The sequence below is a fragment of the Alphaproteobacteria bacterium genome, assembly GCA_037200005.1.
Lineage (GTDB): Bacteria > Pseudomonadota > Alphaproteobacteria > UBA9219 > RFNS01 > JBBCGY01.
On record JBBCGY010000001.1, the window covers coordinates 558,605 to 616,275 of the forward strand.

50 protein-coding genes, 1 tRNA gene and 1 pseudogene (2 of these 52 running past the window's edge) are annotated in these 57,671 nt (G+C 61.4%); 21 read left to right on the top strand and 31 right to left on the bottom strand.

The features are described from left to right. Window positions 1–26, top strand: the 3' portion of a protein-coding gene (locus tag WDO70_02980; protein ID MEJ0062174.1) for a VOC family protein. The gene continues 403 nt to the left of window position 1, outside the view; only the last 26 of its 429 coding nucleotides appear in the window; its start codon lies beyond the left edge, outside the window; it ends in the stop codon at window positions 24–26. A gap of 48 nt (window positions 27–74) precedes the next feature. On the opposite strand, the gene WDO70_02985 is transcribed toward WDO70_02980, so the two are convergent. From WDO70_02985 to WDO70_03035, 11 genes are all read right to left on the bottom strand, one after another. Beyond that, window positions 75–281, bottom strand: a complete 207-nt coding sequence (locus WDO70_02985; GenBank protein ID MEJ0062175.1) for a DUF1653 domain-containing protein — start codon at window positions 279–281, stop codon at window positions 75–77. 40 nt (window positions 282–321) lie between these two features. Further along, window positions 322–1,215, bottom strand: a complete 894-nt coding sequence (locus WDO70_02990) for a DMT family transporter (GenBank protein ID MEJ0062176.1) — start codon at window positions 1,213–1,215, stop codon at window positions 322–324. A 30-nt stretch (window positions 1,216–1,245) separates the two neighbouring features. Then, a complete protein-coding gene (locus tag WDO70_02995; protein ID MEJ0062177.1) occupies window positions 1,246–2,181 on the bottom strand; it encodes an FAD-binding protein in 936 nt (311 codons plus the stop codon). Then, entirely contained in the window at window positions 2,178–2,927 is a 750-nt protein-coding gene (locus tag WDO70_03000; protein MEJ0062178.1) for an electron transfer flavoprotein subunit beta/FixA family protein, read from the bottom strand. The genes WDO70_02995 and WDO70_03000 overlap by 4 nt, the downstream gene beginning before the upstream one ends. Before the next feature lie 87 nt (window positions 2,928–3,014). After that, complete coding sequence (gene serA / locus WDO70_03005) at window positions 3,015–4,592, bottom strand: phosphoglycerate dehydrogenase (protein MEJ0062179.1); 1,578 nt, start codon at window positions 4,590–4,592, stop codon at window positions 3,015–3,017. An 11-nt stretch (window positions 4,593–4,603) separates the two neighbouring features. Beyond that, window positions 4,604–5,092 (bottom strand): DUF6314 family protein, encoded by a 489-nt coding sequence (locus WDO70_03010; GenBank protein ID MEJ0062180.1) that lies wholly within the window; start codon window positions 5,090–5,092, stop codon window positions 4,604–4,606. Window positions 5,093–5,111: 19 nt separating this feature from the next. Next, complete coding sequence (locus WDO70_03015; protein ID MEJ0062181.1) at window positions 5,112–6,305, bottom strand: phosphoserine transaminase; 1,194 nt, start codon at window positions 6,303–6,305, stop codon at window positions 5,112–5,114. A 97-nt stretch (window positions 6,306–6,402) separates the two neighbouring features. Beyond that, on the bottom strand, window positions 6,403–7,113 hold the full coding sequence (locus WDO70_03020; GenBank protein ID MEJ0062182.1) for a hypothetical protein: 711 nt from the start codon (window positions 7,111–7,113) through the stop codon (window positions 6,403–6,405). An 8-nt stretch (window positions 7,114–7,121) separates the two neighbouring features. Continuing rightward, entirely contained in the window at window positions 7,122–7,811 is a 690-nt protein-coding gene (locus WDO70_03025) for a VIT1/CCC1 transporter family protein (GenBank protein MEJ0062183.1), read from the bottom strand. Further along, window positions 7,811–9,169, bottom strand: coding sequence for a phosphoglucosamine mutase (gene glmM, locus WDO70_03030; GenBank protein ID MEJ0062184.1), 1,359 nt, complete (start codon window positions 9,167–9,169; stop codon window positions 7,811–7,813). Before glmM ends, WDO70_03025 begins: the two co-directional genes overlap by 1 nt. A gap of 10 nt (window positions 9,170–9,179) precedes the next feature. Continuing rightward, window positions 9,180–11,111 carry a hypothetical protein gene (locus WDO70_03035; protein ID MEJ0062185.1) on the bottom strand — a complete coding sequence of 644 codons (1,932 nt, stop codon included), beginning with the start codon at window positions 11,109–11,111 and terminating at the stop codon, window positions 9,180–9,182. Between the two features lie 166 nt (window positions 11,112–11,277). Between WDO70_03035 and WDO70_03040 the strand changes: the two genes are divergently transcribed. Continuing rightward, window positions 11,278–12,024: an arginyltransferase gene (locus tag WDO70_03040; protein ID MEJ0062186.1), complete on the top strand. Its 747-nt coding sequence runs from the start codon at window positions 11,278–11,280 to the stop codon at window positions 12,022–12,024. On the opposite strand, the gene WDO70_03045 is transcribed toward WDO70_03040, so the two are convergent. Further along, on the bottom strand, window positions 12,021–12,410 hold the full coding sequence (locus WDO70_03045) for an SET domain-containing protein-lysine N-methyltransferase (GenBank protein MEJ0062187.1): 390 nt from the start codon (window positions 12,408–12,410) through the stop codon (window positions 12,021–12,023). The two genes, WDO70_03040 and WDO70_03045, sit on opposite strands and share 4 nt — an antisense overlap. Before the next feature lie 82 nt (window positions 12,411–12,492). Between WDO70_03045 and WDO70_03050 the strand changes: the two genes are divergently transcribed. From WDO70_03050 to WDO70_03060, 3 genes are all read left to right on the top strand, one after another. After that, a complete protein-coding gene (locus WDO70_03050) occupies window positions 12,493–13,683 on the top strand; it encodes a UbiH/UbiF/VisC/COQ6 family ubiquinone biosynthesis hydroxylase (GenBank protein ID MEJ0062188.1) in 1,191 nt (396 codons plus the stop codon). A 114-nt stretch (window positions 13,684–13,797) separates the two neighbouring features. Further along, window positions 13,798–15,762: an EAL domain-containing protein gene (locus tag WDO70_03055; GenBank protein ID MEJ0062189.1), complete on the top strand. Its 1,965-nt coding sequence runs from the start codon at window positions 13,798–13,800 to the stop codon at window positions 15,760–15,762. 80 nt (window positions 15,763–15,842) lie between these two features. Then, window positions 15,843–16,382, top strand: a complete 540-nt coding sequence (locus tag WDO70_03060; GenBank protein MEJ0062190.1) for an adenylyltransferase/cytidyltransferase family protein — start codon at window positions 15,843–15,845, stop codon at window positions 16,380–16,382. Window positions 16,383–16,392: 10 nt separating this feature from the next. On the opposite strand, the gene WDO70_03065 is transcribed toward WDO70_03060, so the two are convergent. The 3 genes from WDO70_03065 to WDO70_03075 form a co-directional block, all read right to left on the bottom strand. Then, complete coding sequence (locus WDO70_03065) at window positions 16,393–17,346, bottom strand: acetyl-CoA carboxylase carboxyltransferase subunit alpha (protein ID MEJ0062191.1); 954 nt, start codon at window positions 17,344–17,346, stop codon at window positions 16,393–16,395. Window positions 17,347–17,424: 78 nt separating this feature from the next. Then, window positions 17,425–18,351, bottom strand: coding sequence for a tyrosine recombinase (locus WDO70_03070; protein MEJ0062192.1), 927 nt, complete (start codon window positions 18,349–18,351; stop codon window positions 17,425–17,427). Next, window positions 18,348–18,479, bottom strand: a complete 132-nt coding sequence (locus tag WDO70_03075; protein ID MEJ0062193.1) for a hypothetical protein — start codon at window positions 18,477–18,479, stop codon at window positions 18,348–18,350. The genes WDO70_03070 and WDO70_03075 overlap by 4 nt, the downstream gene beginning before the upstream one ends. A 46-nt stretch (window positions 18,480–18,525) precedes the next feature. Here WDO70_03075 and WDO70_03080 point away from each other — a divergent pair, with 46 nt between their 5' ends. From WDO70_03080 to aroB, 3 genes are all read left to right on the top strand, one after another. After that, complete coding sequence (locus tag WDO70_03080; GenBank protein MEJ0062194.1) at window positions 18,526–19,089, top strand: shikimate kinase; 564 nt, start codon at window positions 18,526–18,528, stop codon at window positions 19,087–19,089. Window positions 19,090–19,157: 68 nt separating this feature from the next. Then, entirely contained in the window at window positions 19,158–19,325 is a 168-nt protein-coding gene (locus WDO70_03085; protein MEJ0062195.1) for a hypothetical protein, read from the top strand. Window positions 19,326–19,352: 27 nt separating this feature from the next. Further along, complete coding sequence (aroB, locus tag WDO70_03090) at window positions 19,353–20,483, top strand: 3-dehydroquinate synthase (GenBank protein ID MEJ0062196.1); 1,131 nt, start codon at window positions 19,353–19,355, stop codon at window positions 20,481–20,483. 14 nt (window positions 20,484–20,497) lie between these two features. Here aroB and WDO70_03095 read toward each other — a convergent pair whose 3' ends face one another. Continuing rightward, complete coding sequence (locus WDO70_03095) at window positions 20,498–21,157, bottom strand: hypothetical protein (protein ID MEJ0062197.1); 660 nt, start codon at window positions 21,155–21,157, stop codon at window positions 20,498–20,500. A 110-nt stretch (window positions 21,158–21,267) separates the two neighbouring features. Beyond that, window positions 21,268–22,206: a hypothetical protein gene (locus WDO70_03100; GenBank protein ID MEJ0062198.1), complete on the bottom strand. Its 939-nt coding sequence runs from the start codon at window positions 22,204–22,206 to the stop codon at window positions 21,268–21,270. 107 nt (window positions 22,207–22,313) lie between these two features. Between WDO70_03100 and ilvA the strand changes: the two genes are divergently transcribed. The 3 genes from ilvA (at window position 22,314) to WDO70_03115 (ending at window position 24,835) form a co-directional block, all read left to right on the top strand. Then, complete coding sequence (gene ilvA, locus WDO70_03105; protein ID MEJ0062199.1) at window positions 22,314–23,879, top strand: threonine ammonia-lyase, biosynthetic; 1,566 nt, start codon at window positions 22,314–22,316, stop codon at window positions 23,877–23,879. 87 nt (window positions 23,880–23,966) lie between these two features. Beyond that, window positions 23,967–24,311: a PadR family transcriptional regulator gene (locus WDO70_03110; protein MEJ0062200.1), complete on the top strand. Its 345-nt coding sequence runs from the start codon at window positions 23,967–23,969 to the stop codon at window positions 24,309–24,311. Continuing rightward, window positions 24,308–24,835, top strand: coding sequence for a hypothetical protein (locus WDO70_03115; GenBank protein ID MEJ0062201.1), 528 nt, complete (start codon window positions 24,308–24,310; stop codon window positions 24,833–24,835). The genes WDO70_03110 and WDO70_03115 overlap by 4 nt, the downstream gene beginning before the upstream one ends. A gap of 4 nt (window positions 24,836–24,839) precedes the next feature. Here WDO70_03115 and ilvD read toward each other — a convergent pair whose 3' ends face one another. Continuing rightward, window positions 24,840–26,558, bottom strand: coding sequence for a dihydroxy-acid dehydratase (gene ilvD, locus WDO70_03120; GenBank protein MEJ0062202.1), 1,719 nt, complete (start codon window positions 26,556–26,558; stop codon window positions 24,840–24,842). 92 nt (window positions 26,559–26,650) lie between these two features. Here ilvD and WDO70_03125 point away from each other — a divergent pair, with 92 nt between their 5' ends. The 7 genes from WDO70_03125 to WDO70_03155 all read left to right on the top strand — a co-directional run bounded on the left by WDO70_03125 (window position 26,651) and on the right by WDO70_03155 (window position 32,826). After that, entirely contained in the window at window positions 26,651–26,923 is a 273-nt protein-coding gene (locus tag WDO70_03125) for a hypothetical protein (GenBank protein ID MEJ0062203.1), read from the top strand. An 83-nt stretch (window positions 26,924–27,006) separates the two neighbouring features. Further along, window positions 27,007–28,812 (top strand): acetolactate synthase 3 large subunit, encoded by a 1,806-nt coding sequence (locus WDO70_03130; GenBank protein ID MEJ0062204.1) that lies wholly within the window; start codon window positions 27,007–27,009, stop codon window positions 28,810–28,812. Window positions 28,813–28,837: 25 nt separating this feature from the next. Beyond that, complete coding sequence (locus tag WDO70_03135; GenBank protein ID MEJ0062205.1) at window positions 28,838–29,305, top strand: hypothetical protein; 468 nt, start codon at window positions 28,838–28,840, stop codon at window positions 29,303–29,305. Continuing rightward, on the top strand, window positions 29,302–29,835 hold the full coding sequence (gene ilvN, locus WDO70_03140; GenBank protein ID MEJ0062206.1) for an acetolactate synthase small subunit: 534 nt from the start codon (window positions 29,302–29,304) through the stop codon (window positions 29,833–29,835). The genes WDO70_03135 and ilvN overlap by 4 nt, the downstream gene beginning before the upstream one ends. A gap of 5 nt (window positions 29,836–29,840) precedes the next feature. Then, the gene (gene ilvC / locus WDO70_03145) at window positions 29,841–30,860 is read left to right on the top strand and encodes a ketol-acid reductoisomerase (protein MEJ0062207.1); all 1,020 of its coding nucleotides are present in this window, start codon (window positions 29,841–29,843) and stop codon (window positions 30,858–30,860) included. Between the two features lie 44 nt (window positions 30,861–30,904). Further along, window positions 30,905–31,885 (top strand): hypothetical protein, encoded by a 981-nt coding sequence (locus WDO70_03150; protein ID MEJ0062208.1) that lies wholly within the window; start codon window positions 30,905–30,907, stop codon window positions 31,883–31,885. A gap of 50 nt (window positions 31,886–31,935) precedes the next feature. After that, the gene (locus tag WDO70_03155; GenBank protein MEJ0062209.1) at window positions 31,936–32,826 is read left to right on the top strand and encodes a hypothetical protein; all 891 of its coding nucleotides are present in this window, start codon (window positions 31,936–31,938) and stop codon (window positions 32,824–32,826) included. A gap of 92 nt (window positions 32,827–32,918) precedes the next feature. Here WDO70_03155 and infC read toward each other — a convergent pair whose 3' ends face one another. The 13 genes and pseudogenes from infC to WDO70_03220 form a co-directional block, all read right to left on the bottom strand. After that, a complete protein-coding gene (gene infC, locus WDO70_03160) occupies window positions 32,919–33,473 on the bottom strand; it encodes a translation initiation factor IF-3 (GenBank protein MEJ0062210.1) in 555 nt (184 codons plus the stop codon). A gap of 699 nt (window positions 33,474–34,172) precedes the next feature. Beyond that, window positions 34,173–34,451 carry a hypothetical protein gene (locus tag WDO70_03165; GenBank protein ID MEJ0062211.1) on the bottom strand — a complete coding sequence of 93 codons (279 nt, stop codon included), beginning with the start codon at window positions 34,449–34,451 and terminating at the stop codon, window positions 34,173–34,175. Between the two features lie 164 nt (window positions 34,452–34,615). Continuing rightward, window positions 34,616–36,549, bottom strand: a pseudogene (thrS, locus tag WDO70_03170) (threonine--tRNA ligase). 98 nt (window positions 36,550–36,647) lie between these two features. Next, window positions 36,648–38,444, bottom strand: coding sequence for a hypothetical protein (locus WDO70_03175; GenBank protein MEJ0062212.1), 1,797 nt, complete (start codon window positions 38,442–38,444; stop codon window positions 36,648–36,650). 8 nt (window positions 38,445–38,452) lie between these two features. After that, a complete protein-coding gene (gene lptB / locus WDO70_03180; protein MEJ0062213.1) occupies window positions 38,453–39,229 on the bottom strand; it encodes an LPS export ABC transporter ATP-binding protein in 777 nt (258 codons plus the stop codon). A gap of 9 nt (window positions 39,230–39,238) precedes the next feature. Then, entirely contained in the window at window positions 39,239–40,117 is an 879-nt protein-coding gene (locus tag WDO70_03185; protein ID MEJ0062214.1) for an LptA/OstA family protein, read from the bottom strand. Window positions 40,118–40,129: 12 nt separating this feature from the next. Continuing rightward, window positions 40,130–40,789, bottom strand: coding sequence for an LPS export ABC transporter periplasmic protein LptC (lptC, locus tag WDO70_03190; GenBank protein ID MEJ0062215.1), 660 nt, complete (start codon window positions 40,787–40,789; stop codon window positions 40,130–40,132). A 46-nt stretch (window positions 40,790–40,835) separates the two neighbouring features. Beyond that, window positions 40,836–41,465 carry a ribonuclease D gene (locus WDO70_03195; GenBank protein ID MEJ0062216.1) on the bottom strand — a complete coding sequence of 210 codons (630 nt, stop codon included), beginning with the start codon at window positions 41,463–41,465 and terminating at the stop codon, window positions 40,836–40,838. A gap of 113 nt (window positions 41,466–41,578) precedes the next feature. After that, window positions 41,579–41,665: transfer RNA gene (locus WDO70_03200), tRNA-Leu, on the bottom strand. A 34-nt stretch (window positions 41,666–41,699) separates the two neighbouring features. Then, the gene (locus tag WDO70_03205; GenBank protein MEJ0062217.1) at window positions 41,700–42,236 is read right to left on the bottom strand and encodes a TlpA disulfide reductase family protein; all 537 of its coding nucleotides are present in this window, start codon (window positions 42,234–42,236) and stop codon (window positions 41,700–41,702) included. After that, window positions 42,233–45,085 (bottom strand): cytochrome c biogenesis protein ResB, encoded by a 2,853-nt coding sequence (locus tag WDO70_03210; protein ID MEJ0062218.1) that lies wholly within the window; start codon window positions 45,083–45,085, stop codon window positions 42,233–42,235. Before WDO70_03210 ends, WDO70_03205 begins: the two co-directional genes overlap by 4 nt. 207 nt (window positions 45,086–45,292) lie before the next feature. Further along, window positions 45,293–45,805, bottom strand: coding sequence for a DUF882 domain-containing protein (locus WDO70_03215; protein ID MEJ0062219.1), 513 nt, complete (start codon window positions 45,803–45,805; stop codon window positions 45,293–45,295). Between the two features lie 17 nt (window positions 45,806–45,822). Then, the gene (locus WDO70_03220; GenBank protein ID MEJ0062220.1) at window positions 45,823–46,470 is read right to left on the bottom strand and encodes a winged helix-turn-helix domain-containing protein; all 648 of its coding nucleotides are present in this window, start codon (window positions 46,468–46,470) and stop codon (window positions 45,823–45,825) included. A 157-nt stretch (window positions 46,471–46,627) separates the two neighbouring features. Between WDO70_03220 and WDO70_03225 the strand changes: the two genes are divergently transcribed. From WDO70_03225 to WDO70_03235, 3 genes are all read left to right on the top strand, one after another. Then, a complete protein-coding gene (locus WDO70_03225; protein ID MEJ0062221.1) occupies window positions 46,628–47,680 on the top strand; it encodes a hypothetical protein in 1,053 nt (350 codons plus the stop codon). Window positions 47,681–47,767: 87 nt separating this feature from the next. Next, window positions 47,768–48,574: an undecaprenyl-diphosphate phosphatase gene (locus WDO70_03230; GenBank protein ID MEJ0062222.1), complete on the top strand. Its 807-nt coding sequence runs from the start codon at window positions 47,768–47,770 to the stop codon at window positions 48,572–48,574. Between the two features lie 301 nt (window positions 48,575–48,875). Next, window positions 48,876–57,671 carry the start of a tail fiber domain-containing protein gene (locus tag WDO70_03235; protein MEJ0062223.1) on the top strand. The gene runs 20,580 nt beyond the window's last position, so 8,796 of the gene's 29,376 nt are visible here — the first part of the coding sequence; its start codon is at window positions 48,876–48,878; the stop codon falls past the right edge of the window.

Genomic DNA, 57,671 nt, shown 5'->3' on the forward strand with positions numbered 1-57,671 from the left:
TTACGGAAAACCTGGGATTCAGATAGCGCCTGACCCAATGCCGCCGTCAATTCCGGCAATATCCGTCCCCTGGCCTATTCCTGGAATGTAAAACGCGCTACGGCCTCGCCCTCATGGACGATATTCTCCGTAAACATGGCCAGCGGCCTGACCCAATATCCGTGATCGCCATATAAGGCTTGGTAAAATACCAATGCTTCAAGCGTCTCGCTATGTTTGCCGATACCGACAACACGGTAGAGATTGCCTTTGTAATGCCGGTAAATGCCTTGTTTGATCATGTAACCCTCTCCGCCTCGATACGCATAATCATCTTGCGCCCTACTTGAAAACGACCATAGGGATCGCGACGAAGAAAATTGCCGTGCCGATTAGTTTGAAGCGAGTGATTTTTTCCTGAAAGAAAACCCGCCCGCCGATAATAGAAATTGTCTGATAGCCGGCCCGCTTGACCATTTCCATGATGCCGACGGGCATGAGGGTCAGCGCGATAAGCTGGATGATATAGCCCGCGCCGCGCAGCGATCCCGATATCAGGATGACGCCGGCATGCCTCGGCTTCAGGCGCAGTTCGTGAAGTCTTTTCTGCCACCAGATCAGCAGAAAGCTCGGCGGAATCATGGCGGCGTAAATCACGATGCAATGAAGCTGCGGCGATGCCGCCTGCGAGGCCAGTTTATCGAAGGGCGAGGCGATCGCCCAGCCCAGCGCCGCCAGCAGCGAAAGCCAGCCGCCCTTGCTTTTGAAGAAAGCGAAAAAATCATGCCGCTCCTTCGGGTGGTTTCTGGGCGGCACATACATGACGGCGAGGCCGATAAACGACAGGACGATGCCGCTCCATTGCATCCGGCTTAGCTCTTCGCCCAGCTCGAAACGGGCGACGAGCGCGGCGAAAAGCGGCACCAGTCCCATCGCGGAGCCGGCCAGGGAAATCGGCGAAATCCTGATCGACGTCAGATAGCACACATTGGCGATGACATTGACGACCGCCGAAACGGCGAACGGATAGTAATAAGCGGCGGTGAAATGGCTGTCGGGTTTCACCGTAAACCAGATGATTCCCACCAGCATGCAGGGGATCATGAAAACGAACATCACGGTGGCGGGCGAGGCGTATTCGGAAGCTTTTTTGCCGACCAGAGAGCTTGCCCCGAAACCCAGGCTGGCGGTGGAAGCCGCGAGCATGGCGGCCGGGCTGATGCTCAAAAAATCCATGACGCGTCCCGGCAAGATTATGAACGGCTTCTAAAGCGCCGCCGTCAATTCCGGCAAAATCTGGAACAAATCGCCGACGAGGCCGTAATCCGCGATCTGGAAGATCGGCGCGTCGGGGTCTTTGTTGATCGCGACGATGACCTTGGCGTTGCTCATGCCCGCGAGATGCTGGATCGCGCCCGATATGCCGATGGCGATGTAAAGCTCCGGCGCGACCATCTTGCCGGTCTGGCCGACCTGGTAATCGTTCGGCACATAGCCCGCATCGACGGCGGCGCGCGACGCGCCGACGGCGGCGCCCAATTTATCCGCCAGCGCCTCGATCAATTTGAAATTTTCCGCGCTGCCCAATCCGCGTCCGCCCGACACCACGATCTTCGCCGCCGTCAGTTCCGGGCGCGAGGATTGCGAAAGCTCGTGCGAGACGAAGCGGCTGCCGTTGGCCGTAACGGCGGCGGGCACGATGGCCGTGACCGTGGCGCTGCCGCCTTCCGCCGCGACGCCGGGGAAGGCCGTGCCGCGCACGGTGATGATTTTCAGCGCGTCGGAGGATTGCACCGTGGCGATGGCGTTGCCCGCATAGATCGGCCGCACGAAAATGTCGGCGCTTTCGATGCCGATGATGTCGGAGATTTGCGCCACGTCGCACAAAGCCGCGACGCGCGGCAGCAGATTCTTGCCGAACGATGTCGCGGCGGCGATGACATGCGAGAAGCCCTTCGCCTGCTCAGCGACCAGAGGCGCGAGCGTTTCGGCGAGGCCGTGCGCGTAAATCCCGGCGTCGGCGGCCAGCACTTCGGCGATACCCGCGACCTTCGCCGCCTGTTTGGCGACTTCGCCGCTGCCATGGCCCGCGACCAGCATCGCCATTGGAAAACCAAGCTTCGCCCCCGCCGCGACCGCGTGCAACGTCGCCGGGTTCAGCGTCGCGTTGTCATGTTCGGCGATGATTAATGTGCGTGTCATATCACTCGCGCTTCGTTCTTGAGTTTATCGACCAGCGTCGCGACGTCCGGCACTTTGATGCCCGCCTTGCGCTTGGGCGGCTCGGTGACTTTCAGCACTTTCAGGCGCGGCGCGAGATCGACGCCGAGCTCCTCCGGCTTAACGATATCGAGCGGCTTTTTCTTCGCTTTCATGATGTTGGGCAGCGAGGCGTAGCGCGGCGTGTTGAGCCGCAGATCGGTCGTCACCAGCGCGGGCAGCGTGAGTTCCAGCGTCTCCAGCCCGCCGTCGATTTCCCGCACCACCGTCACTTTATCTCCGGCCATGTCCATCTTGGAGGCGAAGGTCGCCTGCGGCCAGCCGAGCAGCGCCGCGAGCATCTGGCCGGTCTGGTTGCAATCGTCGTCGATGGCCTGCTTGCCCATGATGATAAGTTGCGGCTGCTCGCGCTTCGCCACCGCAGCCAGGGCCTTGGCGACGCCCAAAGGCTGCGTCTCGCCCTCGAAGGGAATATAGATGCCCCGGTCGGCGCCGATTGCCATGGCGGTGCGCAGCATCTCGCCCGCCAGATGCGGGCCGACGGTGACGGCGATCACTTCCGACGCGATGCCTTTTTCCTTCAGCCGCGCGGCTTCCTCGACGGCGATTTCGTCGAACGGATTGATCGCCATTTTGACATTGGCCAGCTCGACCCCGCTTTGATCCGCCTTGACGCGGATTTTAACATAGGGATCGACGACTCGCTTGATCGGCACCAGAATCTTCATGCAGCCGGTTATGCCCGATGAACCGCCCGCCATGCAATCGCCGCGTTATAATTATCACGGTTTTTGGACGAGTGTGGCGGGAATGCCCTAAAACCCCAATCCCCACGCCTTGACCACGCTCGGCAGCTTATTGATCTCGGCCAGCACGTTTTCCGAAGGCGGCTGGTCGATGGCGATCAGCGACAGCGCGTCGCCGCCCGCCTGATTCCGGCCCAGGTTGAAATTGGCGATATTCACGCCCGCCTCGCCGAGCCGCGTGCCGAGCCGCCCGATGAAGCCCGGCTGGTCGCGGTTATGCACGAACAGCATATGCGCGGTCAGTTCGGCCTCGATCGGCACGGAATCGATGGCGACGACGCGCGGTTTTTCTCCGCCGAACAGGGTTCCGGCGACGGAGCGCCTGCCGCTCTCGCTGTCCACGATGACGCGGATCAAAGTCTGGTAATCGGCGGCTTGCTCGCGGCGGGTTTCGCTGACGGCGATGTTGCGCTCGCGCGCGATCACCGGCGCGTTGACCATGTTCACGCTGTCGAGCAGCGGCCGCATCAGTCCCATCAGAACGATTCCCGTCAGCGGCTTGACGTTCAGTCCCGCGACATGGCCCTCATATTCGATGGTGACCGCCTTGACGCCCGTCTCCACCGTTTGCCCCGCGAGGCTGCCAAGCAGCTCGGCGAGCTTCATATAGGGGCGCAGGCGCGGCGCGTCCTCCGCCGAGACCGACGGCATGTTGAGCGCGTTGACGACCGCGCCGGTCAGCAGGAAATCCGCCATCTGCTCCGCCACCTGCAGCGCGACATTCTCCTGCGCTTCGTTGGTCGACGCGCCGAGATGCGGCGTGCAGATCACCTTCTCGTTGCCGAAAAGAATGTTGGTTTTGGCCGGCTCTTCGGCGAACACGTCCAGCGCTGCGCCCGCGACCTGCCCGGAATCCAGCGCCGCTTTCAGGTCGGCCTCGACGACCAGCCCGCCGCGCGCGCAATTGATGACCCGCACGCCTTTCTTGCATTTCGCCAGCGCCGCCGCGTCGATGATGTTCTTGGTTTGCTCGGTCAGCGGCGTGTGCAGCGTGATGAAATCCGCGCGGCGCAAAAGTTCGTCCAGTTCAACTTTCTCGACGCCAAGCTGCTTCGCCCGCTCGGCGGAGAGGAACGGATCGAACGCCGCGACCTTCATCTTGAGGCCGAGCGCACGGTCGGCGACGATGGCGCCGATATTGCCGCAGCCGATGACGCCGAGCGTCTTGCCGTAAAGCTCCACGCCCATGAAGCGCGATTTCTCCCACTTTCCGGCATGGGTCGAAGCGCTGGCGGCGGGCAGGTCGCGGGCGAGCGCGAACATCATCGCGATGGCGTGTTCCGCCGTCGTGATGGAATTGCCGAACGGCGTGTTCATGACGACGACGCCGCGCGCGGTGGCGGCGGGAACGTCGACATTGTCGACGCCGATTCCGGCGCGCCCGACGACTTTGAGATTCTTGGCGGCGGCGAGAAGGTCTTTCGTCACCTTGGTCGATGAGCGGATCGCGAGGCCGTCATACTCGCCGATGATGGCGGCGATCTCGTCCGGCTTCAGGCCGGTTTTCTGGTCGACTTCGACGCCGCGCTCCTTGAAGATCGCGATGGCGGCGGGGCTGAGGGCGTCGCTGATAAGCACTTTGGGCATGATGGATTCCTTTAAGGGTGACGATGGAGAAGCCCTAGGCTTCCGGAAGGTTTGCGGGTGAAGCTTGTTTTAGTAATAAAGTTGCCGCGAGGCCCTGTTGTTTCATGGGTCGCAGTGAAATGGTCGGCGTCCAGAATGCTATATTTCGAGCGCCGACGGTTCGCGCCGTCGGTCGGCAAGCCACCCAGCACGCCATGATCTAGATCGAGGGTCTGGAACGGCTTGCCGGCATCGATGCCGTCGGCGAAGGAGCTGATGATGGCGTCGTTATGGCGTTCGATGTGGAAATGCCGGAAACAATTGTATTTCTTTCCGCTCGCGGCGACCCACACTCGCCCTTTTTCTTCATAATCATAACGGCTGTTGCCGCGCGGCGCATAGCGCGCCTCGCCTTCCACGACGGCAATGACGGCCGGTTGGCCCGCTTGCCTGATTTCGCGCTTATAGAGCCAATTGCCGCTCCATTGCGCGAAAATGCTATCGATGCCGTTCGTTGTCATGCGACCGCCGAAGATGGAGTCAGGCGATTGCGCTGGCGGACTTCGCCGCCGCATAGGCCCAGTCGAGCCATTGCGTCAGCGCTGCGACATCCGAAGCCTCGACCGTCGCCCCGCACCAGATGCGCAGATGCGGCGGCGCGTCGCGATGGCCGTTGATGTCATAGGCGGCTTTGGCTTTTTCCAAAAGATCGGCCATCGTCTTGCAAAGCGCCGCCCGCTGCTCCACCGACAAAGCCGGATCGGCGATCGTGATCGTCACCGAAGTCGGCGAGCGATATTTTGGATTCTCGGCCATGAAAGCGGCCCAGGGCGTGCGCGCGACCCAATCTTCCAGAACTTTATAATTCGCGCGCGTCCGCGTCTGCAGCGCCGCAGCGCCGCCGAGGCTCTCGGCCCATTTCAGCGCGTCGATCGCGTCCTCGACGCACAGCATCGAGGGCGTGTTGATGGTTTCGCCCTGGAAAATTCCGGCATTCAACTTGCCGTCCTTAGTCATGCGGAACAGTTTCGGCATCGGCCATGAAGGCTTGTGGCTTTCCAGCCGCGCGACCGCGCGCGGGCTGAGGATCAGCACGCCATGCTGCGCTTCGCCGCCGAGAACTTTTTGCCATGAGTAAGTGACGACATCGAGCTTCGACCAATCCATCGGCAGGGCGAAAATCGACGAAGTGGCGTCGCAGATCGTCAGGCCCTCGCGATCCACCGCGATCCAGTCCGCGTTCGGCACGCATACGCCGCTGGTCGTGCCGTTCCAGGTGAACACAATGTCATGGGCGGGATTCGCTTGCGCCAGATCGGGCAGTTGGCCGAAATCGGCGACGAAGCTGCGCGCGTCGGTCAGTTTCAATTGCTTGACGATATCCGTGACCCAGTCTTTGCCGAACACTTCCCAGGCGAACACGTCGACCGGGCGCGCGCCGAGCAGCGACCACAGCGCCATTTCGACCGCGCCGGTGTCGGAGGCGGCGACGATGCCGATCAGGTAATCGTCGGGCAGGCCGAGAATCTTCCGCGACAGGTTCAGCGCTTCCTGCAGCTTCGCCTTGCCCGGCTTCGAGCGGTGCGAGCGCGCGATGCAAGCGCCTTCAAGCGCGTTAACGCTCCAGCCCGGACGCTTGGCGCAGGGGCCGGAGGAGAAATTCGGGTTTTTTGGGCGGATAGACGGCTGCGGGGGAAGGGATTCGGCAACGACGGCGGCAGCTTGCTGCGTCATGATGATAACCTATATTCAAAACGATACGTTGGGGTATCGCGGCCCGCATCGAACATAGCGGGTTTGCGGAAGGAGTCAAATCGACAGGTTATAAACGCTAGCAGGCGCCGGGATATGTGTACCGCAGCCGCAAATGGCATCCTTCGTCATAGATCGGGTAAAGGCTCAGCTCCCTGGGCTCGTAAGGCTTAAGGACAAAGCGGTCGCCGCCGGAGGAGCACGCTTCGCCTTCCTGTTCGTCCCGGATCAGAAGGGTTTTTGCCCTGACTTCCAGCACCATATAGGCGTGTGTGGAGAGACTGACGTAATCGCCTTTTTCCAGATATTTGACATTCGCGCCTTTTCTTTCGGCCCAGCCGAATTCGCCGCCAGGCAGCGCAAGACGGAACCAATCGCCTTCGCGCGCGATAAATGTCTGATGAAAATGCACGTCGCCCCAATCAGGATCGTAATCGTCTGGCTTGAAATACTGCACGTGACTCAGCGGAGAAATATAGGCAGCGCTCAGGCCGTTAGCTGGAGCATAGACGACCATGATGGAGCCTGCCGGTTTGCCGCCCGGCGTTTCGCGCAGTTCAATCATTCGGGTTTGCGGCGCGAGTACGCGAGCGGCGCAGGCCGCTGAGAGCGCTTCCTTTTCGCATAATTTTCCGAATTGATTGCTGTTTTCCAGCCAGTTCATCGCGTCGGCGTCGTACAAGGCGACCAAGCCGAAAGGCGTCTTGATCGCGGCCCGGCAATCGGACTGCGCGGCCATGGCATAACCCGGCAAACCGAGAAGCAGACACATCATGATGATCCGGCGCATAATTCCTCCTATCCCAAAAATCCCGCCAGCGCATAAGCCGCCGCAGCCGCCAGCGCGCCGATGAGCGTCGTCTGCACGGCGGAACGGGCGATGCCCGCGCCGCTGAAATGCCCTTTCGCGCCGCCGAAAATCAGCAGCGCGATCAGCGTGACGCTCGCCGACCAGAGCAGCGCCGCGCTAATCTCGCCGGTCAGCATATAGGGCGTGAGCGGCACGAGGCCGCCCGCGATATACGCCGTGCCGATCGTCAGCGGGCTATGCAGCAACCGGCGCGGGTCAGGCTCCTCGAGGCCGAGCTCGAATCGCATCATGAAATCGACCCAGGCGCCCGGATTCCGGCGCAGCCCGTCCACGACCATCGTCGCGCCGCGGTCGTCGAGGCCGTATTGTTTCAGGATTCCCGCGACCTCGCGGGCTTCTTCTTCGGGAATGTCCTTGATTTCCTGCTGCTCGCGGGCGCGTTCGGCGGCGTAATGCTCGGCGTCGGTCTTGGCCGCGAGATAGCCGCCCAAAGCCATCGCAATCGCTCCGGCGGCGATTTCCGCGACGCCCGCCGTCACGATCAATCTGGTGGATGCGACCGCGCCGCTCAGCCCGGCGGCGAGCGCGAACGGCACCGTCAGCCCGTCCGACATGCCGATGACGAGATCGCGCAAGGTGGCGCTGGCGGCGGTGTGATGTTCGGAATGCTCGGCCATCAAGCCGCCTTCGCGATCACCGCGCATAATTCCTCGACCAGCGCGCGCACGAGTTTTTCGTCGTCGCCTTCGGCCATGACCCGGATCACCGGCTCGGTGCCGGAGCGGCGGATGAGAATCCGCCCATTGCCGTTCAGCCGCTTCTCCGCCGCCGCGATGGCTTGGGTGACGTGCGGCTGATCCAATATCGCGGCGGACGTGACGCGCACATTGCTCAAAATCTGCGGCAGCGGCGCGAAGGAATGCAACACCTCGCTGGCGGGCCGCCCCCGCTTCTTGATGACCGCCAGAACCTGAAGCGCCGCGATCAGCGCGTCGCCGGAGGTGGCGTAGTCGCTGAGCAGGATATGCCCCGACTGCTCGCCGCCGATATTGCAGCCGTCGCGGCGCATCGCCTCCAGCACATAGCGGTCGCCCACGGGCGTGCGGGAAAGGCCGATTTTTTGCGTCTGCAAGAACCGTTCGAGTCCGAGATTGGACATCACCGTCGCCACCACCGCGCCGCCGCGCAGCTTGCCGTCCCGCGCCCAGTCATGGGCGATGGCGGCCATGAGTTGATCGCCGTCGACCCGCTTGCCCTTTTCGTCCGCGACGATCAGCCGGTCGGCGTCCCCGTCCAGGGCGATGCCGATATCCGCGCCATGCAGCACGACGCTTTCCTGCATCAGCTGCGGAGCGGTCGCGCCGCATTGGGCGTTGATATTGATGCCGTCGGGCGCGACCGCCACCGGAATCACCTGCGCGCCCAGCTCCCACAGCACGGTCGGCGCGGTGCGATAGGCCGCGCCGTTCGCGCAATCGACGACAATCTTCAAGCCTTCGAGGCTTAATCCGCGCGGGAAGGTGCCCTTGACCCATTCGACATAACGTCCCAGCGCGTCGTCGAGGCGGCTGGCGCGTCCGAGATCGGCCGAGGCCGCCGGCTGCAATTTCTCCGGCGTCGCCATCAGCGTTTCGATCTTCGCCTCGAATTCGTCCGACAGCTTATAGCCGTCGGGGCCGAACAGCTTGATGCCGTTATCTTCATAGGGATTATGCGAGGCGGAAATCATGACGCCGAGATCGGCGCGCAGGCTGGTGGTCAGCATGGCGACCGCAGGCGTCGGCAGCGGGCCGAGCAGCACGACATCCATCCCCATGCTGACAAATCCCGCCGTCAGCGCGGGTTCGAGCAGATAGCCGGAAAGGCGCGTATCCTTGCCGATCACGACCCGGTTGCGGTGCGTGCCGCGCTGGAACAAGGCGGCGGCGGCCTGGGCCAGGCGCAGCATGGTCTCGGCGGTCATCGGCTCGCTGTTGGCCGCGCCGCGAATGCCGTCGGTGCCGAACAACCTTCTTTGATTTCCGTTTTCCGTCATCTTCCCTCTTTCATTTGTCTTCCGTTGTAGCCTCCGCGCGTCCCGCCGGCAACTTGACCCTGAAAAGCTGTATATCCTGCTGCGGCAAAGGCACCGGCACAAGCCAGCGAGGATGCTCCCCGCTGACCAGCCGGTCGATCATGATACGCCCGGCATCGGCATCGGGCAGCAATTTCATGCCCTGCATGCGGCCCATTGCCGCGCTCAGGCGCATCTCCCTGGCCTCTTCGTCGGGATAATACAGCGCCGTGACGGTATTGCAGACAAGGACGAGATCGGCGTTATGCATCTGCAGGACCATGCGCGCATAGCCCGGGTCGCGGGCCGAGAAAAATTCATACGCCACCTGATTGCCCTCAAGATTGTAGGGGGCGGAAAAAACGCGGTGCTTGGTCCGGAATAGCAGCTCCGCCCCGCCGTTCAGGGTCGTCATGATGGAGCGCGGGCGGTCGCCGAAAAACTTCGGATCGTTCAGCACCCCGGCTATCGCCCATAAGTCGCACGGCTTCTTGCGGTACCAGGAGGGATAAAACAAAAGATAAGGCCAGCGGCTTTCCTGCGGCGATAGCGTCAGGCCGACCGCCAGAAACGGAACCATGAGAATTCCCGCGCACGCGGGACGAGCGAACCAGGGCCGCAGCCCTCCGGCATGCCGGAAGCCCTGCGCCATCAGCCAGGCGGCCGGCAGCAGGCTGTATAACTGAGCATAGGTTATGACCCGCGACTGCCAGAAAAGCCCCAGAAGAAAAACCGGCAGCTGGAATGCCGCCTGAATCGCCCACAGCCGCCGCCGGTAACCCCGGCTGCGAATGAGCATCGCCAGAAGCGTAATGCCCGCGATCGCGGGCAAGAGAATATTATGGCCGATCATCGGCCAGTAGATGGCGAACCATTTCCAACTGAATGAGAAATCGCCCAGGCGCGCGATCATCGATTGCGCTTCCAGGACATTGCCGAGAATGATTCTCTGATTATCGGCGCTCATGTCGGCGTAAACGCCGTGCCGCGCCTCGGGCACGGCAAACAGCATCAGGCCGAGGGCGGCGGTTCCGACAGCGCACAGGACGCCGAAGCGTCGCGTTCGCGATGCTTCGGCGCTGTAATGCAGGATCAGCAGCACCCCCGTCGTGAGGCTCGCGAATATGACATGCGGCATCGATAGGCGATACATTTCATGCAGTAGCCATTCTTCGGGCCGACGCAGAACGGGCAGCAAAATGAGGATTCCGGCCAGCAGGCCGAAGCCGAACAAGGGCGCGTCCCGCGCGGTTTTTCCGCCGCGAAAAGCCGCGCTTGCCGCGACGGCGGCGATGGTCAGCGCCGTCCACACCAGGGATTCCGTGCCGATCGCAAGCCCCCAGGCGCAGACGCCCCCGGCCAGCAGAAGCAGTTTGGGATTGGGCCGGAGCCCATAGCGCAGCAGGCATAGCAGATCGAGCATGGCGAGAAATAATTGCCAGCCATGATGATCGACCCGCATGGGACGCAATTGATGCAGTACCGGCAGCGCGCATAAAGTCGTCAGGACAAGCAGCCAGCAGCGGTCTCTTGGAATCAGCCCGCGCCCCAGCAACGGCGCGGCGAAGCAAAATGCTCCCAAGAGAAGCAGCGGCGTCATGAAGGCCGCGACGCCCGCCGCCGCCATGCGCCCGACCCAAGGCTCGGCCAGCGCCATGATCGCCGCGAGCGGCAGATCGACCAGCCGCGACCATGCCATCACGAAGCCCGGGTCCGCCACGAAGCGGCTGTGGGACAGGTCATACCAGCTCTGCCCGTCGAGCAGGTTGAAAACCTGCGCCATCCGCATGTAATCGTCGGGATCGTTGAACGTCGCCGTCCACATCTGGCTGCCGGTGATCAGCACGAAAGACAGGCCGACATAGGCGATGGCGAAGCTCGCCCACCAGATGCGGCGGTTCATGTCACGGACGGATGGGGTCATGGGGTTCAGACTCTAGGCACTACAATCTATAGCGCGTCGCCGCGGAAAGGATAAGGAATAATAGCGGCACGCCGGAATCCGTCATGAAAATGGATTTTGCATAGGCGGCTTATATTCATTAGAATAGACGTTCGGCTCCTAAAGACGATTCTTTTGGCGGGGCAGCATGTCGGTCATTCCATCCGGTCTCAGCAGGCTTGCGCAGTTTTACCTTTCGGGGCCGCTGCCCTGCCCCTATCTGCCGGGGCAGGTCGAACGAAAACTGTTCACCCGCATCAGCGGCGACGGCGACCGCGACATGATGCTGAATTCCGCGCTGACGCGGACGGGATTTCGCCGCAGCCACGACATCATCTATAGGCCCGCTTGTCCCGCATGCCAGGCTTGCATGCCGGTTCGCGTCCCGGCGTCCCGCTTCGCGCCGAGCCGCGGCCAGCGCCGCCTCGCGCGCCGCAACCTGGATTTATGCGTGGCGCTGGAAGACGCTTTGCCGACGCCGGAGCAATTCGACCTGTTCCTCGCCTATCAGGCCGCGAGGCATGGCGACGGCGACATGGCGCGGATGGGTTATCAGGATTATCGCGCCATGATCCTGGAGGGCCAGGCCATGACGCAGCTTTTGACCTTGCGCGATCGCCACGGGGGAACCTTGCAGGCGGTCATGCTGGCCGACCGGCTGGATGACGGACTGTCGGCGATTTACAGCTTTTACTCGCCCGCCGATCGCCGCCGTAGCCTCGGCACGCAATTGATCCTCAGCCTCATCGAGGCGTGCGTGGCGGAAAACCTGCCCTATGTCTATCTCGGCTATTGGATCAAGGCGGCCCGCAAAATGGCTTATAAGGGGCAGTTCCAGCCGCTGCAGACGCTCGGCGCGAACGGATGGACGGAAGAAGACGTCCAGACTCCCTAAATCGCCTTCCGGCAATTGGCCTGTCCGCAGCGGCAGGGAAGCTTGCCCTCATGATGCGAATCTCCATAGTCGCAGGTCAGTTCTTCCCCGGTTTTTATGTTGCGCCTGGCGTAAAACTCCGCGCGTCCATAGGCGATGCGGATAAACAGATTTGCGTCGCAGGAATGGTTGACGAATTGAAACGGGCCTCCGCCGACGCTGCCGTCGATGGCTTTCGTTTCACTGATTTCTATGATGACGATTCTTTTCAGCGTCTTGGCGCGCTTGCGCGCTTCCCGCACCGAAACAAGCTTGCCGGTGAATTCGCCGAGTTTCTTGCGGGCGCGGATCGGGCGGGTGGCGAACAGGCCTTTCCCTTGGATGGAACTTTTGCGGATCGACAACATTGACGGGCGGGCTCATAATTGCGGAAAGGGTTCGAAGTTGGCGTCATGCATAGGTCATAGGTATCGCAGCTTGCCGCAGGGGATGTCAAAAAAACATGATGTGATCGTTGTCGGCGGCGGCCTTGCCGGGCTTAGCCTGACGATCATGCTGGCCGACAAGGGCGTGCGGGTTTTGTGTCTCGACCGCGACCGGCCGTCGCGCCAGACGCGCCCCGCCTTCGACGGGCGCACCACGGCGCTGGCGGCGGCGGCTAAGAGTTGCCTGGGGCAAATCGGGGTTTGGCGCGAGCTTGCGCCGCATGCTTCCCCCATTCATGACATTCTGGTGACCGATCAGGGCGCGCCGCGCACACTGCATTTCGATCATCGCGTAGCGGGCGAGCCTTTCGGCTGGATCGTCGAAAATCATAGATTGCGGACAGCGCTTGGCCGCCGGGTCGCGGCGCTGCCGTCGGCTTCCTTGTCGCCGGAAACGCAGGTCGCGGGCATCGAGACGTCGCCGCATGGCGCCAAGGTCGCGGCGATGACGGCCCAAGGCGAGAAAATATTCCAGGCGAATCTGATCGCGGGGGCCGATGGCCGCCATTCCTTTTGCCGCCGGCAGGCGGGCATCGCCTGGCATGGGCAGGATTATTGGCAAGCCTCGGTGGTCTGCGTCATCGAGCATGACAAGCCGCACCATCATCTCGCGGTGGAGGATTTTCTGCCCGGCGGCCCGCTGGCCAGCCTGCCGATGCGCGGCAACCGAAGCTCGATCGTCTGGACGCACCACAGGACCACGGCGGCGTCCTTGCAGCAGATGGACGAGCAAGAATTCTGCCGGCGGCTCGAAGCGCATCTCGCGCCGATGCTCGGCGGCGTGCGGCTGGCAGGCAAGCGTTTTGTCTATGGCCTCAGCTGCTATCATGCGGCGCGCTACACGGCGCCGCGCCTTGCGCTGGCCGGCGAGGCCGCGCATGTCATGCACCCCATCGCCGGGCAGGGCTTCAATCTCAGCATGCGCGACAATCAATGTCTTGCCGGTCTTGTGGACGAGGCGCTCGGCCTCGGCCTCGATTGCGGCGGGCGGGAAGTGCTGAGGCGTTACCAACGCGCGCGGCGGGCCGATAATTGCCTGATGCTGGCGGCAACCGACGGTCTTGACCGGCTATTCTCGAATAGCGTTCCCGGACTCCGTCTCGTCCGGCAAACCGGCCTTGCGGCGGTGGATCGCATGCCGAAGCTCAAGAAGTTTTTCATGCGCGCCGCGATGGGGCATCTAGCGGTAACATAAGGCAAATTTAAGATTAAGCTGATTGGGCCAGTGGTTAACGTCCGCGCCCTTAATTAAGCATTTTTTCAGAGCATTTAACGGTATATTCATGTCGCCTACGTACCATAAATCGTTATGTCATACCCCCATTCATCGGCCCGCCCGCTCGGACCGCTGGTGCTGAAGCTTGTCGCCGGTGGATTGATGCTTGGCATTCCGGCCATGTTGCTCGCCAATATGTATTTGGCGGCGACGCCTGATTCGCTATTCCAGAATCGCGATTTCATCACCCTCTCCATGGCTTCGCTGGCCGTCGGCGGGCTTGTCCTGCTGTGGATCGAGATCAACCAGCGCACCCGCGCCGAACGCATGATGGAGGACCAGTCGGAGGTCTTGCGGCGGCAGGCGCTGATCGCCGCCAACATCGACACGATGGTGCTCATTACCAACGAGCACGGCGCGATCGAATGGAGCAATAGCGGGTTCAGCCGGGTGACCGGCTATCAATTGGCCGATATCAAGGGAAAAGGCATCGCCGAAATTCTCCAGGGACCGCGCAGCGAAACGGCGAATGCCGGCCAGCTGATGGAAACCGCCAGGCGCGAGGGCCAGGGATTCCGCTGCGAGATTTTGGTCTATACCCGCGACGGGCGGCAATATTGGGCCGATATCAACGTGCAGCCGCTGCTCGATAAAAACGGGGTCTTGACCGGCCATGTCGCCTTGATGGCCGATATCACGGCGCGCAAGCAGCAGGAAAAGGAACTGGAGCGCATCGCTTTTTACGACCACATGACGGGACTTCCCAACCGCCAGATGCTGCTGTTGCAATTACGCGCGGCGCTCAAGGCCAAGGACAGCCGCCCGGCGCTGATCTATATAAAATTTCCCCGCACCGCGTCCTTGCGCAATTCCCTGGGGCACGATATCAGCGACGAATTGACGCGCGCCATCGTGGCGCGGCTGCGCGAAGCTCTAAGCGAAGGACAGGTGCTGGCGCAGCTTTCGGCAAGCTCCTTCGTCATTCTGGCCCCCGTCGCCCGCCCGGCCGACGCGCTGGCGCAGGCCTATGCGTTGCAGTCCGTTCTGGCCAAGCCTCATGCCGTGGCCGACCGTGAGATTCACATGGTGTCCTCGATCGGCGTCTCGGTCGCGGACAGCGAAAATAGCGATCCGCTGGCGCTGCTGCGCGACGCCGAGATCGCCGTGCGCGCGGTGACGACCCGCAGCATGGACGAGGTCGTGCTGTTCGACGTGGAGATGCGCCAGCAGCTCGAGGCGCGGCATAAAATGGAAACCGATATGCGCCGCGCGATCTATTTCGACAGCGCGCAATTGACGGTGGTGTTTCAGCCGATCGTCGATATCCAGAGCCTGCGCCTGACCGGCTTCGAGACGCTGGCGCGCTGGAAGCATCCCGAGAAGGGCTGGATTCCCCCGGATCAGTTCATCGGCATCGCCGAGGAAACCGGCATGATCGTGCCGCTGTGGAATTTCGTCTTCGCCGAAGCCTGCCGCTATCTGGTGCGCTGGCAGCGCCTGCGGCCCGCCGGCGCGCCCCCCTTGTTCATCAGCGTCAATCTTTCGGCGACGCAGTTCTTCTATCCGGGCCTGATGCGGTCGGTCAGCACGGTCATCGACGTGACGCGGGTCGATCCGTCATGGATCAAATTCGAGATCACCGAAAGCGGGCTGATGGAAAATGCCGAGGCGGCGCTGCGGCTCATGGAGAACCTGAAATCGCTGAACTGTACTTTGGCGATCGACGATTTCGGCACTGGCTATTCGTCGCTCAGCTATCTGCAGCGGCTTCCGGTCGACGACATCAAGATCGACCGCTCCTTCATCATGAACATGCACAAGAATGCCAGCAATCGCGAGATCGTGCGCATCATCACCGAACTGGGCCGGTTGCTCGGCAAGAAGGTCATCGCCGAGGGTATCGAGACCGAACTCGACCTGCATGTGCTGCGGCAGATGCATTGCGATTCGGGGCAGGGCTATTATTTCTACCGCCCGATGCTGCCCGAGGCGGCGGAAGCGCTCGTCGTCGAGCAGACGCGCCTGCTGCTGGAGCAGGACACGGTGTCTTCGGCCTGATCTCTGGACATTTCCCGGTTTCCGTCTATAAATTTCCCCGGCAGATTGCGCCGCGCAATCATCGTGAAAACGGGGCAAAGATGGATTCCAAAAGCCGCATCAAATCCGCCGACGATCTGGCCGAAATTATCGGGCGGCAGAAGCAAGCCGGGAAAACCGTCGTCACGACGAACGGGGTGTATGATTTTCTGCATGCGGGCCATATAGAATATCTGGAAGAATCGCGCGCCCTCGGGGACGCGTTGGCGGTGATTCTCAATACCGACGCGTCGGTCAGGAGGATCAAAGGCCCGGCGCGGCCCATCAATGAAGAGCAGGACCGCGCGCTGGTCATGGCGGCGCTGCGCTGCGTGGATTACGTCACCTTCTTCGATGAATCCGATCCCAGCCAAATCCTGGATAAGCTCAAGCCGTCGATTCACACCAAGGGCGGCGATTACGATCCGGAAAAAATGCCCGAAACCAAGGTGATCCGGAAAAACGGCGGCGAGGTCAGGATTTTATCTTTGAAGTCCGGATATTCCAACAGCCGCCAATATGAGAGAATTCGGGCTGCGACCGACCAGGAAGCGAAGTTCGAGCGCCCGGAATGGCTCGTCCAGGCGCAAAAAGCCAAATAAGCTTTCTCTCTTAAGCCAGCGCCTTCTTTCCCATGTCCAGGAATTTCGCCTGGCGCTTCGCGACAAGCGCGGTGCTATCAAGCGGCTGCAGTTCCGCCAGCGCCGCGGCGATGGCGTCGCCCGCATGGGCGATGGTTTCCTGGGCGTGGCGATGCGCGCCACCCAGAGGCTCGGTGATGATGCGGTCGATCAGGCCGAGTTGCAGCAAATCCTGCGCGGTGATTCTAAGGGCCGCCGCCGCTTCCGCCGCATGGGTGGCGCTGCGCCACAGGATCGAGGCGCAGCCTTCGGGCGATATCACCGAATAGACCGCGTGTTCGAGCATCAGCACGCGGTCGCCCGCCGCGAGGGCGATCGCGCCGCCGGATCCGCCTTCGCCGATGATGCAGGCGACGAGCGGGGTCTTGACCGTCAGGCAGGTTTCGATGGAGCGGGCGATGGCTTCGGCCTGACCGCGCGCTTCGGCATCGACGCCGGGGAACGCGCCCGCCGTGTCGACCAGCGTGACGATCGGCAGCTTGAAACGCTCGGCGAGCTTCATCAGCCGGATCGCCTTGCGGTAGCCTTCGGGCCGCGCCATGCCGAAATTATGCTTGATCCGGCTTTCGGTGTCGTTGCCGCGCTCATGCCCCATGACGACGACCGGCTTGCCGCGCAGCTTGCCGAGGCCGCCGGTGATCGCGTGATCTTCGGCGAAGTTGCGGTCGCCCGCCAGCGGCACGAAATCCTCGATCAGCGCGGCCAGGTAATCGCGGCAACGCGGGCGATTCACATGGCGCGCCACCTGCACCTTCTGAGCGGGGGTGAGCTTGGCGTAAATCTGCCGCAGCAGCTTCGCCGCCTTGTCCTGCAGCTTGCTCACTTCGTCGGCGAGATTGACCTTGCCGCCGCCCGCGACATGCTTGAGTTCTTCGATCTTGGCCTCAAGCTCGGCGACCGGCTTCTCGAATTCCAGTATTTGCATAAGTCGAATACCCGATAATGTTCCGCGCTTTGCTTATCATGGTTAAATTTCCGGCGCAAATCTGGCGAGAGCATAGTATTAAGAACTTTTGCGCCTCGCCAGCGGGTGATGGTCCCGAACGGCGGCGGCGAGGCGGCCCGTGGCGACATGCGTATATATCTGCGTCGTGGCGATATCGACGTGGCCGAGAAGCTGCTGCACGCTGCGTAGATCCGCGCCACCCTCCAGCAGATGCGTGGCGAAAGCGTGGCGCAGCACATGCGGGCTAAGTCGCGCCGGGGCGATGCCCGCATTCAGGCCGGTCTCGCGCAGCAGCTGAAAGAAACGCTGACGCGTCAGGTGGCCGGTCGCGGCGCGCTTGGAAGGAAATAAATAAGCCGAATCTTTCCCTGGCGTCAGAAAGACGGCGCGGGCTTTGACATATTCGGCGAGCGCGGCATGGGCGGCGTCGCCCAGCGGCACGAGCCGCTCTTTGCCGCCCTTGCCGCGTATCAAAAGATTGCCTTTGCCGGAGACGGATTGGAGCGGCAGGGCGACAAGCTCGCTGACCCGCAATCCCGCCGCATAGAGAAGCTCGATCAGCGCGCGCAGCCTCGCGCCTTCCGGGCCGGGCATTTCGCGCGCCGCGTCGCATATGCCCGCGACTTCGTCCGCGCTCAGATATTTGGGCAGCGCGCGGGCGGATTTCGGCGCGGCGAGATCGCGCGACGGATCGTCGCGCCGGATTTTCTCGCTGCACAGGAATTTATAGAACTGGCGCAGCGACGACAGCCGCCGCGCCTGGGTCGCGCGCGCCAGGCGGGAAAGCCCGCGCAGATAGTCATGCAGATCGTCCGCGCGCGCTTCAGCCAGGCCGCGTTTGCGCCCGGCCAGAAACTCGCCGAGATCGCCCAGGTCGCGCGCATAGGCGGCGAGGGTGTTGGCCGCCGCGTTGCGCTCGGCGGCCAGCGCGTCGAGAAATGCCCCCGCTTCTTTCGGAAGACTTGCTTCGTTAGGAAGACTCAATGCGGCAGGCTCTCGTCGGGCAGCGTTTGCCGCACGGTCTCTTGCGGCGGGGCGATATCGCTGAACGCCAGCCACGCGCCGCCGCCGATGACAACCAGAACCGCCAATCCTATAATAATGCGCGCCAAGCAAGTCTCCTGTCAGCTATATAGTGAATTCAGGGAAAGGTAATGCATGACCTCCGAAAAAGCCAAATCTTCCTTCGTTCCGGCCAGAAGCGTCGTTCTGGTCGGGATGATGGGCAGCGGCAAGAGCAGCATCGGCAGGAGGCTCGCGGCGCGGCTGGCGCTGCCTTTCGCCGATTCCGATGCCGAGATCGAGCGGGCGGCGGGCTGCAGCGTTCAGGAATTCTTTGCCCGTTACGGCGAGGCCGAATTCCGCGCGGGCGAATGCCGGGTCATTTCCCGCCTGCTCGAAGGCGGCGTGATGGTGCTGGCGACCGGCGGCGGCGCTTTCATTCAGGAAGATACGCGGGCGGTCATCCGGGCGCGCGGCATTTCCGTCTGGCTTAAAGCCGATGCCGATATTCTCATAAGCCGCGTCGGCAAGGGGCGGGGCCGTCCGGTCTTGCAGCGCCAGCATGCCGATCCGGCGCAGGCGATGCGGGAGCTTCTGGTGGTTCGCGAGCCCATCTACGCCACCGCCGACATCACGGTCGTAAGCGGCAATCACGCGCCGGATGTGACGGTCGAGCGGATCATCGAAACTCTTGCCGATCAAGGCATTAGCGGATCGTAGCGTGGCGTATTGACCTGCGCAGTTTATCTGGTAGTTTTCCGGCATTATCTTAATCAAGGAGAAGAATTATGGATGCACCCGTTGAGCCGCCGCGAAACCCTAAGAAGCCGCCGTCAGGTTTCCCCGTGGATAACGGCACCGAAATTCCGTGGCCGTCGATTAATCCTTCGCGGCCCGACCGAAGCCGGTCGCCGGGCAGAACGCCCCAAGTCCCGCAATTGCCTGAAGTCAATTAAGGCAGAGTTTTCTTGTAACGGCCATTCATGACCATCACCGCCTTGCGCGTCGCGTTGCCCGTCGCCGCCGAAGATCGCGGCTATGATATTCTGATCGGCGGCGGGCTTCTGGCGCGGGCGGGCGCGGAAATCGAAACGCGGCTCGGCGCGCGGCCATGCCTCGTCATTACCGACAATAATGTTGCCGGACCGTATATAGCGCCGCTGGAGGAAAGCCTGCGCGCGGCGGGCCATCGCTGCCTGCCTTCGATCATTATTCCCGCGGGCGAGGAGAGCAAAAACTTTTCCGAATTCGCCGCGATGGCGGAGGAAGCGCTTGCCCGCAAGCCCGACCGCAAGACGCTGATCGTCGCGCTCGGCGGCGGCGTCGTCGGTGATCTCGCCGGATTTCTCGCCGCCGTGCTGCTGCGCGGGGTGGATTTCGTGCAAATCCCGACAACGCTGCTCGCGCAGGTGGACAGCGCGGTCGGCGGCAAGACCGGCATCGACAGCGCGCATGGCAAGAACCTGATCGGCGCGTTTCATCAGCCTCGATTGGTGCTGGCCGACATCGATACGCTCAAGACTTTGCCGCCGCGCCAGCTGCGCGCCGGTTTCGCCGAAGTGGTGAAATATGGCGTGATCGACCGGCCCGATTTTTTCTCGTGGTGCGGGGAATATGGCCCGCGGCTGGTCGAGGGCGACGCGGCGCTGCTGCAGGCGGCGGTGATGGAAAGCTGCGCCGCCAAGGCGGAAATCGTCGCGGCGGACGAAAGAGAGTCCGGGCGACGCGCGCTGCTCAATCTCGGCCATACGTTCGGCCATGCGCTGGAGGCTCTTGCGGGTTTCGGCGGCAGGCTCTATCACGGCGAGGCGGTGGCGACCGGTGTTGCTCTGGCGCTGCGTTTTTCGGCGGAGGAGGGGCTGTGCCCGCCCGAAGACGCCGCGCGCTATGAGGCTTTATGCGAAAATTGCGGGCTGCCGACGAAGCCTTTGGCGTCGCAAGGCGACATTCCCGCGCTGATGGATTTCATGATGGGCGACAAGAAGAACCAGGACGGAGCGATCACGCTCGTCCTCGCGCGCGGCATCGGCAAGGCCTTTGTCGCGCCCGGCATCGAGACGGCGAAGATCGAAGCGTTCTGGCGGAAAGTCACGAAAGAAAAGCTGGCCTCATAACAAGGCGCAGCCTTTTATCGTACCGCCGGCGGAAGAAGGGGCGTGCCGCCGCTCCGCGCTGGCAATTGGGGCGCATCGCTGCGTCCCGGCAGCCGAGGCGTGCCGTTTCGCGCTGCCAATTGGCGGGCGGGCGCGGGGCTGACAGCAGACACGACTTCGTAAATCCTATCGTGTTTTTTGATCTGGGGCGCTTGAGTCACCGGCTGATGCTGCGCGGAAGGAGCGGCAGTCGGGCTCCATAAATGACTGAATTCATCAGCCTCCATGCGGAAAACGCTGTCAACGTTTCTGTTGAAAACAAACGGCCAGAAACCCACCGTCCTTTCCTCGCTGCATTGAAAAAAGACCTTATCTCCGTTCAATACCGCCTTAACCTGCTGCTGAGCTATCTGGCCCGTTGTCATATCTGCCGCGATCTTGAAGGCGGATACACTCGCGTTTTTGTAGAAGCTCGAGTTGATCTCACTGGTTTCGATACACCCGCGTCTTCCTTCATCATCGACGGTTGTATAATCAACTCGATCATTATCGAAGGGTCTGTCGATATCGGCAATGCGCAGAGTGCGGGCATAGCATGGCACCCCGGATTGAGCGATCAGTCCGGAAGCGAAGCTTCGCGCCTGGCCTTCGAGTGGCCAATTGGTGCCGAGCGTAATAACAAAATCCGGTCTCATAAAATCTCTCCTAATAATTATCTCTGTTCATTAACTAGAGGCGACGATATCATTTTTTCATCCCGCTATCAATGTGGAGCAATAGTTTCATGCCTTGGCTGGCGGCCCTATTACCCGCGCGGGGCATGGCTCGGTGCGGCGGGCAGGCCGCGCGGTTGCGGTGGCTCGGGTAGCAGATCGGGAATTTCAAAGACGGGGTCGGCGTTCGCGGGCCCCAGAAGTTTAGGCGGGGCTAATGTCGTTTCGATGCGCGCCCGCGCGGTGTCCAATCTGGCCGTGAATGCCTGACGGAAAGAAGCCTCGGCCTTAATGGAGGGGTTGAGATCGGTCAGCAACCCATAGACCTGCCGGGCTTCCGATCTGACATTGGCGTCGCTATCGGACGTGCCGATGACGAACAGCGCGTCGGCGCGGGCCTGGGTGGCGAGGTCGGGATTGTTAGCCGCATGCGCGCTGAATTCCAGCAACGACGCGTAGCGGACGTCCGCTTCCGGATTATTTCTCGCGTCGGTTAGCAGGGCTTCGACGCGCTGGTACGGTGCGAGCGCGGGCGTCAGGCTTTGGCCTTCGGCGGGAGCATACAGATAAGTGAAATCCGCGGCGTCCATTTGGTGGTAGCTCGGACGGATTTCCGTGCGATGCCCCAGCCATAAAAAGCCGCTTCTCACTTTCTTTTGATGGTCGATCCGAAAGAAAGCCGTGTCTTTGTAACATGCCGCCGTTACGGATGGGAATTCGGCGCGCGCTGTCGTCATATCGGCAGCTGCGCGAAATCCCAGTTCGTCATATCCCGTCAATCGACGAAAATAATCACGGCTATCGGCATCTGGGCTGGCAGCGACGACGCAAGTCGTTACGCCATTTTCATTCACGGTCGTAATTTTCGTATGGATATTGTTATAGCCAGAACTTTCCATCCTCCTGATATTAAACGTCAAAGGATGACACTCGACGCCATGAGAATTAATCATGTCGCGTGCGAATTCCTGGTCGGCGCGAGAAAGGGGTGTAAGAATGCCGCCGGTATCGCCGTGGAATTTAATTGTCATAACCGCATCTTTGAAAAGTTATTCCGCAATATACAATTTTTTCCTTCTCTTTCCCATTGCAACAATAGTTTCATGGCATGGTTAACGCGCCTCTGGCCTTCGGCGGGATGGCGCTTTATAGTGCCGCCTCGCTTCAATCATCAATCAATCCGGCCATGCCCAAAACCGACTATCTCGAAAGAATCCTCAAGGCGAATGTCTATGACGTCGCCATCGTCTCGCCGCTTCAGCATGCGCCGGGGCTTTCGGCGCGCATCGGCAACCGCGCGCTGCTCAAGCGCGAGGACATGCAGCCGGTTTTTTCGTTCAAGCTGCGCGGCTCCTACAACAAGATGTCGCAGCTTTCGCCCGCCGAGCTTAAGCGCGGCGTGATCGCGGCCAGCGCGGGGAATCATGCCCAGGGCGTGGCGCTCGCGGCGCAAAAGCTGGGCGCGCGGGCGGTGATCGTGATGCCGGTCACGACGCCGGGGATCAAGGTGGCGGCGGTCGCGGCGCGCGGCGCCGAGATCGTGCTGCATGGCGTGTCCTATGACGAGGCCTATGCCCATGCGCGTCTGCTGGAGAAGAAGCAGAAGCTGACCTTCATCCATCCGTTCGACGATCCCGACGTGATCGCCGGGAACGGCACCGTCGGCATGGAGCTAATGCAGCAGCATCCCGGCCCGATCCATGCGGTGTTCATCGCCGTCGGCGGCGGCGGATTGATCAGCGGCGTCGCCGCCTATCTGAAACAGCTGCGCCCGGAGATCAAGATCATCGGCGTCGAGCCGGTCGACGCGGATTGCATGGCGCGCTCGCTCAAGGCCGGACGGCGCGTGACGCTGCCGCATGTCGGATTGTTCGCCGACGGAGTGGCGGTCAAGCAACCGGGCGAGGAGACGTTCAAGCTCTGCCGCAAATATGTCGACGGCATGGTGCTGGCCGATACGGATGCCATATGTGCTGCGATCAAGGATGTGTTCGAGGATACGCGAACCGTGCTGGAGCCTGCGGGAGCCTTGGCGATTGCGGGCATGAAGCAATATGCGGCGGCGCATGGGCTGAAGGACAAGACGCTGGTCGCCATCGCCTGCGGCGCGAACATGAATTTCGACCGGCTGCGCTTCGTCGCCGAACGGGCGGAGCTTGGCGAGCGGCGCGAGGCGGTTTTCGCCGCGACGATCCCGGAAAAGCCTGGCAGCTTCAAGCATTTCTGCGAGCTTCTCGGCCAGCGTCAGATTACCGAGTTCAATTACCGCTATGCCGACAACAAGCAGGCGCATGTCTTCGCCGGGGTGGCGGTGCGCCAGGCCGGAGAGGGTGCCGCGCTCATGAAGACGCTGGAGCGCCATGGCATCAAGACGCTCGACCTGTCCGGCAACGAGATGGCGAAGCTGCATATCCGGCATCTGGTTGGCGGCCATGCGCCGCAGGCGAAGAATGAGCGCATCTATCGCTTTGAATTCCCCGAGCGTCCCGGCGCGCTGCTCAAATTTTTGTCGGCGATGGGCGGCAAGTGGAATATCAGCCTGTTCCATTACCGCAATCACGGCGCGGATTACGGCCGCGTGCTGGTCGGCATCCAGGTTCCGCCCGGCGACGATAAGCCGTTCCAGGCATTCCTCAAGAAAACCGGCTACCCCTATACCGAGGAAAGCGGCAACCCGGCCTATAAATTATTCCTGGGCGCTTAAAATCGCTATTTAAATTAAAATTTTCTTGACTTGGATTGCGCGTCTCCATATATTCTATTTTGTCGAGGAAATAGAAAGCGGGTGCTCATGGGCTATGATTCCATCGGTGAACTTGAAATGATGATTATGCTGGCGGTATTGCGTCTCGGTACGAACGCTTACGGCATAACCATCCGCGATGAGCTTGCTAAGCGTGGTGGACGCAGTCGCTCATTCGGCACGATATATACAACTCTTGACCGTCTTTCTGAGAAGGGTTTCGTGACCTCTCGCTTAGGCGATCCCACTGCCGAGCGTGGTGGGCGAGCCAAAAAGTTTTTTGAACTCACTACAAAGGGACGTATCACACTCGAAGCAACAGTCAATTCTAGGCGCTCCCTAGAGAACGGTCTGGGCTTCAAAAACCCCGCTCTTCATGGAGCCGCACAATGAATAACAAACATAAGGGAATGCACCTTATTAGTGTTGAGCTTCAGAAGCTATCTTTAGTTCTTGAAGGAAGTGAAGCTTTAGTTAAACAACTCAAAGAAGATGTAACTGCATGGAGGCCTGATGCAGGGCGAGGACCTACGCTTATATTGCGGTGGAAATTATTGAAAACAGCGGCCATAGTTAGCGGACAAAAATCATACATCAAGGTACGTCTATCACAAATAAAAAATAGGGTTCACCATTATGAAAGAAAAGAGCTTGATTACAGATCAAGCCACTTGCCACCAGTAGGTATACAAAAAATACTTTCCATTTTAGTGGAAGCCCAATACAGAGACGGCCTCTTGGGGGATTTAGATGAATCTTTCCATAGAACAGCCATTCGATTTGGCGGAGAGTTTGCCAGGAAGCAATACTGCATCGATGCAGTTTTGTCACTTCCTCCGCTCATGGGAAGTCGGATTGCAAAGCTGTTCAGCCTGCTTGCCCTAATGGATTTCCTGCGAAGGAAATTAGGTTTCTAACCGCTTATATCTCCGCATATACATGCGTCTCGGCTTTCGCGCCGGGATGCGTGACCGCGCCCTTTTCGGCGTCGCCGACCTGCTGCGCGTATTTCCACAGCGCGCCCGACTGGAAATCATGCTGGCGCGGTTTCCATGCTTTGCGCCGCGCTTCAAGCTCGGCGTCGGAAAGCTCGACATTCAAAATTCCTGCATCGGCGTCGAGGACGATGATGTCGCCGTCTTTCAATAGCGCGATAGGCCCGCCTACCGCCGCTTCCGGCCCCACATGGCCGACGCAGAAGCCGCGCGTCGCGCCGGAAAAGCGCCCGTCGGTGATGAGGGCGATTTGGTCGCCCGCGCCCTGGCCATAGAGCGCGGCGGTGGTCGAGAGCATCTCGCGCATCCCCGGCCCGCCGCGCGGGCCTTCATAGCGGATCACCAGCACTTCGCCGGGCTTATAGCCGCGCTCGGTCACGGCCTTGAATGCGTCTTCCTCGCAGTCGAAGCAGCGGGCGGGGCCCTTGAACCGCAAATTCTTCATGCCCGCGACTTTCACGATCGCGCCCTGCGGCGCGAGATTGCCGCGCAGCCCGACCACGCCGCCCGTGGGCGACAAGGGTTTCGTGCATGGGCGGATCACGTCCTGGTCTTCCGGGAATTTCACGTCGCGCAGATTCTCGGCGATGGTCTTGCCCGTGACCGTGATGCAATCGCCATGCAGATAGCCGCCGTCGAGCAGCGCCTTCATCAGCACCGGCACGCCGCCGATCTCGAACATGTCCTTGGCGACATATTTTCCGGCGGGCTTGAGGTCGGCGAGATAGGGCGTGCGGCGGAACACGGCGGCGACGTCGTGCAGATCGAACTCGATGCCCACTTCATGCGCCATCGCGGGCAGATGCAGCGCGGCGTTGGTCGATCCGCCCGACGCGGCGACGACGACGGCGGCATTCTCGAGCGCCTGCCGCGTGACGATCTGGCGCGGGCGCAGATTGAGCTTCATCAAATTCATCACCGCTTCGCCCGATTTCACCGCGTAATGATCGCGCGCGACATCCGGCGCCGGCGCGCCCGCCGAACCGGGCAGCGCGAGGCCGATGGCTTCGGAGACGCAGGCCATGGTGTTGGCGGTGAATTGCCCGCCGCAGCTTCCGGCGCTCGGGCAGGCGACGCATTCGAGTTCGTGCAGATCATGGTCCGACATTTTTCCGGCGGCATGGCTGCCGACGGCCTCGAACACGTCCTGCACCGTCACGTCGCGGCCTTTGAACTTACCCGGCAGGATCGAGCCGCCATACATGAAGACGCTCGGCACGTCGAGCCGCAGCATTGCCATCATCATTCCCGGCAGGCTCTTGTCGCAGCCCGCGATGCCGACCAGCGCGTCATAGCAATGGCCGCGCATGGTCAGCTCGATGGAATCGACGATGACCTCACGGCTGGCGAGCGAGGATTTCATCCCCTGATGCCCCATCGCGATGCCGTCGGTCACGGTGATGGTGGTGAATTCGCGCGGCGTGCCGCCCGCGTCCTTCACGCCCTTTTTGGCCGACTGCGCCTGGCGCGACAGTGCGATGTTACAGGGTGCGGCCTCGTTCCAGCAGGTCGCGACGCCGACGAAGGGTTTGGCGATATCCTCTTCCGTCATGCCCATCGCATGATAATAGGAACGATGCGGCGCGCGCTCCGGTCCGACCGAGACGTGGCGCGAGGGCAGGCGGGATTTGTCGAATGTCGTCATGGGAGGATTTTAACCATAATCTGCGGTTGCAAGCGGAGAAGGGAAAGGCATAGAACGAGATATTGATATCGCAATTTGAAAGGATTTTGACAATGACGGAAGCAGAAAACAAGGAACGCACCCGCAGACTGATCCAACATGTCAGCGATGTAATCGTGAGCAGAGGCCCGGAACATCCGGTTGTCGTCAAAACCCTCCAGCGTTTGCGCGATCTTGAAGCTCATGCCCCCACCAATACCCTCAGGCAGCTTCCCGAGGAATATGCGTTCGTTAAATTTCTCATGACGAATCGACAGCCCGGAATGCCTGCGGCGATACGCGTCGCGGCTTTGCAGATCATAGCGGCTACTCATACGCCGCGTTAATAAACGCTGATTCAGGATAAAAAGCTTAACTTCTTACCAAACACTTGCGGGTTGCGGGAGCGCGCCTTATAGTCTACGCCCCTGTGGATAAATACCAAAACAAGGGCAAGCAAGTGGCGGAGCAGTTACAGTCAGAACAAATATTAACCGGCGCGCAGATCGTCATCCAGGCCTTGAAGGATCAGGGCGTGGATGTGATTTTCGGCTACCCGGGCGGCGCCGTATTGCCGATTTACGACGCGCTGTTTCAGTCGGAAGGCATCCGCCATGTGCTGGTGCGGCACGAGCAGGGCGCGGTTCATGCCGCCGAGGGCTATGCGCGCTCATCCGGCAAAGTCGGCGTGGTGCTGGTGACGTCAGGGCCCGGCGCGACCAATGCCGTCACCGGCCTCACCGACGCGCTGATGGACAGTATCCCCATCGTCTGCCTCACCGGGCAGGTGGCGACGCATCTGATCGGCAACGACGCTTTTCAGGAATGCGATACGGTCGGCATCACCCGCCCCTGCACCAAGCATAATTATCTGGTCAAGGATGCCGCCGTTCTCGCCGGCGTGCTTCACGAGGCTTTCTCCATCGCGCGCGGCGGCAGGCCGGGGCCGGTATTGGTCGATATTCCCAAGGATGTCCAGTTCGCGCAGGCCGTCTATACCCCGCCGCCGAAAAAGCCCGCTTACGGCGCGCGCAAATCTTTAGATAAAAACGCCATCGAAAAAGCCGTGGCGCTGATGGCCGCGGCCGAGCGTCCGGTATTTTATACCGGCGGCGGCGTCATCAATGCGGGCCCGCGCGCCGCGGAATTGCTGGCGGAATTCGTGCATCTCACCGGCTTCCCTTGTACCAGCACGCTGATGGGGCTGGGCGCTTTCCCCATGAGCGATCCGCAATTCCTCGGCATGCTGGGAATGCACGGAACTTACGAAGCCAATCTCGCGATGCATGGCTGCGACGTGATGGTCAATATCGGCGCGCGCTTCGACGATCGCATCACCGGCAAAATCAGCGAATTTTCCCCAGGCTCGAAGAAAATCCACGTCGATATTGATCCGAGCTCGATCAACAAGAGCGTGCGCGTCGATCTGCCGATCGTCGGCCATGCCGAGGACGTGCTGGAGGCGATGCTGAAAGAGTGGCGCGGCAAGGGTTATCAGCCGCGCGCGGCGGGCCTTAAGAAATGGTGGGAGCAGATCAATCTGTGGCGCAAGCGGGATTGCCTGCGCTACAAAGCCGACGACAAGATCATCAAGCCGCAATACGCGCTCGAACGGCTGCGCGAACTGACCAAGGGCCGCCGCACGATCATCAGCACCGAAGTCGGCCAGCACCAGATGTGGGCGGCGCAGTTCCTGCGTTTTGAAAAGCCGAACCATTGGCTGACGTCGGGCGGCCTCGGCACCATGGGCTATGGCCTGCCCGCCGCCATCGGCGCGCAGATGGCGAATCCGGACGCGCTGGTCGTCGATGTCGCGGGGGAAGCCTCGATCCTGATGAATATCCAGGAAATGTCCACGGCGGTGCAGTATAAGCTGCCGGTCAAGGTGTTCATCCTCAATAACCAATGGATGGGCATGGTCCGCCAGTGGCAGGAATTGATCCATGGCGGGCGCTATTCGCATTCCTATACCGAGGCGCTGCCCGATTTCGTCAAGCTGGCCGAGGCTTTCGGCGGCGCGGGCTTCCGTGCCTCGAAACCGGGAGATGTGGACGGCGTGATCGCGGAGATGCTAAAGGTCAATGACCGGCCCTGCATCGTCGATGTCATGGTCGATCCCAAGGAAAATTGTTTCCCGATGATTCCGGGCGGCAAGGCGCACAACCAGATGATCATGGGCGACGAAACCGCCAGCCCCGCCGAAGCCACCCCCGAAGAGGGCATGGTTCTGGTTTGATTCAGTGACAAAGAAAAGATGACGGATGACCGACGCTAAATCATATTTCGCCGCCCTTCACGGCAGGCTCTCCGAAGCACAGGCCGTGCCTTACGAGGCGACTTTCATCGCCGGAGTCGCGCCGAGGGTCGGGGGCAGCCATCGCAATGTCGATTCCTATATCATCGAGCATGCGGGCTTCATGGCGGTCAGGGGATGGCTGACGCAGCGCATCGGCGATCACAGCTGCCGCCTGGTTCCTTATTCCGTCGTCACCGACGGCCTTCGCCTGTTCGACATCACGCCCGCCGACAAGAGCAAGCCGGAGAATCAGGGACTGCCCTTCCTGCGTCATGTGGGCGAGGAAGCCTTGTTTCAGGATATGAGCCTGAAATATCCGCAATGCCTCTATCCGGAGCAGTTTCTGCCGTCGTCGATGGCGATGAATGTGCAGGGCAAACTCGACATGAATGCGCTGGCGGGCGTCATTGACGACGCGGCGAAACATTCATGATGCAGTCCGCCCCCATCGAACGGCACTGCCTTGCGGTTCTCGTCACCGACGAGCCGGGCGTTCTGGCGCGCGTCGTCGGGCTGTTTTCCGGACGCGGCTATAATATCGAAAGCCTGACGGTGGCCCGCGTCGATGAAGGCGGGACCACCGGCCTGTCGCGCATCACCATCGTCACCAGCGGCACCGTCGCGGTGATCGAGCAGATTTGCGCGCAGCTCGGGCGGCTGGTGCCGGTGCGGCGCGTATCCGACCTGACCATGGGAGGCAAGCATGTCGAGCGCGAAATGGCGCTCATCAAGGTCGCCAATACCGGCATGGCGAGGATCGAGGCGATGCGCCTCGCAGAAGTATTCCGCGCCCGGGTCATCGACGCCACCACCGATTCATTGACCATCGAGATTACCGGCAACGCCGAAAAACTGGATAGCTTCATCGCGCTGATGCAGCCGATCGGCTTGGCTGAAATCGTTCGTACCGGAGTCGCCGCCATCTCGCGCGGCTCGGAATCTTTCACGCAAAAAGGGGAGTAGGTAGCATGCAGGTTTTCTACGATAAGGACACGGACCTCAATCTCATCAAGAGCAAGAAAGTCTGCATCGTCGGCTATGGCAGCCAGGGCCATGCCCATGCGCAAAATCTGCGCGACAGCGGCGTGCGCGACGTGGTCGTCGCGCTGCGGCCCGGCAGCACCAGCGCCGCGAAAGCCGAAAGCCTGCAGTTCAAGGTGGTCACGCCCGCCGAAGGCGCGGCGACGGCGGACGTGGTCATGATCCTGACGCCCGACGAGCAGCAGGCGGCGCTGTATAAGAACGAACTGTCTTCCAAGATGCGGCCCGGCGCGGCGCTGGCCTTCGCGCATGGCTTCAATATTCACTTCAATCTGATCGAGCCTCGCGCCGATCTCGACGTATTCATGGTCGCGCCGAAAGGTCCCGGCCATACCGTGCGCGGCGAATATCAGAAGGGCGGCGGCGTGCCGTGCCTTTTCGCGATCAACCAGAACGCCACCGGCACGGCAGAAAATCTGGCGCTATCGTATGCGTCGGCCATCGGCGGCGGGCGCAGCGGCATCATCCAGACCAGCTTCCGCGAGGAATGCGAAACCGACCTGTTCGGCGAGCAGAGCGTGCTGTGCGGCGGCCTGACATCCTTGATCCAGGCCGGGTTCGAGACGCTGACCGAGGCGGGCTATTCGCCGGAAATGGCATATTTTGAATGCCTGCATGAGGTCAAATTGATCGTCGATCTGATCTATGAGGGCGGCATCGCCAATATGCGCTATTCGATTTCCAATACGGCGGAATATGGCGACTACACTCGCGGCTCGCGGCTCGTGACCGAGGAGACCAAGAAGGAAATGAAGAAAATCCTCGCCGAAATCCAGTCGGGCCAGTTCGCGCGCGAATGGATGCTGGAAAATCAGGCGGGGCAGCCGAGCTTCAAGGCGATGCGCCGCCGCGCGGCGGAGCATCCCATCGAGCAGACCGGCGCGAAACTCCGCGCCATGATGCCCTGGATCGCCAAGAACAAGCTGGTGGATAAGGCGAAGAACTAGCTATCACGCGGATGCCGGGCAAATCATATAATGGGGAGCTAACCATGAACCATCTACTCGCCGCCCTGGTTGCTTTTCTGTGCCTTGCTTCGCCGCAGGCCATGGCGAAGACCAAATTCGCCGTGCCGCCGACCATCGCGTTTGATGCGCCGTCGCTTTATCCCGAAGGCGTCGCCTATAACGCCGACACTAAAGAATTCCTGGTCGGCTCGCTTCATGACGGCAATATCGGCTCGGTCAGTCTGGACGGCAAATACCGCCTCTGGGCGAAAGATGCGAGGCTGGTCTCGACCTTCGGCATGAAGATCGACAAGCCGCGCAACCGGCTGCTGGTTTGCGTCGCCGATCTCGGCGTCGGCACGAAAACGATCCCGGCAACGCGGCAGAAACTCGCCGCCGTCGTCAGCTTCGACCTCGACACCGGCAGGGTTCTGGCTTGGTATAATCTCGGCAGCCTTCCTCCCGGCGATCATTTCGCCAACGATCTCGCGGTCGATGACAGCGGCAATATCTTCGTGACCGATTCCCTTGCGTCGCTCATTTACGAAATCGACGCGAGCGGGCGCGCTTTTATCGCCTTCACCGATCCGCAATTTGTGCCGAACCGGGGCAAGGACGCTCCCGGTCTCGGCCTGAACGGCATCGCCGCGCATCCCGACGGTTATCTTCTGGTCGTGAAAATGGACAGCGGCACGCTGTTCAAGGTCGATCTGAAAACCCACGCCATCAGCCAGGTCGCCTTGCCGAAGCCGCTTCCCGGCGGCGACGGGCTGTTACTCGAGGGCGGCGACGATCTGCTCGTCGTTCAGAATGAAGCAGGCTACGTCGTGAAGCTGCATAGCGCCGATGATTGGAAGTCGGCTAAAATAACCGGGACGACCAAAGTGCCGCTGGTTTTCCCGACCACCATGACGATGGCCGAAGGCAAAGCGTATGTCCTGGAAGCCAGGCTGCCAGAGCTTTTCGATCCCAAGGCGGCGAAATCGTCGGCGTTCGCGATTCATGCCGTCAATTTAAAGCCATGAAACTATTTTAACCAACGGCAAACGCCCAGAAACACTATATACATGACTCTATGGATGGAGTCATAAACACCACGCCGCAGAATTATAAAATCGATTTCGCGCCGCACATGCAGCCGGACGAAAAGGACAGAGACATGATCTCTTCCTGGCCGGTTATTCAAGAGCATGTCGCCAGGCGCGATCATGCGGGATTTAAGACCTCGCGGTTGCAAGTCAATGGCGCATGGTTCGTGGGCGCGGGGGAAAAAAGAAAGCTTTTGGGCGCGCAGGCTCGAGTTTTTTATAAAACCCCGGACGGCGCCGATTCATCCTATCACGTCAATTTCATGCCCGATGCCGCAGCCTTGCTGCTTGTATTCCGCGTCGGGGCCGCCGCATTCGCCAAGCGCGACCAGAAAGTCCCTCTCCGCAATCATCATGCGATGCTCGTGCGCCAGCCGCGCTGGGGCGTGGGCGATCCGGATACGCTCGAGATTCCAGCGGGGATTATCGAGCAAGACGGCATTACGCCCCGCTTTTCCATCATGGATCGGGCGGTTCTCGCCGCGTTGCGCGAATTCATGGAAGAGACCGGCGCGCGCGGAAAGGAATTGTTTTCGATCAATTCCGGCACGATACAATCGCTCGGCGGCCCCGTTTCCTGCGCCGTCAATTTGACCGAGGCCCAGCATCAATTCAGCGCGACAATCGATGTGACCGCGCGGCAGTTTCGCAAAATCCAAGAAGCCATGCAGGACGCTACGGCGGGGCTTGCCAGCGAGCAGGAAAGCACCACGGTGACGATCATGCCGCTCAAACGGGCCTTCGAGGAAACGCTGAGCGGGAAATCGCCATTCTCCCAGATAGCCATCGCCCGCTATATGAAGCGGGAAGGATTGCTCGGTTTCGACCGTTCACGCGTCCGGCGTAATGAGCCTGGATCTGGGCCTTCTCCGGGATGATTTTATATGAGACTGGATCCCGGATAACGCGCTGCGCGCTTCCGGGATGAGGGTTTCGTAAGTTCGCGCTAGACGCTCACTAACGAAGCCCCTCACTTCGCCGCGATCACCATGGTGATCTGCCTGCCCTCGAATTTCGGATGCTGCTCGATCTTGCCGAGCGGATCGAGGATCGCCTTGACCTTATCGAGCACGGCCTGCGCCACTTCCTGGTGCGCCATTTCGCGGCCGCGGAAGCGCATGGTGATTTTCACCTTGTCGCCGTCTTCGAGGAACGCCTTGGCGTTGCGCATCTTGATGTCGAAATCGTGATCGTCGATCGACGGGCGCAGCTTGATTTCCTTGATCTCGATGATCTTCTGTTTCTTGCGCGCTTCGGCGGCCTTTTTCTGCATCTCGTATTTGAACTTGCCGGAATCGAGAATTTTGCAGACCGGCGGCTCGGCGCCCGGCGAAACTTCGACAAGATCGAGGCCAACCGCTTCCGCAAGCTCAAGAGCTTCGCGCGGGGTCATGACGCCGCGCATTTCTCCGGTTTCATCGATCAGGCGGATTTGTCGTGCGGTAATTTCACGGTTGGTGCGGGGGCCGTCTTCGGGCCGGCGCGGCGCTTCGGGGCGCTCGCGCGTAAAGGTGGGGCGATTAATGGCGATTCTCCAATTCTATTGAATGACGCCGCAATTTAGCGGCTTTCGCGCCGGGGGGGGAAGGGGGAAAATCAACCCATGTCCAACCCGGGATGTTCAGCATAGAGCTTTTGCATGAAAGGGGAAAGAGGAGCGATGCGCTTTTCGGCCTCGAACTCTATGACTTCCACTGTGCGTGGCGTGCCCGCCGGCTCCGCACCCCCGCAAAGGGTTCGTTATGCGCGACGTTATTTCCCGCTATGAACGTGAGTGCATAAGGAGGAGGGGTCCAAAGCGTGGCGTTCCAACGCGCTTTTATATTCGTAACATTTTTATAAAAAAGCGAGCCGCTATCCGTGATATCATTCTCGGAGACATAAAGGGTTCCGTCGCCTTCGCCCATCGTCCTGAGGAGAACCCCTCCTTTGTTTCCAAGTTCGTGCTTATGATAGGATTCCTCTCTATCTTTTTATAGTCTGGAATCTGATCTCGTGCTGCTGAAGGCGCTTTAGTCCATAGGTTTGATGAACTTGCTGTAAAATCTCGCGGCTGGTGCATCTCATGTCTGCAGCGCGGAAGCAATCTCCCGGCTCTCTGTGGCAGGCATCGCATCGAAATTGCGTTGAACTGAAGCGTCGATGGTTTTGGCTATATCCTTAACCGCGCTGTTCCGATTGAGCGTATATGGCTCTGTACGATATTTTTCACGATCGTCGGCTGTTATTCCCGCGTACTTTCTCTCCCCCGGGGTGAGCCTTCACTGCGGGATGCTATCGTTCTTCTTTCATTGGCGGTAAAGAGATTCGCAGCCTTGTTCCAACTCACTAGACACGCGCCGTCTTGTACGGCTCGTGCCATATTGGCGACTCCTTCGGCGATGCTGTCGCCATTTACAACAACCCAACCTGTCGGCAGATTCGCGGTCGATTCGATGACGCTCAGCCGCCAATTGTGCGGCAATTCCAGATCTGAGGTTTCGAGAGTTTGCGGTAACGCCATAATGTCGTTCTCCTCCAGATTTTATACTTCATTTATCTGAAAGTAATAAGAGCATTATGGGTGAATCAGGCGACTATTGTCCGGATTGCCCTTTTCTGCGGCGCCAAATTATCATTTGCCGTCGGCGCGTCGGGGCGATTAACCATAATCTCGGCGCTCCCCGCTTAGGCCTTCAAATCCGGCGGCAGAGCTTCCCGGCTTAACAGGCGCGCGGCTTCATCCAGCGGCATGATCTGCTGCTGCTCGCCGCCGAGGCGGCGCAGGGCGACGCTGCGGCTCGTAGATTCCTTGGCGCCGACGACCAGGATCAGCGGGACTTTCATCAGGCTGTGATCGCGGATTTTCGCGTTGATTTTTTCCGGGCTTGCATCCAGTTCCGCCCGCAGCCCCGCCGCCTGGAGCTCCTGAACCGCCTCGCGCGCATAGGCATCGGCGTCGTTGGTGATGGTGCAGACCACGGCCTGCACCGGCGCGAGCCATAGCGGAAACTTGCCCGCGTAATGCTCGATCAGCACGCCGATGAAGCGGTGCAGCGAGCCGAGGACGGCGCGATGCAGCATCACGGGGCGGTGCTTCTTGCCGTCTTCCGCGATATAGGAAGCGTCGAGCCGTTCCGGCAGCACGAAGTCGCATTGCAGCGTGCCGCATTGCCATTCGCGCCCGATGGCGTCGCGCAGATAGAACTCGATCTTGGGGCCGTAGAACGCGCCGTCGCCCGAATTGATGTCGTAATCGATCTTCAGGGATTTGAGCGCCTGGTGCAGCGCGCCCTCCGCTTTGTCCCACACCGCGTCGGTGCCGCCGCGCACGGCTGGCCGGTCGGCGAGGCGAACCCGCGCCACCTCGAAGCCGAGATGGGCGTAGACTTGGTTGAGCAATTCGCAGAACGCCACCGACTCTTCCTGGATTTGGTCTTCGGTGCAGAAGATATGCGCGTCATCCTGCGCCATTTGCCGGACGCGCATCAGGCCGTGCAGCGCTCCATGCGCTTCATTGCGATGCAGGTTGGTGAACTCCGCCACCCGCATCGGCAGATCGCGATAGCTCTTGATGCCCTGATTGAACAGCAGCAGATGGCCGGGGCAATTCATCGGTTTCACGCCGATATGTTTTTGTTCCGCGCCTTCTTCCGGCGCGGGGCCGGGAATCTTGAACATGTTGTCGCCATACATGTCCCAATGGCCGGAAGCCTTGAACACCGAACTGTCGAAAAGCTGCGGCGTCTGCACCTCGACATAGCCGCGCCGCTCGATCTGGCGGCGCATGTAGTTTTCGAGCGCGCGGTACAGCGTCCAGCCTTTGGGATGCCAGAACGCGCTGCCCATGCTTTCATCTTGCATGTGGAACAGGCCGAGTTCGCGCCCCAGCTTGCGGGTGATCGCGCTTCTCGGCCTCCTCGAGCTGCGTCAGATGGGCGGCAAGCTCTTTCTCGTCGCGCCAGGCGGGTGCCGTAAATCCGCTGCAGCATGGGATTGCGGTTGATCGCCGCGCCAATAGGCTCCCGCGACTTTCGTCAGCTTGAAGCCGTTGCCGACATGGCCGACCGACGGCATATGCGGCCCCCGGCACAGATCGAGCCATTCGCCCTGCCGGTAGATGGAGATGATCTCGCTGTCCGGCAGATCGCGGATCAGTTCGGCCTTGAATCTTTCGCCCTTGCTCTCGAAAAATTCTATCGCCCGGTCGCGCGGCCATTCCTCGCGCACCAGCTTGGCGTCGCGGGCGATGATCTCGCGCATCCGGGCCTCGATGGCGGCGAGGTCGTCGGTCGAGAACGGCTCCTGGCGATAGAAATCGTAATAGAAGCCGGTCTCGATGGCCGGGCCGATCGTCACCTGCGTGCCGGGGAACAGGCCTTGCACGGCTTCGGCCATCACATGGGCGCAGTCGTGCCGGATAAGCTCCAGCGCGTCGGCGATTTGCGGGTAATGATCTCCGCCTTGGCGTCCGCGCCGATGGGGCGCGCGAGATCGCGGATTTCGCCGTTCAGCTTGATCGCCAGCGCGGCCTTGGCGAGGCCCGCGCCGATGCTGGCGGCAAGCTCAAACCCGGTCGGGTCATGATCGAAGCTTTTCACCGTGCCGTCGGGCAGGGTGATCTGGCGGTGCGGGGGCGATGCTGACGGCAGTTTGATTCATGCAATGAAAATAGCGGCAGCGATTGAAATAGTCCAGCCAGAGGCCGCGCCCATGGGTTTCATGGTGTCGGAGAGGCCGGCAATTGCCTTGGGCCCAGCACCGCTTCGCATTGGCCGGGCGGCGTTTTCGAGATATCGATCAGCGTTCTTTGATCGTCATCGCGCAGAATGACCTGGGTTTGCCCCAGTTCCGCCGTCCATGGAGCAAGGTTGGCTTGCGCTTTCGGACCGAAGGCGAGCTTTTCGATCAGCACCGCATCATAGCCCAGGCAGCGCAGGGCCGGAATGAATTTCTCGGCGGGCCAGCCGGTCATCGTCGCGAGCAGTTGCCACTGCGGCTGATGGATCATGGAGCCGAAACTCCAGCGCCGCCGGGCCGAGCTGTCCAGAAGATACGGCCAGAAATGCTCCGCATTGCCGAATTCCGGCCGCGACGGCGCTTCGGGAAAATAATAGGACGGCAGCTGGGCGACGGCATTGAGCTGGCGCGCCTCCAGCAGGCCGAGCACTTCCCGGTAGCTGTCGCGCTTTTTCTGCCAGGCGTCGGACGATGCGCGCTGAAGGGCGTTGATGGTGTGGGAGGCGGGAATCAGCGTGAGCGCCAGAAGGATCGAGGTCGCGGCGTAAAACGCGCCGCGCCGCGTGGAAGGACGGCGTCGCCAATTCTCCAGCAGCAGCGCGGCGGCCATCACGGCCATGAACAGGACGAAAATGCCGACCCGGTTCTGGGAACGGAGCGTGGGCGAGACATACATATTGAAGATGAAGCCGAGCCCGTAGGGAACGGCGAAGAGGATGGCGGCGAACATGAAAACCGCCGCGGTCTTCACCATCGGCCCGCGGCGCATATATCTGCCGAACAGGCGCGGCGTTCTCGCGGGAAACAGCGAGGCGAGGCAGAACAGAAAGCCGCCGGCCAGTCCTGCTATGCCCCATAGGCCCAGAAGATTGTAATTGCCTTCCGGGCTGATCTTCTCCTGAGCGGCGGCGTAAGTCCGGTATTTCTCCAGAAAGGGAGGCAGCGGCGGTATCAGCACATCCGTCAGCCGCATGGCGTAGCGCGTCTGCTCGAAATAACGGCGCTCCGGAAACTGAATCCCGTGCTCCGCGATATACAGGTAATTGGGCAGCAGCCAGAGTATGAAAGCGGCGAGAAGGCATAAAAGCGCCCATAGCGCGGGTTTCACCCTGGCATAGCCGCCGCCCATGAAAATCGTAAGAACTATTGCAAGGCCGAGGAAGGCGGCGCTGAAGAAGGCATGATAGAGTCCGCAGGACGCGGCGGCGATTCCCAGCGCCGCGGCATGGAGAGCGCTCAGGCGGAAGGGAGGGGCGGAAAGGCGTCCGCGCTGATACGGCAGCAGGAAGCAGAAGCGGATCAGCCAGGGAATGACCGCGACGAAGCAGAGATGATGGTGGATCGCGGCTCGTGCGCTAAGATGGGCGGCGCAGGCGAAGGCGAGCGCGCCGCATGCGGCCAGCCATGGCGGGATGCGGGTCAGGCGCATGGCCAGATAAGCCGACATGGCCGCCGTGAAGAAGCACAGCGCCTCGAAAGCGTGCAGGATCAGGAAAATATCACCGGTGAAACGGCTGATGATCCAGACCAGAAAAGCTTGAACGGCTTCGGGCGTGGGAAAAGCCAGATAGTTGGCCCCTTCGGGAAAGGCGACTTCGGGATTGGTATAAATGCCGCCATAACGCAGCAGTGTTTTGGTCTGAAATAGGGAGATGACATAATCATCGCTGATGGCGAGCGGGGCCGCGAAATCGATCGACCCCCAGCCCGCGATAAGGACGGCCAGCAGGCCGAGGCCGCAGGCAATCGTCAGGTCGTGCGCAAGTCCGGGTTTCATGAAGCGCCTTACAGCTTAAATCCTTCGCCCAGATAGACGCGGCGGACGTCGGCATGCTCGACGATCTCGTCCGGCAGCCCTTCCATCAGCACGCGCCCGTCATGGATGATATAGGCGCGGTCGACGATTTCCAGCGTGGCGCGGACGTTATGATCGGTGATCAGCACGCCGATGCCCCGGTCGCGCAGATGGCTGACGAGATCACGGATATCGGCGAGCGCGATCGGATCGATGCCCGCCAGCGGCTCGTCGAGCAGCATGAAATGCGGCCTTGCCGCCAGCGCGCGGGCGATTTCCACCCGCCGTCTTTCGCCGCCCGACAAAGCCAGCGCCGGGGCGCGGCGCAGATGGGTGATGCCGAATTCGGCGAGCAGCTCGTCGAGCATCTGCTCCTGCCGGTCGCCGTCCTTTTCCGTCACTTCCAGCACGGCGCGGATATTGTCCTCGACATTGAGGCCGCGAAAGATCGAAGCTTCCTGCGGCAGATAGCCGATGCCGAGGCGCGCCCTGCGGTACATCGGCAGATGCGTGATGTCTTCGCCGTCGAGCGAGATCGCGCCGGTATTGGCGCGGATCAGTCCCGTCAGGATATAAAAACAGGTGGTCTTGCCCGCGCCGTTGGGGCCGAGCAGCCCTACCGCCTCGCCTCGCTGCACCGACAGGCTGACGTCATGCAGCACCGGGCGTTCCTTATAGCGCTTGCCGACATGCATGGCGGCAAGCCCGGTGGCGGGAGCCGACGTGGCGGTGGTGACCTGGTCGCGTTTATGGGTGGATTGATGCATGGATGATCTTCAAGGCAGTTGCGGCGCGCCGGCTTCCGAGCCGGGAAGGAAAAGAGCGCGAATCCGGTTGTCTTTGCCCGCGGCGGTCATGCGGCTCAGACCGGTATTCATATCCACTTCGGCCACCGCGCCTTCCATCTGGCTTTGGCCGCGTGTCACCTTCACATTGCCGCTCAGGACGGCACTGTTGCGGTTCATGTCGTAGACGCCGCGGTCGCCGCGCACCACGTCGCCCTTCGTGGTGATGACCACATGGCCCTCCGCCGTCAGCTGCTGAAGCTCCATCGTGCCGTTCGGCAGCGTGCGGAACTGCGCGATCAGCATGTCGGCGGCGACGCGGCGGTCGTCGCGTATCGCAACCGCGTGGCCGCGCGCCACGGCCTGCAGCTTGTCTTGCCAGTATTCCATCGCGTCGCTGGCGGTCACGACCGCCTTGGAATCCGTGAAGCGCAGATTCTTGCCGGTCAGCACGGCAAGGCGCTTATCGGCGTCATAGGTGCCTTCGTCGCCCTCGATCACATGCTCTTTGGATTGGATCCGTACATTGTCGCGGGCTGCCAGCCGGTATATCTCATGTTTGCCGGAAGCGTCCACGCGCTCATAGGCGGCAAGTTCTTCGGCGCTGATGGTGACATCGCCGCGCGCGGCCTTGGCCTGGCCCTTGGCGAGATACATCCGCTCGTTCTGATGCCATTCGAGGCTTTGCTGCGCGGTGACTTCGATCGGGCCGCCGCCGCCGAGGCCGGCCGGCATGAACGAGCTTTGTTTGTTTGCGGATGGCTGCCCCGCCGCGTTCGCCGGAGCGGACGGCGGTTCGGCGGCGAAGGAGGCCGCGGCCCACAGCAGGCAGACGGCAAAGCAGGCGAAGGGACGAAAACGATTCATCATAGAGCGCTCAAGTTATTTCCTGGTGAGTTCCGAGCCGAGGTCGCTTACCGATTCACCAGAATTCAGGATAGCACGCGAAGCGCCGGTGAACACCACCACTTTGCCGCCGTCATAGGCTCGAAAGCCCTGGCCCTCGATGGTGCCGAAAGCGCCGGTCACCCGCGAGGGCTTATCCCCCCATACGACGCGCTGCCCCAGATCGATGAACAATTCATCGGTATGAAAATGGTAACCGCCGCCATGCGCCAGATCGACATCGCCGCCCAGCCAAAGCCGCTTTTTTTCCTGATCGAACCGTCCAAGCTGGGCGGTGCCGGACACTTCGATATTATCCTGTAGGGTCATCTGCGCCTGAAGCCCTTCAAGATCGACGAGCAGCTTTGTCTGCGGCTGAAAGGTCGCCCGGGTGGCGGTCAGGGCATAGGGGCGGTTCTGGTCGTCGGTGCCGGTGAAGTGCGGCTTCTCCATCGTAAGTTGCGGCAATTTCGGGGTCGGCGGCAGCTGAATGAGATGCTGCGATGCCGCAAAAGGCCACAGAAATACCGCGCCCAGCACGATCATCGCGGCAATCGGCAGCGCGACGCGCAGCCGCGCCACGCGCTTGGTATGCCCCATATGCGGGAGCGGCAGCCGGTCGAGCGGCGCAAAGATGATTTTGGATGCAGCGGCCATGAGGCTATTTTCGCGCTAAACGCCTACGATAGCAATATCAACCGATTTAGCCTGGTCTGGAGGTCGGGCGATGGGCGAAAATATCGACATCGCTCCATCCGGCGATATCGAGTTCGGCCCGCGTCGGCAGGAACTGGCATATTGCCGCGGCAAGTGCGGCGCGGCCTTCGCGCGCCAGTGTGGCGTCGAGCTTGATGCGGAGCTGATGCAGATGCAGCACGTCGGACGCGGCATAGGCCAATTGCTCCGGCGTCAGATTCGGCGCCCCCCAGTCGGAGGTCTGCTGCTCCTTGGAAAGGTCGATGCCGAGCAAATCGCGGGAAAGATCCTTGAGGCCGTGGCGCTCGGTGAAGGTGCGGGTCAGCGCCGAGGCGATTTTGGTGCAATAGACCGGCGCGGCCATCACGCCGAGATAATATTTGATCGTCACGAGATCGGCGCGGGCGAAATGGAACAGCTTCGTGACCTTGGGATCGGCGAGCAGGCGCTTGAGGTTGGGCGCGTCATATTCGCCCTTCTTGAACTGCACCAGATGCGCGTTGCCGTCGCCCGACGAGAGCTGCACCAGGCAAAGCCGGTCGCGCTCCCAGTTGAGGCCGAGCGATTCCGTATCGACCGCGACGGAGTCGCCGAAGCTTAGAGAGTCCGGGAGGTCGCCTTGGTGAAGGGTGATCATATGCATGTCCTGATAAAGTCCGTCTTCGCTCCCTTCGGGAGCTTCGCCGGACACTGCTTCGCTCTAACGGGCTAAGCGCGGCTGCGCCACGCGTAGCCCGCAAGGGCGAAGCGTGGTGCCCAGAAGAAGACTCGAACTTCCACGACATTTCTGCCACAGGTACCTGAAACCTGCGCGTCTACCAATTCCGCCATCTGGGCCTTGCGGCCAATTTCGGGGCGGGAGAGGAAAGAGTCAAGGTCTTTCATGCGTTAACGCCGCAAGCTTCGCTTGCATGGCGGCGTCTTTCCAGTCGGCAGGGCCGACGATCTTGCCGCGCATGGTCATATCGGGCGCGATCAGGATGGTTTCGGGATAGCCGAAAGTCTGAAATATGTCCTGCGCGATTTTTTTCTCCGGATCATGGATGACGAGAAAATTGGCGGGCATGCCGTTACCGCCGCGCTTGGCGGGTATGTCCGCCAGGAATTTTTCCGCTGCCGCGCGCTCGGCATCGACAGTGACGGCCAGCACGGTGATATCGCGGCGGGTTGCGGTAAAATCGAGCAGGCCGGGGAATTCGGCGGCGCAGGGCGCGCACCACGACGCCCAAAAATGCAGCAGGACGATCTTGCCCTTGAGGTCATGCAGTCTGCCGCCATGCCCATCGATGGCCGTATAGGCAAAATCCGGCGCGGCCGAAGGCGGCGGCGCGGGCTGTTCGTCAAGAAGCGGCAGACTCACAACGGCCAGCCCGCCGAGCAGCAGGGCGAGAATGACGATTTTTTTCATGCGCGTCCTCGCCGCAGCAGGAAGGCGATCGCCGCAAGCTCAACGGCGATGAACGCGGCCAGTCCCATGACGCCTTGCTCGGCGAATCCGTATGAATGCAGTCCGATGCCGAGGAAGTTGACGCCGAACCAGGCCAGCGCCACGACGACGCTCAGGAATGAAAGGCCTGCCGTGAATCCGCGCTCGCTGAACTGCCCGGCGATGCGGCCATGCAGAAGCCATATGAGCCACAGCACGATCAGCAGCGCGCCGTTTTCCTTGGGGTCCCAGCCCCAGAACCGTCCCCAGGATTGATCCGCCCATATGCCGCCGAGCAGGGTTCGGGTTCCCGTCGCCGTGAACAGCAGCGACAGCAGCGCGAACAGTTTCAGATTGTCTTCCGATGCCATGCCTTGGCTGGACTGCCACAATGCGTAATGCGCCAGCGCCGCCGTCACCAGGCATAGCGCATAGCCTGCGGTGATGCAGATGACATGCGTTGTGAGCCAGAATTTCGTGTTCAGCACGGGGAGCAAGACGCCCAATGTATCCCCCGCAGGCGCGAGAGCCATGGCGACGATTTGCAGCAGCAGGCCGAGCGCGCCTGCAATCCACAACGCCGCCCGATTGCTTTTGATCCGGCTCCAGCCGAAAGCCGATGCCGCGACGATGAAACCGACAAACAGCACGGATTCATAGAGGTTGCTGACCGGGGGGCGCCCTAAAAGATAGACGCGTAACGCAAGGCCCAGGCCGTGGACGGCAAGCGCTGCGCCTATCGCAAGCGACGCGAAAGGCGGAATTTTCTCGGCAATTTTCTTGAATCGCATGGCGGCGGTCAAAGCGGCGATGCCCATCCCATACAAAATTAAACTGATAAGAAATGGATCATAGCGGTAATAGAAAGTCTCCAGCGCCAGGCGGGTTTGCGGCGCGGCGCTGCCTGCCTGCGCTAGCGCGGTTTGACGCAGATCATGCGTCGCGGCATTCCATGAGGCGCTGTCTTCCGCCCGCCATGCCGTCATCGCCCGCCGCCATGCGTCGAGCAGCGCGCCGGTCGCGGGACTTCCCGCGCCCGCGAGCATGACGGCCCAGGGGCTGCTCCATTCCTGTCCCGGCCATTGCGGCGGAACGACGCGCAGCAGGCGGTTGCGCGCGCCCGCGATATCCATCAGGTCGAGCAGCATCGCGAAATGAGCCGCCTCGATCTCGCCGGGATCGTAATTATCCAGCGAGTCGCCTTTGGCGGCGACGATTTGCTTCAGGCGCTGCCGCGCGGCCTCGCGATTTCTGACCGCCTCCATATAGTCCGTCGCGTCCGACGCGCCATCGAGCGGCATCAGTATGGTCAGGGACTGCGATAATTCCTGAAAAACCTGAATCCGTCCGGCAAGAGCAAGCAGATAAGTCTCGGCGCGGCTCAGGCCGGCGGCGCGCCGCCGTTCGAGTTTCTCCAGCAGCGGCCTCGCCTCGCCGAGCTTTTCTATAAGGATGCGCGGCGGATAGAGACCGCCCGGCGCGGCATCGAGGCCAAGCATGGCGGCGGCTTCGTTGTCGGCGACGTCGATGATCGGCGCATCGGCGAGGCGGCGCGGATCGAACAGCGCGTCGGCCAGCCATACAATCGCGCCGCCATCGGCGCGGACGCCGCAGATTTCGCCATAGAGCGCGCGCGCGAAACTGTCCAAGGGCTTCACGCGTCCGTCATGCAGCACGGGGATTTGCCGGAAATCCTGCATGGACAATTCCGCCGCGCTTACGGCAGGACTCAACCCGCACATCATCACGATAAGCGCGACGCCCACGCGGCGCGATACGGCGCGGATCAGGATATGGAGCAGCAATCCCGCCGCCAGCAGCGCCGTGGCGTAATAGGGCAATTCGCGGGCCGGATTGCGCATGACGGTCAGCACCGAGACCTCTTTGCCGTTCTCGCGCGCGTAGGAGGATTGATAGATGACGTAGGGGCCATGGCGCAGCGGCTGATTCATCTCGATGATGCCCGGCTTGGTTTCTTTGCCGTCTTCGATGACGACCCGCGAGACATAGGCGCTGGGCTTGTCGGTGCCGGGATGAAGGCTGCGGGTGAACTCCGTGAGGCTTATCGAGAAAGGCAGCGGTATGGGAGTCCGTCGCAGCACGATATCGTAGCGGCTGCCGCCATGATCGATGGAAACAGGCTGCGGCGCGCCTTCCCAGCTCCACCACAGCCCGTCATGCGCGCTGTCCGCGCCCGCGACGGTAAAACTTGCACCGCTTTGCCAGGCTTCTTCTTCCTTGGGCGGCGGGACGGATTCGAAATCGGCCTGCGCCGCCAGCCCGTGGCGCGCGGCGCTCTTTTCGGCTTCCGGTATGGAAGCGGGCGCGCAATGGCGGCATAGTTTTCGTATCGTCAGGGTGAAGGGCGCGGCTTCAATGATTTGCCCTTCATGCAGGGATTTGAAATCAGCCCGGCTGACCGGCATGCCGTCTTTCAGGACGACGAATTCGCGGGTCATGTAGTCCGACATCGCGGCGGTTTTCTCGCCCGCCGCCAGCGCGACAAAGCCTTCCTCGATCTGCGTCGCGGCGATCAGGCCTCCGGCCATCAGAAACAAAACGGCGGCATGAGTCACAATGATGCCCGCGTCGCGCCAGCGCCACGCCGTATCCAGCAGCAGCTTGCCCGCCAGATTGACGCAGATCAGGCCGAGCGTCAGGCCGCCGCCCGGCAAGGGCAGGGGGCCGAGCCACAGGATCGCGCCGCCGAAAAAAATCCGCGAAGCTTCATGGGCGCTGAGCCAGCGCTGCGCCAGCGTGCCCGCGACGAGCAGCAGCATCAGCCAGACCAGCGCGCCGAACAGCAGGCGCGGCGCGGCGATTTCGCGCATGATCAAGAGGGCAAGGCGTTTCATCGGCGGAGTGAAGACCAATATTCGGGCCGAGGCAATCTCCTTTGAGCGCGCCGAAAGCGATGGGCGCAACAAAAAACCCGCCGGGATTATCCGGGCGGGTTTCTCTCGGGCGCAATTCGCCCGTGGATTGTCAATAACACGAGCGGCAGGCGAAAGTCAAGGGAAATTTCCCACACTCGTTTTTTATCCGCCATTCCATGTTCTTACGCCGCCGGTGTCGATATGTACATGGCCGGATTTGGGATAGAAGGCGACGCCGCCGCGCTGCATGGTCCGGGCGATTCCGGCCATCGCCTTGCCGGTAAGATTGGGCACGCGCAGGTCGATGGCGCGGCCTTTCATATGCAGGCTGTTGCGCGCGACATTGCGGTCGCTCTGCGCCAGAGCGGCATTGGTGTCGCTGCTGCGGTAGCATGAAAGAATATCGAAGGTCGCGGTTTCCGGCAGGCCGATGCTGTCGCGCATGTCGGCGATGAAATCCATCAATTTGGGATCGATGCGGGCTTCCTCGCCGTTATGGCGGTCGCGGCAGATACGATTGATCTTGCCGAGCGCGGCGCTGTCATAGCGCCAGTCATGGACATAAAGGACATTGACCGTCTCGCCGCTCGGCGCGTGGCGCAGGCTGATGAAGCGCCGCGCGACGCCGGGATCGCCGAAGCTGTGGGCGCAGGCGGAAAGGAATAACAGTCCCAAAAATACGAGCCGCCGTTTCACGACCATTGCAGCGCATAGCCTCCCATGACGGTGACGATATCGACCTTGTCGCCAAGTTCCGCCAGCTTGCGCCGCAGCCGGTAGATGTGGGTTTCCAGCGTATGCGTATCGATGCCCGCGTCATAACCCCAGACTTCGCGCAGCAGGTCTTCCCGCGTCCATGCCGCGCCGTCGCGCGCGAGCAGCGTCAGCAGGACGGTCTCCTTGTCGGTGAGCGGCTGCTCAAGGCCGCCGTGACGCAGTTTTTTCGCGCCCTGGTCGATGGCGTAGGGGCCGCAGGCGACGGTCGCGGTATTTTGCTCCTTCGATAATTGCACATAATAGCTGATGCGCTCCAGAAGCAGGCCTATGCGCACCGGCAGCGGCAGGGTTTCCGCCACATCCCATCCGTCCCGCGTCTGCCCGAGCAACAGCGCCGGCGCGCGCAGTCCAGCTTCGCGCCATGCTTTCAGCGGCGGAGGCGTCTTGTCCCCCAGCAAGAGGAGCCGAATGCCGCCGATATCATCGATGGGCTGATCCGCCTTGTCCGGCTCGATCATGCGCCAATCATAGCCGGGCGCGTCTTTTCCGTCGCTGCGTCCCTGCTCGGCAAGCGCTTGGGGAAGGATTTTAGGCAAGGCGAAAATGATGATTTGATCCGTCATGGTCTGCCAATACTACGGCAATAATCGCCTAGCGAAAGACTTATTTATGGCGGAAGCGGCTTGAGACGCCGTAGGCATTATGCGCCATCTGATTGATTCCAATGATGTTTTATTTGGCCTGGGATTTGCATTCCTCAGCATCGGGAGAATGCACTTTATGACCGCCATCGATGCTATCAGCGCGCAGCCTGCTCCGGTCGAGGAGGCCAAACGCAACTGGGCAAGGCCAGCGCCGGACGTCAAGCCCTTCAGGCTGGTCAAGGGCGGCGAGCGCAGCATCGCGCCGCAGAATCTGAACGCGCCAACCTGGAAAGAGGCCGTCGAGACCGCCAGCGTCCAGCCTGCTCAAGCCGAGGAAGTCAAGCGCAGCGAGGCCAAGCCATCGCCGAACGTCAAGCCCGCCAGGCTGGTCAAGGGCGGCGAGCGCAGCATCGCGCCGCAGAATCTGGTCGAGCCGACCTGGAAAGATGTCGCCGACACCGTCAATCCGCTGCATCAATTGCCCATCGTCGGCGATGTGTATCGCGCCATCACCGGCGAGAAGATCAGCGGCGTGTCGCGCGTGCTGGGCGGTTTTCTGTATGGCGGAATTTCGGGCGGCTTCATCGCCGCCGCTACCGCCGCCTATGCCGAGGTTCATGACGATCGCAGCCCGGGCGAGATTGTCGTCGCCATGCTGCTCGGCAACGATAAAAAACCCGATGCCGCTCCCGCGCCCGCAGATAAAGCGTCGGTCATGCTGGCCGACGCGACGCCGCCAATTCAAGATAAAGCTCAAGACACCGTTCTGATGGCGCGCGCCGAATCCGCGGCCGCCGACAAGCCCGAGCAGGCCGGGAAGAAATCGCCGATCACGCTGGTCGATGCGGTGCCGCTGCGCGAAAGGCTCAATCACAAGAATGCGGCGCATCTTTCGACCGACGCCAAGCCGCTCAGTCAATACCAGGCTTTCATCGACCGTATCCCGGCGGGCGCCGCCAACGTAATGACCGCCCAGAATCAGAATCTGCAGTTGTTGCAAGGCCTGATCGATCCGCCGTCCGCCGCTGCCGCGCCGGACGAAGCCATGGCCGCCGGCGATTCGGTGGGCAGCCATAATCCCCTGCCGAAGGATCTTATAGAAGACATGATGATCGGCGCGCTCGATAAGTACCAGCGGCTGCATAATGTCGCCGAAAACGGCCAAAGCGGCGGCGGCCCGGCCCGGTAGCCCGCAAAAGATATTTTCCTTGGTTTGCCTGCCGCGAGCCGTTATCTTCGCGCCGCGTAACGCTTGGCTCATATAACGGAACCCATCATGGATTTTCACGCGCTATTGAGTGCCGTTTTTCTCGGCATCATCGAAGGTCTGACCGAATTTCTGCCCGTATCCTCGACCGGCCATTTGCTGCTGACCGATTATTTCATGGGCGTCAAAAGCCAGAGCGACGTCTTCGAGGTCGTGATCCAGCTTGGCGCGATCCTGGCGGTGGTGGCGGTATATTTCGAGCGGCTATGGAAGGCCGTCCGCGATTTCCCAACCCGCGCCGAGGCGCGCTATTTCGCGCTGACCGTGCTGGCCGGATTCCTGCCCGCCGCCGTCATCGGCTTCGCGCTCCATAAATTCATCAAGGAAGTGCTGTTCGCCAGCCCCGCGCTCATCGCCGTGACGCTGATTCTGGGCGGCATCGCCATCCTCTTCATCGAAAGGCTGCCCCACCGCGAACTCGTTACGAATTCGGAACAAATACCGCTCAAGAAGGCGATCGGCATCGGTTTCTTCCAGTGCCTGGCCATGATTCCCGGCGTCTCGCGCTCGGGCGCGACGATCTGCGGCGCGATGCTGATCGGCGTGGAGCGCAAGGCGGCGGCGGAATACTCGTTTTTCCTCGCGATTCCGACCATGGCCGCCGCCGGAGCCTATGACCTTTACAAGAATTATGCCCAGCTTAACGCGCATGATTTAGACATGATCGTCGTCGGATTCGTCGTTTCCTTTATCGTCGCCCTTGTGGTGGTGCGCGGCTTCATCGGCTTTATCGGCCGCCATGGCTTTACCCCCTTCGCCTGGTACCGGATTCTCGCCGGTTCGGTGGTTCTGATGGCACTTGGGCTTGGGTTTTGACACTACTATTTCTTATTTGCGATCAATCGCCGTATTAATACTGGTTAATCCACCAAAAATTAACTTTTGTGGCCGCAAAGTGGCACCTGCGGGTACTTCATAATGTTCGATTAACCGGTGATTCTCGCCGGTGATAAGCGTTTGGCGCACCCGCGCCGGATGGCGCTTGCCTCATCTTTACCCGCAACCGAGCGGGCGCGACCGGCCATTGAAACTCTCGATTCCTGGGAGTGCAAGGTATGTCGTTACCCTGGAATTCCCCTTTGTCTAAGGGGGATGTCAGAAAAAGGATCATGGACGGATGACGCAAAAACGCCATTCCGTTACGTCCAATCCTCTTCTGCGGAAGAGGAAAACCCCGGCGCGCGCCCGCGAAGCCGGATTCATGATCGCGCCTATTCTCTATGTCCTGACCCTGGCCGGGGTCGGCGCGGCGATTTTGTTCAGCGGCTACTCGCAAATCCTGCGGACCAATATCGAAATCAGCCGCAATAACGCCGCGAAGAATGAGCTGTCTGCCGCGTCCAGGACATTGGCGGCGAAGACGACCCTGATTAACGGAGAAACACAAATACAGCCGCCCGCCGTGCTGGATTGCAGTTCCGCCGACGCGGCAAAACTGCCTGGCGGCAACACCACGGATTGTTCCACTGCAGGCGGCAGCGGTTCGCCGACTACCTTCGGCGTTCTCGATCCTGCGTCAGGGACGAAGCAGCTTGATCCCTGGGGGCATTATTATATTTATTGCCGCTGGGAAGGACTTGCGGCCAATCCGGGTGATTCCGGCATCATGATCATCAGCGCCGGGCCGGATGGCCGTCTTCAGAGTACGTGTAACAGCGGAACTACGCCGGGAGGCGACGACCGCGTTGAGTGGTTGAGCGTCGCCAATACCATTCAGCGCGCCAATGTATGGGATTATCAGACCGCGACCGGCGTCGATCCCGCCAAAGCCCATTTCGGCATTGCCGGTGACGCCGTGCAGGTCACCGCCAGCGGTGATATCACCGCGCGGTCTTTGACGCTGTCGGCTACGGGAAATATAACGACGGGGTCTCTGACCCTGACGACGACGGCGCTGCCGATCGACCAGGGCGGCACGGGCGCGCGCACAGCGGATGATGCCTTGACCAATTTCGGCGGTCAGACAACAGGCATAGACGTTTTCAGGTCGCTGACGGAGACAGGCGCTCGCGTGGCGCTAGGCGCGACGGCAGTCGGCCATGGCGTATTTACGGCCGGATCTACAGCGGCGGGGCGCGGCGCGCTCGGCGCGGGCGCTATCGGCGATCTTTTGTTCCAGACTTCGACGGCCGCCGATGCGCGCGCGACCTTGGGGGCGCAGGCGATAGGCGACGCGCTGTTCCAGACGGCGACGGCTTCGACGGCGCGGGCAACGCTCGGCGCGACGTCGGTTGGCGAGGGCGTGTTCACGGCGATCAGCACCGGCGCGGCGCTGGATTCTCTCGGCGCGGGCGCGACAGGCAAGGCGGTATTCGCGGCCGGCACCGAGAGCGCGGGACAAGACGCGCTCGGCGCGGGCGCGACGGGCAAAGCGGTGTTTATCGCGACGACGACCGGCGACGCTTATACCGCGCTCGGCCTCGTCAACGGCAATCCGGTCAACATTACGGCTTCCAACGCCACGTCGGCGGGGACCGCGACGACCATATCGGGAACGCTGGATATCGCCCATGGCGGCACGGGCGCGACGGACTGGAGCGGGGCGCTGGCCAATCTCCATGCGAACGACGCGTCTAACCTGACGGTCGGGACGCTTCACCGGGATCGCTTGCCGCCTCCGGACGCCATCGGCGGAGTTGTGTATAACTGGGGCACGGTGAACGATAAAGGCATCGTGACCACGCCTCACGACGTGGTCTCCAACGAGCTTCGGGAAAATGATACGGCCGTCACCGTGAGCGACCTCACGGCGGGCACCAGCACCGGCGGCGAGATCGCCTTCACGATCGAGGGCACGACGCAGGCGGTCTTCAACGACGTGGGTTATCTCGGTCTCGGCACGACCGATCCGCAAGACCGGCTGCATGTCGCGGGCACGAACGCCGCCATCAGGCTCGAGGGCGAGGAAGAAACCAACCGCTTCTTCCGCATCACGACCAATGCGGACAGGCGGTGGGAATTCGGCGCCGACAATACCGATGAAACCGGCGGCGCGGTCGGCTCGAATTTCGTCATCAAGCGATATGACGACAATGGCGATCCGCTTCCCGGCACGCCCTTCATGATCGATCGCGCGACCGGCAACGTCACCTTCAGCGGCACCATCAGCGCGAGCGGTTTTTCCGGCACGTCCACGGGCGGCGGCAGCATGGCGCTGGGCGTCAGCGCCGCCGCGACCAATCCGGCACGCGACACCGAAGTGAATACCGGTCTGTTCAGCGGCGCGACCGGACGGGTGAGCGTGGCGTCGCTCGGCACGGAAGTCGCGCGCTTCTCGGCGACCGGACTCAATCTGACGACGGCGACGGGCGCCTTGCAGATCAATTCGATGAACGGCCTGCGGCTGACGACGACCGGCAACCCCATCGTCGGCGACACGGCGATGTCCGCCACCCTCGCGCCGCTATCGGTCGGCATCGGCAAGAACGCGCTGGCGAGCGTGACGGCGGAGCGGTCTGCGGTGGCGATCGGCCATCGGGCGCTTGCCGCCAACACGACAGGCAGCGGCAATGTCGCCGTGGGGCGCGAGGCGCTCAGAGACAATATTTCATCGAGCTACAATGTCGCTATCGGTTATCAGGCGATGGCGACCGGCACCGCGGGAGGCGATCAGAACAACGCGGTTGGGTATCAGGCCCTGTATAACAACTGGGGCTCATTGAATAATGCGTTTGGCTATAGGGCCCTGCTCAACAATACCTATGGTCTATATAATTCTGGCTTCGGCGATTCGGTTCTGCAAAACACGACGACCGGAAGCTTTAACAGCGCATTCGGCGCGACCGCGCTTTACGGCAACACCACCGGCTCTTCCAACAATGCCTTCGGTGTCGAGGCGCTGTATTCAACCACGACCGGTAATAATAATGTCGCCGTGGGCAGCGACACGCTCTATCGCAATGTAGGCGGCAGCAATAATGTGGCCGTCGGTCACAATGCCGTCATGGGTACGGTCGGGCAAAGCGCCCTTGTCAATAATCTGGTCGGCGTCGGCTATGCGGCGCTGACGGCGGCATATTCTTCGGCGACCGGCAACACGGCGGTCGGGTATCAGGCTTCAACGGCGATTACGACCGGCGCGAACAACACGACGTTCGGTTATAATGCGGGCAACACGATCACGACGGGTGCGAACAACCTCTTGATCGGCTCCGGCGTCACGACCCCCGCCGCCGATACGAACAACTGGCTAAATCTCGGCGGGATGATCTATGGCAGCACGCTGACGGGATCGCAAGTCGCTATCGGCTCCGGCATCACCTCGATGACCCCGCAAATCGCGCTTGATGTGCGGACGACCAATTCGATACGCATTCCGGTCGGCACCAGCGCGGAGCGTCCGACCACCGGCGCGGCGGGCATGCTTCGCTATAATACGTCCAGCGGCACGCCGGAATATTTCGACGGCACCATATGGCAGAGCTTCAGCAGCGCGACCAGCACCGGGATGAGTATTGTCCTGGGCGGCTCGGCTTCGGCCAACAACCCATACAGAAGCGGCGAACTCACGACCGGTCTGTTCAGCACCACGACCGGCGGCAGCGGGCAGGTGAGCGTGGCTTCGCTCGGCGTCGAAGTGGGGCGCTTCTCGGCGACCGGCCTCAACCTGACGACGGCGACCGGCGCGCTGCAGATCAACAGCGTGAACGCGATCAAGATGCCCAACGCAAGCAGTCTCGTGATCGGCAACAGCGGCGCGACGGCTTTGACGGGCGCAAACAATGTCTCGGTTGGGTATCAGGCGCTGAACGCGACGACGACAGGCACGGCTAATACGGCGGTTGGTTATCAGGCGTTGGACGCCAACACGGGGGGGGTATCCAATGCTGCCTTCGGCGAGAATGTTCTCGGCAGCAACACGACGGGCATCAATAACGCCGCCTTTGGCGGCAATGACGGTGGCGGCAAATATACGCTCGGCAGCAATACGACTGGCGCCTTCAATAGCGCGTTCGGGCCGGGGGCGCTCGGCAGCAACACGACGGGAGAGGAGAATAGCGCTTTCGGCGATGCGGCGCTTTCGAGTAGCACGACCGGAGGATTTAATACCGCTTTCGGCGCCGGTGGTCTCTTGAGTAATATCAATGGCAGCTATAATACGGCGTTGGGTAGCGGCCCATATCCTGATACGACGCTCGGCCGTAATACTTCCGGCAATTACAATCTAGGCCTGGGTTCCGGCGCGCTTAAGGGCGTCACCAGTGGCTCGAGCAATATCGGCCTCGGCCATAATGTCGGCAGCACCCTGCAGACCGGCAGCGACAATATCCTGATCGGCAACACGGCGGATACGCCCGCCGCCGGAACGAACAACTGGCTGAATATCGGCGGGATGATCTATGGCAGCACGCTGACGGGATCGCAAGTCGCGATCGGCAGCAGCATTACATCGATGACGCCGGGGATCGCGCTCGACGTGCAGACGACGAATTCGATCCGCATTCCGGTGGGCAACAGCACGACGGACCGTCCCACTGGCGTGACCGGCATGATCCGGTACAACACGACCAGCGGCGTGGTCGAGTATTTCGACGGCCTCACCTGGCTGAGTTTCGCCAACACGTCCGGCAGCAGCCTTACCACCAATCTCGGCGGATCGGCGGCGGCGGCGAATCCCGCGAGAAACGGCGAGGCCAATACCGGTCTGTTCAGCACCACGACCGGCGGCAGCGGGCAGGTGAGCGTGGCTTCGCTCGGTGTCGAAGTGGGGCGGTTCTCGGCGACCGGCCTTAATCTGACGACGGCGACCGGCGCGTTGCAGATCAACAGCGTGAACGCGATCAAAATGCCCAACGCAAGCAGTCTCGTGATCGGCAACAGCGGCGCGACGGCGCTGACGGGCACGAACAATGTCTCAGTTGGGTATCAGGCGCTCAACGCAACGACGACAGGAACGTGGAACGTAGCCGTCGGTTCCGGCGCGCTCGCCGCCAACACGTCTGGCACCGGTAACACCGCCTTGGGCGGAGAGGCGCTGAACGCAACGACAATTGGCATCGATAATATCGGCATCGGTTCTGGCGCGCTGTATAGGAACACGGTTGGCCAGTACAACGTCAGCATCGGCACCGACGCTTTGACGACGGCAACCGGTGCATCGGGCCTGGTTGCCGTCGGCTTCGAGGCTTTGAAACTGGCGCAAACGACGGCGACGGGCAACGTCGCGGTCGGGCATCAGGCGTCGAAGAATGTATCGACGGGCGCGAACAACACGACGTTCGGCTATCAGGCGGGCAATACGATCACGACGGGCGCGAACAACATCCTGATCGGTTCCGGCGTCACGACTCCCGCTGCCGGAACGAACAACTGGCTGAATATCGGCGGGATGATATACGGCAGTACGCTGACGGGATCGCAGGTCGCCATCGGCAGCAGCATCACCTCGATGGTGCCGGGGATCGCGCTTGATGTGCAGACGACAAACTCCATCCGCATCCCGGTGGGCAACAGCACGACGGATCGTCCCGGTACGGGCGCGGCGGGCATGATCCGCTACAATAGCACCAGCGGCTGGCCGGAATATTACGATGGCAGCACATGGCTGGCCTTTGCATCAGGCGGCAGTTCGTCAGTTACTACGACACTAGGCGGATCGGCGGCGGCGGCGAATCCCGCGAGGAGCGGCGAGGCCAATACCGGCCTGTTCAGCGTCACGTCGGGCGGTAGCGGGCGTGTGAGCGTGGCGTCGCTCGGCACGGAAGTAGGCCGGTTCGACGGCAGCGGCCTGAACCTCATGACCGCGACCGGCGCGCTGCAGATCAATTCGATGAACGGGCTGCGGCTGACGACGACCGGCAATCCCATCGTCGGCAATACGGCGATGTCGAGCTCTGCTGCTCCGCTTTCCATCGGTATCGGGCGCAACGCGCTGGCGGGAGCGTCGGTCGAGAGCTACAGCGTCGCTGTTGGCCATCGGGCGCTCGCCGTCGCGTCTGGCGCGCCCTATCTGACCTTCGGCAACACCGCCGTTGGCTATAATGCGATGGCCGTTACGACGAGCGGCAACGGTAACGCGGCGGTAGGGGCCGAAGCGTTAGCGGCCAACACGACTGGCGGCGGCAACAATGCCCTCGGCGCTGGCGCGCTTTACAGCAACCAGACCGGCAGCTCCAACAATGCCGTCGGCAATGGCGCGCTGTTCAGTAATACGACGGGCAGCTCCAACAATGCCATGGGCGACGAGGCGCTCGGCCTTACGACCACCGGCACCGATAATATCGCGATGGGCACCTATGCGATGCATGCAAATACCGTTGGGCAATATAATGTCGCCATCGGCACCAACGCGCTGGCGACGTCGACCGGTCTTTCGAATGCCATCGCCATCGGCTTCGAGGCGATGAATGCGGCGCAGACGACGGCCACGGGCAATACGGCGGTCGGGCATCAGGCATCGAAGGCGATCACGACCGGACGCAGAACCACGGCGGTCGGGTATCAGGCGCTGACCGCCAACACGACGGCCGTTGGGAATACGGCGGTCGGGTCGAGCGCGATGGCCAACACCTCGACAGGAAGTTGGAACGTCGCGGTCGGCAGTTCGGCGCTTAGCAGCAATACGAACGGCTCCGGCAATACGGCAGTCGGCGACGGCGCGGCGGCCGCTAATACGAGCGGTGTTTTCAATAATGCTTTCGGCGACGACGCGCTTTCGGCCAATACGACCGGCAATAATAATATCGCCATCGGCGATAAGGCGATTTACACCGCCACCGGTCTTTCCGACACCGTCGGGATTGGCTTCGAGGCGCTGAAACTGGCGCAGACGACGGCGACAGGGAATACAGCGGTCGGGCATCAGGCGCTGGCGGCGGATACGACGGGCGCGGCCAATACCGCCTTCGGCTATCAGGCGGGCGACGGCATCACGACAGGCAGCAACAACATCCTGATCGGCAACGGCGCGGACACGCCCGCCGCAGGAACGAATAACTGGCTCAATATCGGCGGGCTGATCTATGGCAGCACGCTGACGGGATCGCAGGTCGCCATCGGCAGCAGCATCACCTCAATGGTTGCGGGCATTGCGCTCGACGTGCAGACGACCAACTCCATTCGCATCCCGGTGGGCAACAGCACGACGGATCGTCCAGGCACCGGCGCGGCGGGCATGATCCGCTACAATAGTACGAGCGGCTGGCCGGAATATTATGACGGCAGCGCGTGGAAAGGCTTCGCGTCGGGCGGCAGCTCGGCGGTCACCATGACGCTCGGCGGCTCGGCGGCGGCAACCAGCCCGCAGCGCAGCGGCGAAGCCAGTACCGGTCTGTTCAGCGCGACGACGACCGGCGGCGGACAGGTCAGCGTGGCCTCGCTCGGCACTGAGGTCGCGCGGTTCTCGGCGACCGGACTCAATCTGACGACGGCGACGGGCGCGCTGCAGATCAACAGCGTGAATGCAATCAAGATGCCCGCGACCGATAATCTGGTCGTCGGCAATACCGGCGCGACGGCGACGACCGGCAGCAACAACGTCGCGGTGGGCAAGAGCGCTCTCAATGCGACAACGACCGGCACCGATAATATCGGCTTGGGCACGTCGGCCTTAGCCGCGAATACGGTTGGGCAATATAATGTCGGTATCGGCACCAGCGCGCTGACGACGGCGACCGGTCTTTCGAATACCATCGCCATTGGCTTCGAGGCTTTGAAGCTGGCGCAGACGACGGCGACGGCCAACGTGGCAGTGGGGCATCAGGCGTTGAAGGCGACGACGACGGGCAACAATAATACCGCGATGGGCTATCAGGCGCTGACGGCTAATACGACCGGTACGACGAACAGCGCCTTCGGCAGCGGCGCTCTCATGGTCGCGACGACAGCGAGTAACAATAATGCCTTCGGCGCCGGGGTGCTTGGCGGGACGACGACAGGCAATCACAACAACGGTTTCGGTTCGAGTACTAACGGCGCGAGCGCGCTGCAATCCAACACCACGGGCAGCGCTAATAACGCTTTCGGCGGTTCCTATGGCGCCACCAATGCGCCCTTGGGCGCCAACACGACAGGCAATTATAACAGCGCCTTTGGCGACACCGCGCTGTCAAAGGCGACGACGGCAAGCGACAACAACGCCTTCGGCTCCGGAGCGCTGCGAAATACGGTGACGGGCAACAATAACGTCGCCTTCGGCAGCGCCGCCCTGCAGGGCAATCTGGCGGGCATCTACGACGTCGCCATCGGTAATTATGCTCTCTACACCTCGACGGGCCTTAATGACACTGTCGCCGTAGGCTATGAGGCGCTAAGAAATGCACAGAACACGGCGACCGGCAACGTGGCGGTCGGGCATCAGGCGCTGAAGGCCGTCTCGACCGGCGCGAATAACACGACGCTCGGCTACACGGCGGGCACGGCGCTGACAAGCGGCGCGCAGAATATCGCTATCGGTTCGGGCGCGCTGGCGACGGTTACGACCGGCACGGACAATGTCGCCATCGGCAAGAATGCCATCGGCTCGACGGCGAGCGCGCTTGCGCCGACGCAATTGGTGGCCATCGGCACCGATGCCTTGAGCACGGCGCGGACGACGGCCACGGGCAACACGGCGGTTGGGTATCAGGCGTCGAAAGCCATCACGACGGGATCGGGTAACACTGCGGTAGGGTATCAGGCGCTGACGACGGTTGATACCGGGACCTTAAATACCGCCATGGGATATCGGGCGCTGGCGATTGCCACGAGCGGGAGTCATTACAATGCCGCATTTGGCGACTACGCTATGGGCAATTCCACGACCGGCACCAGCAATGTCGCCGTCGGAGATTACGCCTTGTACGCCAACAGCGGAGGGACGACCAATAGCGCTATAGGCGGTGACGTGCTCTGGCAGAATACGACGGGTTCTTATAATAACGCCGTCGGTGGTGGTGACGGCGCTGCGGGCGGTGCTGCGCTCGGCGCCAATACG

What these genes read in the sequence shown, in the direction of transcription:
- WDO70_02985 (MEJ0062175.1), bottom strand. Translation starts at nt 281, where the DNA reads ATGATCAAACAAGGCATTTACCGGCATTACAAAGGCAATCTCTACCGT.
- WDO70_02990 (MEJ0062176.1), bottom strand. Translation starts at nt 1,215, where the DNA reads ATGGATTTTTTGAGCATCAGCCCGGCCGCCATGCTCGCGGCTTCCACC.
- WDO70_02995 (MEJ0062177.1), bottom strand. Translation starts at nt 2,181, where the DNA reads ATGACACGCACATTAATCATCGCCGAACATGACAACGCGACGCTGAAC.
- WDO70_03000 (MEJ0062178.1), bottom strand. Translation starts at nt 2,927, where the DNA reads ATGAAGATTCTGGTGCCGATCAAGCGAGTCGTCGATCCCTATGTTAAA.
- serA (MEJ0062179.1), bottom strand. Translation starts at nt 4,592, where the DNA reads ATGCCCAAAGTGCTTATCAGCGACGCCCTCAGCCCCGCCGCCATCGCG.
- WDO70_03010 (MEJ0062180.1), bottom strand. Translation starts at nt 5,092, where the DNA reads ATGACAACGAACGGCATCGATAGCATTTTCGCGCAATGGAGCGGCAAT.
- WDO70_03015 (MEJ0062181.1), bottom strand. Translation starts at nt 6,305, where the DNA reads ATGACGCAGCAAGCTGCCGCCGTCGTTGCCGAATCCCTTCCCCCGCAG.
- WDO70_03020 (MEJ0062182.1), bottom strand. Translation starts at nt 7,113, where the DNA reads ATGCGCCGGATCATCATGATGTGTCTGCTTCTCGGTTTGCCGGGTTAT.
- WDO70_03025 (MEJ0062183.1), bottom strand. Translation starts at nt 7,811, where the DNA reads ATGGCCGAGCATTCCGAACATCACACCGCCGCCAGCGCCACCTTGCGC.
- glmM (MEJ0062184.1), bottom strand. Translation starts at nt 9,169, where the DNA reads ATGACGGAAAACGGAAATCAAAGAAGGTTGTTCGGCACCGACGGCATT.
- WDO70_03035 (MEJ0062185.1), bottom strand. Translation starts at nt 11,111, where the DNA reads ATGACCCCATCCGTCCGTGACATGAACCGCCGCATCTGGTGGGCGAGC.
- WDO70_03040 (MEJ0062186.1), top strand. Translation starts at nt 11,278, where the DNA reads ATGTCGGTCATTCCATCCGGTCTCAGCAGGCTTGCGCAGTTTTACCTT.
- WDO70_03045 (MEJ0062187.1), bottom strand. Translation starts at nt 12,410, where the DNA reads ATGTTGTCGATCCGCAAAAGTTCCATCCAAGGGAAAGGCCTGTTCGCC.
- WDO70_03050 (MEJ0062188.1), top strand. Translation starts at nt 12,493, where the DNA reads ATGTCAAAAAAACATGATGTGATCGTTGTCGGCGGCGGCCTTGCCGGG.
- WDO70_03055 (MEJ0062189.1), top strand. Translation starts at nt 13,798, where the DNA reads ATGTCATACCCCCATTCATCGGCCCGCCCGCTCGGACCGCTGGTGCTG.
- WDO70_03060 (MEJ0062190.1), top strand. Translation starts at nt 15,843, where the DNA reads ATGGATTCCAAAAGCCGCATCAAATCCGCCGACGATCTGGCCGAAATT.
- WDO70_03065 (MEJ0062191.1), bottom strand. Translation starts at nt 17,346, where the DNA reads ATGCAAATACTGGAATTCGAGAAGCCGGTCGCCGAGCTTGAGGCCAAG.
- WDO70_03080 (MEJ0062194.1), top strand. Translation starts at nt 18,526, where the DNA reads ATGACCTCCGAAAAAGCCAAATCTTCCTTCGTTCCGGCCAGAAGCGTC.
- WDO70_03085 (MEJ0062195.1), top strand. Translation starts at nt 19,158, where the DNA reads ATGGATGCACCCGTTGAGCCGCCGCGAAACCCTAAGAAGCCGCCGTCA.
- aroB (MEJ0062196.1), top strand. Translation starts at nt 19,353, where the DNA reads ATGACCATCACCGCCTTGCGCGTCGCGTTGCCCGTCGCCGCCGAAGAT.
- WDO70_03095 (MEJ0062197.1), bottom strand. Translation starts at nt 21,157, where the DNA reads ATGAGACCGGATTTTGTTATTACGCTCGGCACCAATTGGCCACTCGAA.
- WDO70_03100 (MEJ0062198.1), bottom strand. Translation starts at nt 22,206, where the DNA reads ATGACAATTAAATTCCACGGCGATACCGGCGGCATTCTTACACCCCTT.
- ilvA (MEJ0062199.1), top strand. Translation starts at nt 22,314, where the DNA reads ATGGCGCTTTATAGTGCCGCCTCGCTTCAATCATCAATCAATCCGGCC.
- WDO70_03110 (MEJ0062200.1), top strand. Translation starts at nt 23,967, where the DNA reads ATGGGCTATGATTCCATCGGTGAACTTGAAATGATGATTATGCTGGCG.
- WDO70_03115 (MEJ0062201.1), top strand. Translation starts at nt 24,308, where the DNA reads ATGAATAACAAACATAAGGGAATGCACCTTATTAGTGTTGAGCTTCAG.
- ilvD (MEJ0062202.1), bottom strand. Translation starts at nt 26,558, where the DNA reads ATGACGACATTCGACAAATCCCGCCTGCCCTCGCGCCACGTCTCGGTC.
- WDO70_03125 (MEJ0062203.1), top strand. Translation starts at nt 26,651, where the DNA reads ATGACGGAAGCAGAAAACAAGGAACGCACCCGCAGACTGATCCAACAT.
- WDO70_03135 (MEJ0062205.1), top strand. Translation starts at nt 28,838, where the DNA reads ATGACCGACGCTAAATCATATTTCGCCGCCCTTCACGGCAGGCTCTCC.
- ilvN (MEJ0062206.1), top strand. Translation starts at nt 29,302, where the DNA reads ATGATGCAGTCCGCCCCCATCGAACGGCACTGCCTTGCGGTTCTCGTC.
- ilvC (MEJ0062207.1), top strand. Translation starts at nt 29,841, where the DNA reads ATGCAGGTTTTCTACGATAAGGACACGGACCTCAATCTCATCAAGAGC.
- WDO70_03150 (MEJ0062208.1), top strand. Translation starts at nt 30,905, where the DNA reads ATGAACCATCTACTCGCCGCCCTGGTTGCTTTTCTGTGCCTTGCTTCG.
- WDO70_03155 (MEJ0062209.1), top strand. Translation starts at nt 31,936, where the DNA reads ATGGATGGAGTCATAAACACCACGCCGCAGAATTATAAAATCGATTTC.
- WDO70_03165 (MEJ0062211.1), bottom strand. Translation starts at nt 34,451, where the DNA reads ATGGCGTTACCGCAAACTCTCGAAACCTCAGATCTGGAATTGCCGCAC.
- WDO70_03175 (MEJ0062212.1), bottom strand. Translation starts at nt 38,444, where the DNA reads ATGAAACCCGGACTTGCGCACGACCTGACGATTGCCTGCGGCCTCGGC.
- lptB (MEJ0062213.1), bottom strand. Translation starts at nt 39,229, where the DNA reads ATGCATCAATCCACCCATAAACGCGACCAGGTCACCACCGCCACGTCG.
- WDO70_03185 (MEJ0062214.1), bottom strand. Translation starts at nt 40,117, where the DNA reads ATGATGAATCGTTTTCGTCCCTTCGCCTGCTTTGCCGTCTGCCTGCTG.
- lptC (MEJ0062215.1), bottom strand. Translation starts at nt 40,789, where the DNA reads ATGGCCGCTGCATCCAAAATCATCTTTGCGCCGCTCGACCGGCTGCCG.
- WDO70_03195 (MEJ0062216.1), bottom strand. Translation starts at nt 41,465, where the DNA reads ATGATCACCCTTCACCAAGGCGACCTCCCGGACTCTCTAAGCTTCGGC.
- WDO70_03205 (MEJ0062217.1), bottom strand. Translation starts at nt 42,236, where the DNA reads ATGAAAAAAATCGTCATTCTCGCCCTGCTGCTCGGCGGGCTGGCCGTT.
- WDO70_03210 (MEJ0062218.1), bottom strand. Translation starts at nt 45,085, where the DNA reads ATGCGCGAAATCGCCGCGCCGCGCCTGCTGTTCGGCGCGCTGGTCTGG.
- WDO70_03220 (MEJ0062220.1), bottom strand. Translation starts at nt 46,470, where the DNA reads ATGACGGATCAAATCATCATTTTCGCCTTGCCTAAAATCCTTCCCCAA.
- WDO70_03225 (MEJ0062221.1), top strand. Translation starts at nt 46,628, where the DNA reads ATGACCGCCATCGATGCTATCAGCGCGCAGCCTGCTCCGGTCGAGGAG.
- WDO70_03230 (MEJ0062222.1), top strand. Translation starts at nt 47,768, where the DNA reads ATGGATTTTCACGCGCTATTGAGTGCCGTTTTTCTCGGCATCATCGAA.